Source organism: Comamonas sp. FUJ_7 (assembly GCF_057369555.1).
Map to the genome: position 1 here is coordinate 1 of NZ_JBXXZI010000006.1, position 56,758 is coordinate 56,758.

50 protein-coding genes and 1 tRNA gene (1 of these 51 cut by a window edge) are annotated in these 56,758 nt (G+C 59.3%); 30 read left to right on the top strand and 21 right to left on the bottom strand.

Annotated elements, in window-relative coordinates; all coding sequences use genetic code 11:
* A partial coding sequence (locus AC2I9W_RS10160) for an integrase core domain-containing protein (RefSeq protein WP_486410111.1) occupies nt 1–161 on the top strand: 161 nt, incomplete at its 5' end.
* Between the two features lie 379 nt (nt 162–540).
* Here AC2I9W_RS10160 and AC2I9W_RS10165 read toward each other — a convergent pair.
* The 7 genes from AC2I9W_RS10165 to AC2I9W_RS10195 all read right to left on the bottom strand — a co-directional run bounded on the left by AC2I9W_RS10165 (nt 541) and on the right by AC2I9W_RS10195 (nt 10,199).
* Nucleotides 541–630 (bottom strand) — tRNA-Ser (locus tag AC2I9W_RS10165).
* Nucleotides 631–814: 184 nt separating this feature from the next.
* Entirely contained in the window at nt 815–3,112 is a 2,298-nt protein-coding gene (locus AC2I9W_RS10170; protein ID WP_486409855.1) for an NADP-dependent malic enzyme, read from the bottom strand.
* Between the two features lie 171 nt (nt 3,113–3,283).
* Nucleotides 3,284–4,771 (bottom strand): nucleobase:cation symporter-2 family protein, encoded by a 1,488-nt coding sequence (locus AC2I9W_RS10175; RefSeq protein WP_486409856.1) that lies wholly within the window; start codon nt 4,769–4,771, stop codon nt 3,284–3,286.
* 707 nt (nt 4,772–5,478) lie between these two features.
* Nucleotides 5,479–6,777 (bottom strand): M20 family metallopeptidase, encoded by a 1,299-nt coding sequence (locus tag AC2I9W_RS10180; protein ID WP_486409857.1) that lies wholly within the window; start codon nt 6,775–6,777, stop codon nt 5,479–5,481.
* Nucleotides 6,774–8,561, bottom strand: a complete 1,788-nt coding sequence (uraD, locus tag AC2I9W_RS10185; RefSeq protein ID WP_486409858.1) for a 2-oxo-4-hydroxy-4-carboxy-5-ureidoimidazoline decarboxylase — start codon at nt 8,559–8,561, stop codon at nt 6,774–6,776. Before uraD ends, AC2I9W_RS10180 begins: the two co-directional genes overlap by 4 nt.
* A 7-nt stretch (nt 8,562–8,568) precedes the next feature.
* Nucleotides 8,569–9,525 carry an allantoinase PuuE gene (gene puuE / locus AC2I9W_RS10190; RefSeq protein WP_486409859.1) on the bottom strand — a complete coding sequence of 319 codons (957 nt, stop codon included), beginning with the start codon at nt 9,523–9,525 and terminating at the stop codon, nt 8,569–8,571.
* Nucleotides 9,522–10,199: a GntR family transcriptional regulator gene (locus AC2I9W_RS10195; protein ID WP_486409860.1), complete on the bottom strand. Its 678-nt coding sequence runs from the start codon at nt 10,197–10,199 to the stop codon at nt 9,522–9,524. The genes puuE and AC2I9W_RS10195 overlap by 4 nt, the downstream gene beginning before the upstream one ends.
* 212 nt (nt 10,200–10,411) lie before the next feature.
* Between AC2I9W_RS10195 and AC2I9W_RS10200 the strand changes: the two genes are divergently transcribed.
* Complete coding sequence (locus AC2I9W_RS10200) at nt 10,412–11,764, top strand: glycerate kinase type-2 family protein (protein ID WP_486409861.1); 1,353 nt, start codon at nt 10,412–10,414, stop codon at nt 11,762–11,764.
* 483 nt (nt 11,765–12,247) lie between these two features.
* On the opposite strand, the gene AC2I9W_RS10205 is transcribed toward AC2I9W_RS10200, so the two are convergent.
* On the bottom strand, nt 12,248–13,165 hold the full coding sequence (locus tag AC2I9W_RS10205; RefSeq protein WP_486409862.1) for a LysR family transcriptional regulator: 918 nt from the start codon (nt 13,163–13,165) through the stop codon (nt 12,248–12,250).
* A 108-nt stretch (nt 13,166–13,273) separates the two neighbouring features.
* On the opposite strand from AC2I9W_RS10205, the gene gcl reads away from it, so the two are divergent.
* The 3 genes from gcl (at nt 13,274) to glxR (ending at nt 16,985) form a co-directional block, all read left to right on the top strand.
* A complete protein-coding gene (gene gcl, locus AC2I9W_RS10210; RefSeq protein ID WP_486409863.1) occupies nt 13,274–15,064 on the top strand; it encodes a glyoxylate carboligase in 1,791 nt (596 codons plus the stop codon).
* Nucleotides 15,065–15,189: 125 nt separating this feature from the next.
* Complete coding sequence (gene hyi / locus AC2I9W_RS10215) at nt 15,190–15,993, top strand: hydroxypyruvate isomerase (RefSeq protein ID WP_486409864.1); 804 nt, start codon at nt 15,190–15,192, stop codon at nt 15,991–15,993.
* A gap of 80 nt (nt 15,994–16,073) precedes the next feature.
* The gene (glxR, locus tag AC2I9W_RS10220) at nt 16,074–16,985 is read left to right on the top strand and encodes a 2-hydroxy-3-oxopropionate reductase (protein ID WP_486409865.1); all 912 of its coding nucleotides are present in this window, start codon (nt 16,074–16,076) and stop codon (nt 16,983–16,985) included.
* Between the two features lie 110 nt (nt 16,986–17,095).
* Here glxR and ggt read toward each other — a convergent pair whose 3' ends face one another.
* Nucleotides 17,096–18,889, bottom strand: a complete 1,794-nt coding sequence (ggt, locus tag AC2I9W_RS10225; RefSeq protein WP_486409866.1) for a gamma-glutamyltransferase — start codon at nt 18,887–18,889, stop codon at nt 17,096–17,098.
* A 251-nt stretch (nt 18,890–19,140) separates the two neighbouring features.
* Between ggt and uraH the strand changes: the two genes are divergently transcribed.
* Complete coding sequence (gene uraH, locus AC2I9W_RS10230; RefSeq protein ID WP_158392917.1) at nt 19,141–19,491, top strand: hydroxyisourate hydrolase; 351 nt, start codon at nt 19,141–19,143, stop codon at nt 19,489–19,491.
* A 142-nt stretch (nt 19,492–19,633) separates the two neighbouring features.
* Here uraH and AC2I9W_RS10235 read toward each other — a convergent pair whose 3' ends face one another.
* Nucleotides 19,634–20,023 (bottom strand): DoxX family protein, encoded by a 390-nt coding sequence (locus tag AC2I9W_RS10235; protein ID WP_486409867.1) that lies wholly within the window; start codon nt 20,021–20,023, stop codon nt 19,634–19,636.
* Between the two features lie 325 nt (nt 20,024–20,348).
* Here AC2I9W_RS10235 and AC2I9W_RS10240 point away from each other — a divergent pair, with 325 nt between their 5' ends.
* Nucleotides 20,349–20,933, top strand: coding sequence for a BPSL1445 family SYLF domain-containing lipoprotein (locus AC2I9W_RS10240; RefSeq protein WP_486409868.1), 585 nt, complete (start codon nt 20,349–20,351; stop codon nt 20,931–20,933).
* A gap of 70 nt (nt 20,934–21,003) precedes the next feature.
* Here the strand turns inward: AC2I9W_RS10240 and AC2I9W_RS10245 are convergent, their stop codons facing one another.
* Nucleotides 21,004–21,423: a hypothetical protein gene (locus AC2I9W_RS10245; protein WP_486410112.1), complete on the bottom strand. Its 420-nt coding sequence runs from the start codon at nt 21,421–21,423 to the stop codon at nt 21,004–21,006.
* Nucleotides 21,424–21,676: 253 nt separating this feature from the next.
* On the opposite strand from AC2I9W_RS10245, the gene xdhC reads away from it, so the two are divergent.
* The 12 genes from xdhC to AC2I9W_RS10305 all read left to right on the top strand — a co-directional run bounded on the left by xdhC (nt 21,677) and on the right by AC2I9W_RS10305 (nt 36,701).
* Nucleotides 21,677–22,507, top strand: coding sequence for a xanthine dehydrogenase accessory protein XdhC (gene xdhC, locus AC2I9W_RS10250; RefSeq protein WP_486409869.1), 831 nt, complete (start codon nt 21,677–21,679; stop codon nt 22,505–22,507).
* Nucleotides 22,508–22,806: 299 nt separating this feature from the next.
* Nucleotides 22,807–24,081 (top strand): urate hydroxylase PuuD, encoded by a 1,275-nt coding sequence (locus AC2I9W_RS10255; RefSeq protein ID WP_486409870.1) that lies wholly within the window; start codon nt 22,807–22,809, stop codon nt 24,079–24,081.
* A 129-nt stretch (nt 24,082–24,210) separates the two neighbouring features.
* Nucleotides 24,211–24,849: a Crp/Fnr family transcriptional regulator gene (locus AC2I9W_RS10260; protein ID WP_486409871.1), complete on the top strand. Its 639-nt coding sequence runs from the start codon at nt 24,211–24,213 to the stop codon at nt 24,847–24,849.
* A 131-nt stretch (nt 24,850–24,980) separates the two neighbouring features.
* Complete coding sequence (locus AC2I9W_RS10265) at nt 24,981–27,167, top strand: sensor domain-containing diguanylate cyclase (protein WP_486409872.1); 2,187 nt, start codon at nt 24,981–24,983, stop codon at nt 27,165–27,167.
* Between the two features lie 141 nt (nt 27,168–27,308).
* Nucleotides 27,309–28,241, top strand: coding sequence for a LysR family transcriptional regulator (locus AC2I9W_RS10270; RefSeq protein WP_486409873.1), 933 nt, complete (start codon nt 27,309–27,311; stop codon nt 28,239–28,241).
* Nucleotides 28,242–28,317: 76 nt separating this feature from the next.
* Complete coding sequence (locus AC2I9W_RS10275) at nt 28,318–29,880, top strand: ABC transporter ATP-binding protein (RefSeq protein ID WP_486409874.1); 1,563 nt, start codon at nt 28,318–28,320, stop codon at nt 29,878–29,880.
* Nucleotides 29,873–30,967 carry an ABC transporter permease gene (locus tag AC2I9W_RS10280; protein ID WP_486409875.1) on the top strand — a complete coding sequence of 365 codons (1,095 nt, stop codon included), beginning with the start codon at nt 29,873–29,875 and terminating at the stop codon, nt 30,965–30,967. Before AC2I9W_RS10275 ends, AC2I9W_RS10280 begins: the two co-directional genes overlap by 8 nt.
* A gap of 3 nt (nt 30,968–30,970) precedes the next feature.
* Nucleotides 30,971–31,891, top strand: coding sequence for an ABC transporter permease (locus AC2I9W_RS10285; RefSeq protein WP_486409876.1), 921 nt, complete (start codon nt 30,971–30,973; stop codon nt 31,889–31,891).
* Between the two features lie 51 nt (nt 31,892–31,942).
* The gene (locus AC2I9W_RS10290) at nt 31,943–33,091 is read left to right on the top strand and encodes a BMP family ABC transporter substrate-binding protein (RefSeq protein ID WP_486409877.1); all 1,149 of its coding nucleotides are present in this window, start codon (nt 31,943–31,945) and stop codon (nt 33,089–33,091) included.
* 198 nt (nt 33,092–33,289) lie between these two features.
* Entirely contained in the window at nt 33,290–34,444 is a 1,155-nt protein-coding gene (locus AC2I9W_RS10295; protein WP_486409878.1) for a BMP family ABC transporter substrate-binding protein, read from the top strand.
* Nucleotides 34,445–34,525: 81 nt separating this feature from the next.
* On the top strand, nt 34,526–35,500 hold the full coding sequence (locus AC2I9W_RS10300; protein WP_486409879.1) for an aromatic ring-hydroxylating dioxygenase subunit alpha: 975 nt from the start codon (nt 34,526–34,528) through the stop codon (nt 35,498–35,500).
* A 157-nt stretch (nt 35,501–35,657) separates the two neighbouring features.
* A complete protein-coding gene (locus AC2I9W_RS10305; RefSeq protein ID WP_486409880.1) occupies nt 35,658–36,701 on the top strand; it encodes an adenosine deaminase in 1,044 nt (347 codons plus the stop codon).
* 165 nt (nt 36,702–36,866) lie between these two features.
* On the opposite strand, the gene AC2I9W_RS10310 is transcribed toward AC2I9W_RS10305, so the two are convergent.
* From AC2I9W_RS10310 to glaH, 3 genes are all read right to left on the bottom strand, one after another.
* Nucleotides 36,867–37,310 (bottom strand): HIT family protein, encoded by a 444-nt coding sequence (locus AC2I9W_RS10310; protein WP_486409881.1) that lies wholly within the window; start codon nt 37,308–37,310, stop codon nt 36,867–36,869.
* 51 nt (nt 37,311–37,361) lie between these two features.
* On the bottom strand, nt 37,362–38,603 hold the full coding sequence (locus tag AC2I9W_RS10315; RefSeq protein WP_486409882.1) for an alpha-hydroxy acid oxidase: 1,242 nt from the start codon (nt 38,601–38,603) through the stop codon (nt 37,362–37,364).
* A gap of 99 nt (nt 38,604–38,702) precedes the next feature.
* On the bottom strand, nt 38,703–39,626 hold the full coding sequence (gene glaH, locus AC2I9W_RS10320) for a glutarate dioxygenase GlaH (protein ID WP_486409883.1): 924 nt from the start codon (nt 39,624–39,626) through the stop codon (nt 38,703–38,705).
* A 105-nt stretch (nt 39,627–39,731) separates the two neighbouring features.
* Here glaH and AC2I9W_RS10325 point away from each other — a divergent pair, with 105 nt between their 5' ends.
* Nucleotides 39,732–40,640, top strand: a complete 909-nt coding sequence (locus AC2I9W_RS10325; RefSeq protein ID WP_486409884.1) for a LysR family transcriptional regulator — start codon at nt 39,732–39,734, stop codon at nt 40,638–40,640.
* 74 nt (nt 40,641–40,714) lie between these two features.
* Here AC2I9W_RS10325 and AC2I9W_RS10330 read toward each other — a convergent pair whose 3' ends face one another.
* Nucleotides 40,715–41,086 carry a hypothetical protein gene (locus tag AC2I9W_RS10330; RefSeq protein ID WP_486409885.1) on the bottom strand — a complete coding sequence of 124 codons (372 nt, stop codon included), beginning with the start codon at nt 41,084–41,086 and terminating at the stop codon, nt 40,715–40,717.
* On the opposite strand from AC2I9W_RS10330, the gene AC2I9W_RS10335 reads away from it, so the two are divergent.
* The 3 genes from AC2I9W_RS10335 to dcd all read left to right on the top strand — a co-directional run bounded on the left by AC2I9W_RS10335 (nt 41,073) and on the right by dcd (nt 44,336).
* Entirely contained in the window at nt 41,073–42,200 is a 1,128-nt protein-coding gene (locus AC2I9W_RS10335; RefSeq protein ID WP_486410113.1) for a BMP family ABC transporter substrate-binding protein, read from the top strand. The two genes, AC2I9W_RS10330 and AC2I9W_RS10335, sit on opposite strands and share 14 nt — an antisense overlap.
* A 213-nt stretch (nt 42,201–42,413) precedes the next feature.
* Entirely contained in the window at nt 42,414–43,706 is a 1,293-nt protein-coding gene (gene guaD / locus AC2I9W_RS10340; protein WP_486409886.1) for a guanine deaminase, read from the top strand.
* Nucleotides 43,707–43,769: 63 nt separating this feature from the next.
* On the top strand, nt 43,770–44,336 hold the full coding sequence (dcd, locus tag AC2I9W_RS10345; RefSeq protein ID WP_158392873.1) for a dCTP deaminase: 567 nt from the start codon (nt 43,770–43,772) through the stop codon (nt 44,334–44,336).
* 41 nt (nt 44,337–44,377) lie between these two features.
* Here dcd and AC2I9W_RS10350 read toward each other — a convergent pair whose 3' ends face one another.
* Entirely contained in the window at nt 44,378–45,340 is a 963-nt protein-coding gene (locus AC2I9W_RS10350) for a delta(1)-pyrroline-2-carboxylate reductase family protein (protein WP_486409887.1), read from the bottom strand.
* A 121-nt stretch (nt 45,341–45,461) separates the two neighbouring features.
* Here AC2I9W_RS10350 and AC2I9W_RS10355 point away from each other — a divergent pair, with 121 nt between their 5' ends.
* From AC2I9W_RS10355 to AC2I9W_RS10365, 3 genes are all read left to right on the top strand, one after another.
* Nucleotides 45,462–45,788, top strand: coding sequence for a hypothetical protein (locus tag AC2I9W_RS10355; protein WP_486409888.1), 327 nt, complete (start codon nt 45,462–45,464; stop codon nt 45,786–45,788).
* A gap of 129 nt (nt 45,789–45,917) precedes the next feature.
* Nucleotides 45,918–46,802 carry a KPN_02809 family neutral zinc metallopeptidase gene (gene ypfJ, locus AC2I9W_RS10360; RefSeq protein WP_486409889.1) on the top strand — a complete coding sequence of 295 codons (885 nt, stop codon included), beginning with the start codon at nt 45,918–45,920 and terminating at the stop codon, nt 46,800–46,802.
* Between the two features lie 207 nt (nt 46,803–47,009).
* Nucleotides 47,010–48,416 (top strand): DEAD/DEAH box helicase, encoded by a 1,407-nt coding sequence (locus AC2I9W_RS10365; RefSeq protein ID WP_486409890.1) that lies wholly within the window; start codon nt 47,010–47,012, stop codon nt 48,414–48,416.
* 70 nt (nt 48,417–48,486) lie between these two features.
* Here AC2I9W_RS10365 and AC2I9W_RS10370 read toward each other — a convergent pair whose 3' ends face one another.
* A complete protein-coding gene (locus AC2I9W_RS10370) occupies nt 48,487–49,341 on the bottom strand; it encodes a symmetrical bis(5'-nucleosyl)-tetraphosphatase (protein WP_486409891.1) in 855 nt (284 codons plus the stop codon).
* A gap of 197 nt (nt 49,342–49,538) precedes the next feature.
* Entirely contained in the window at nt 49,539–49,733 is a 195-nt protein-coding gene (locus AC2I9W_RS10375) for a hypothetical protein (protein ID WP_486409892.1), read from the bottom strand.
* 775 nt (nt 49,734–50,508) lie between these two features.
* Here AC2I9W_RS10375 and AC2I9W_RS10380 point away from each other — a divergent pair.
* Nucleotides 50,509–50,799, top strand: a complete 291-nt coding sequence (locus AC2I9W_RS10380) for an H-NS histone family protein (protein ID WP_486409893.1) — start codon at nt 50,509–50,511, stop codon at nt 50,797–50,799.
* Between the two features lie 120 nt (nt 50,800–50,919).
* On the top strand, nt 50,920–52,110 hold the full coding sequence (locus AC2I9W_RS10385; protein WP_486409894.1) for an FAD-dependent monooxygenase: 1,191 nt from the start codon (nt 50,920–50,922) through the stop codon (nt 52,108–52,110).
* Nucleotides 52,111–52,174: 64 nt separating this feature from the next.
* Here AC2I9W_RS10385 and AC2I9W_RS10390 read toward each other — a convergent pair whose 3' ends face one another.
* A complete protein-coding gene (locus tag AC2I9W_RS10390) occupies nt 52,175–53,428 on the bottom strand; it encodes an MFS transporter (RefSeq protein ID WP_486409895.1) in 1,254 nt (417 codons plus the stop codon).
* Nucleotides 53,429–53,546: 118 nt separating this feature from the next.
* On the bottom strand, nt 53,547–54,422 hold the full coding sequence (gene kynA / locus AC2I9W_RS10395; protein WP_486409896.1) for a tryptophan 2,3-dioxygenase: 876 nt from the start codon (nt 54,420–54,422) through the stop codon (nt 53,547–53,549).
* Nucleotides 54,423–54,553: 131 nt separating this feature from the next.
* On the opposite strand from kynA, the gene AC2I9W_RS10400 reads away from it, so the two are divergent.
* Nucleotides 54,554–55,432, top strand: a complete 879-nt coding sequence (locus AC2I9W_RS10400; RefSeq protein ID WP_486409897.1) for a methylated-DNA--[protein]-cysteine S-methyltransferase — start codon at nt 54,554–54,556, stop codon at nt 55,430–55,432.
* A 104-nt stretch (nt 55,433–55,536) separates the two neighbouring features.
* Nucleotides 55,537–56,514, top strand: coding sequence for a DNA-3-methyladenine glycosylase family protein (locus AC2I9W_RS10405; protein WP_486409898.1), 978 nt, complete (start codon nt 55,537–55,539; stop codon nt 56,512–56,514).
* Nucleotides 56,515–56,516: 2 nt separating this feature from the next.
* Here the strand turns inward: AC2I9W_RS10405 and AC2I9W_RS10410 are convergent, their stop codons facing one another.
* On the bottom strand, nt 56,517–56,758 hold the 3' portion of the coding sequence (locus AC2I9W_RS10410) for an OmpA family protein (RefSeq protein WP_486409899.1). The gene runs 364 nt beyond the window's last position; the window shows 242 of its 606 coding nt (coding positions 365–606); its start codon lies off the right edge, out of view; its stop codon occupies nt 56,517–56,519.

The following is a 56,758-nucleotide window of genomic DNA, read 5'->3' on the forward strand; positions in this document are numbered from 1 at the left end:
GAAACCGCTGGGTCAATACATGGCTGTCACAGTATTATTGGAACGACCTCGATGAGGTTCGGGAGTTCGCCACGCAGTGGATGTGGCGCTACAACCATGAACGCCCAAACATGGCATTGGGCGGGATCACCCCTAAACAGCGGCTGGCCATGGCCGCATAGCTCTACTTCTCAGAGCGGTGGTTTATGGGGGGATTACCGTCAAGCACTCAAAAGCAAACTAGTGGCGAAGCTACTGCTGTCATAAAGCACCAGCTTGCAGTAGGCGTGGGTATGAGTCTGCGCTGGGCTGCTGTATTGGCGCAGCTTGTGCGCTTGGGCCGCCCTCGGTTGGTAGTCGTGGTACCGGCGTGTTTTGATGTTGGTAGGCTGGTCTTGACTTCGATTTGTGCAAGAGCACATGGCTTCCTGCTTCGAAGACTTTGAGTACGTTCTAAAGAAAAAAGGCTGCACCTGTGAGGGTGCAGCCTTTGTTTTAAGTGGTACCTTATGTGGTACAGAAATTAAAAACCGTTGTAAGTTGCTGATTTCATTATAGATGTGGCGGAGGCTGTGAGATTCGAACTCACGGAAGGATCACTCCTTCGGCAGTTTTCAAGACTGCTGGTTTAAACCACTCACCCAAACCTCCGGATGGCAGGATTCTACACAAGGATTGCAGAGTGATTTGGCTTTATGCGGTACAAGAAGAATCGATAGCGCTGAAATAAAGTTCAACGACTTTTTGCGATGCATTGGTAAACAAGCCACCCAGAGAATGTCAATGGATGGCTTTTGTGTGGATTTACTCAAGTATCTCTACCTGAGTGCACGTTTTACCCGCGCAGAGCAATCGCCTGAGCTGCAGCCAGCGCCGTCATGTTGACGACGCGGCGCACGGTGGACGATGGGGTCAGCACGTGGGCAGATGCGGCGCAGCCCATCAGGATGGGGCCGATGGTTGTGCCGTGGCCACCGGTGGTCTTTAGCACGTTGAACAGAATGTTCGCTGCGTCCAGGTTGGGGCAGATCAGCACGTTGGCTGCACCGGTCAGGGTGGAGTCCAGCAGGGCATGGTTGCGCACATTGGCGTCCAGCGCGGCGTCGCCGTGCATTTCACCGTCGCATTCGATGCCGGGGTTGGCGGCAGCGAACAGGTCGCGGGCAGCGCGCATCTTGCGGGCGGAGCCGCGTGTGGAGGAGCCGTAGTTGCTGTGCGAGAGGAATGCAACCTTGGGTGGCAGACCAAAGCGGGCCACTTCGTCGGCAGCCATCTTGGCGATCTCGGCCAGCTCTTCGGCGCTGGGGGCGTCGTTGATATAGGTGTCGGCGACGAACAGCGTGCCGGACTCCAGCATGACGGCGTTGACGGTGGCGAACTCGCTGGCACCCTTCTTCAGGCCCAGCACATCTTCCAGGTGCAGCAGGTGGTTGTCGAAACGACCGACCAGACCGCACAGCATGGCATCGGCATCTCCAAGATGCACCATCAGAGCAGCGATTAGGGTATTGGAGCGGCGCACGGCAGCCTTAGCGGCTTCGGGGGTGATGCCATTGCGGCCCATCAGCTTGTGATAGGTCTCCCAGTACTGGCGGAAGCGTGGATCGTCTTCTGGGTTACAGATTTCGACATCCTTGCCCAGCTGCATACGCAGGCCTGCCTTTGCAATACGCGCTTCGATGACGGCGGGACGGCCAATCAGGATGGGCTTGGCCAGACCATCGTCCAGCGCCACTTGCACAGCACGCAGCACGCGCTCGTCTTCACCTTCGGCATAGGCCACGCGTTGCTGGTTGGCCTTGGCGGCGGCAAACACAGGGCGCATGAACATGCTGGTCTGGTAGACGAAGCGGGTCAGGCTTTCGCGATAGGCAGCGATGTCTTCGATGGGGCGGGTGGCCACACCGGATTCGGCAGCGGCCTGAGCCACGGCGGGAGCGATGCGCAGGATCAGGCGCGTATCGAAAGGCGTGGGGATCAGGTAGTCGGGGCCGAAGGTCAGCTCCTTGCCCTGGTAGGCGGCAGCGACTTCATCGCTGACATCCTGCTTGGCCAGAGCCGCGATTTCACGCACGCAGGCCAGCTTCATGGCTTCGGTGATCTTGGTGGCGCCGCAATCGAGCGCGCCACGGAAGATGTAGGGGAAGCACAGGACGTTGTTGACCTGGTTGGGGTAGTCCGAGCGGCCGGTGGCCACGATGCAGTCCGGGCGAATGGCTTTGGCCAGTTCGGGGCGGATTTCCGGCTCGGGGTTGGCCAGGGCCAGGATGACGGGCTTGTCGGCCATGGTCTTGACCATGTCGGCTGTCAGCACGCCGGGAGCGGAGCAGCCCAGGAAGACGTCAGCGCCGTTGACCACGTCGGCCAGGGTGCGGGCTTCGGTGTTCTGTGCGTAGCGAGCCTTGGATGCGTCCAGACCGCCGGGGCGACCTTCATAGATCACGCCCTTGGAGTCAACCATGTAGACGTTGGAGCGCTTGACACCCAGGCCCACCATCACGTCCACGCAGGCAATGGCTGCAGCGCCGGCGCCTGAGACGGCTACCTTGACGTTGGCGATGTCCTTGCCCACCAGCTCCAGACCGTTGAGCAAAGCGGCGCTGGAGATGATGGCCGTGCCGTGCTGGTCGTCATGGAACACGGGAATGTTCATGCGCTTGGAGAGTTCTTGCTCGATGTAGAAGCACTCTGGCGCCTTGATGTCTTCCAGGTTGATGCCGCCCAGGGTGGGCTCCATGGCAGCAATGATTTCGATGAGCTTGTCTGGATCGCGCTCGGCCAGTTCGATGTCGAACACGTCCACACCGGCAAACTTCTTGAACAGGCAACCCTTGCCTTCCATCACGGGCTTGGAGGCCAGAGGGCCGATATCGCCCAGACCCAGCACGGCAGTGCCGTTGGTGATCACGCCAACCAGGTTGCCACGCGAGGTGTACTCGGCTGCGGTGGCGGGATCCGCCTCGATGTCCAGGCAGGGGTAGGCCACGCCTGGCGAGTAGGCCAGAGACAGGTCACGCTGGTTGGACAGGGGCTTGGTGGGGGTGACGGAGATCTTGCCTTTGACGGGGCTGCGGTGGTATTCGCGGGCCGCATCGCGCAAGGCTTGTTCGGCGGTGGACAGGTTTTGTGTCATACGAAATTTTTATCAGCAAGTTGCTCTCGAAGCTTACCGGATGGTGAGAGGCTTTTGAGGTCAGGTCTGTTTTGCTTCAACTACATCGACAACAAACCCCCTGACACTCTGAAAGGCGGCAGGGGGCTTGGGCTGGCGGGTAGGCCAGCAGTCGCTGAAAAGGCAGAACGATTAGTGGGCGTCTGCCTCACGTGCTGCATGGATGGCAGCACTGTTGTCTTTGGCGGCTCCGTTAAAGAAAAGATTCAGTACCACGGCGGTAATCGAGGACAGCAGGATACCGGATTCAATCAGTGGATGGATGGAATGGGGCATCCACTGGCGGAAATTAGGTGCAACCAAAGGAATCATTCCTACGCCAATAGACACTGCCACGATCATGGCGTTGTGCTTGTTGTTGCGGAAATCCACGTTGGCCAGAATGCGAATGCCGGTCGAGGCCACCATGCCGAACATGACCAAGCCTGCGCCACCCAGCACCACGGTGGGCAGGGATTCGATCAGAGCGCCCATCTTGGGCAGCACGCCCAGGATGATGAGGATGGCGCCACCGGCCACGCAAACCCAGCGGCTCATGACGCCGGTGACGGCGACCAAGCCCACGTTCTGCGAGAAGCTGGTGTAGGGGAAGGTGTTGAAGATGCCGCCGATCAGCGTGCCCAGGCCATCGGTGCGCAGACCGCGTGTCAGCTCGTCCTGGGAGATCTCGCGTTTGGTCATGTCACCCAGGGCCAGAAACATGCCGGTCGATTCGATCATCACCACGACCATCACCAGACTCATGGTCAGAATCAGAATCGGATCGAATACGGGGTAGGCAATGTCAAAGGGCAGCACCAGGGTGAACCACTCGGCCTCGCTTACTTTGTCGAAGTTCATCAAACCCAGGGCGACGGAGATGACGCCGCCGATCAAGATGCCCATCAGCACCGAGATATTGGCCAGGAAGCCCTTGGCAAAGCGTGCGATCAGCAAGATGGACAGCAGCACGACACCCGAGACGGCGGCGCCTTGCAGGTCTGCGTATTTGGGGTTGGGCATGGTGGGCAGCACCGAGAAGCCTTTGGGAATGGCTGGCAGCGCGGAGCCAGGGGCACCGGCCATGGCCTGTGCTTGTGCCAGCCATTTCAGGTGCTCGGGGTTGGGTACGGAAGGCGCAGTCGGGCCTACGGGGTTGCCAAAGATCCAATTGATGCCCACGCGCATCAGGCTGATGCCGATGACGGCAATGATGGTACCGGTCACCACTGGCGGGAAAAAGCGCAGCATGCGGCTGACCAGCGGAGCAATGAGGATGGAGATCACCCCCGCGCCGATCACCGCTCCAAAGATCAGGCCCGCGCCTGCATGACCGCCGGTGGACTGGGCAATGGCCACCATGGGCGCCACGCTGGCAAAGGTCACGCCCATCATCACGGGCAGCTTGATGCCGAACCACTGGGTGGCACCCAGGGCCTGAATCAGGGTGACCAGACCGCAGACGAACAGGTCAGCGGAGATCAGGTGAGCTACTTGCTCTGGGGGAAGGTTCAGGGCACGGCCCACGATCAGGGGAACGGCCACGGCGCCTGCGTACATGACAAGCACGTGCTGCAGGCCCAATGCGGTCAGCTTGCCAAACGGCAAGACTTCATCCACTGGATGCACTTGGGTAGTCATAGAAATCAGTCTCCTCACTTCATATTTGGTCTCGGCTTGCCGAGCAGCAACATCTGCTTATGCAATCCATACAAAAAGTGTATACAGCTCAAAATGCGCCATATCTCCCGGTAAACCCTGTTTAAAAGGCATCAAGTCGCTTCAGATTTTGAGGTTATGCGTTTTTCGCATGACTACGCTATCGATAGCCTTGATTGCTTCAAAAAAGATAGCTATAACCGCTTGTAAATAAATATATTTAAAGCGTTTTAATATTTAAATACATTGCTCATAAGCGGAATAAGCTATTAAAAAAGAAGCATTAATGCTTGATCTAGCTGATTCGCTGTCGGTTGCTTCAAGTTATGTTCATGCGAGTCATGGCTGTTCACACTTTTCCAGGGTTAAAGTTGCAGCGCTCTTGATAGCGTCGGTGCTGGATTGCTGATGGCTGCTCCTATAAAAAATGCGAAAAGCTCTTTATTGGTGCACGAATGTGCAAAAGCGTGCATTGGAGTCTCTGGGCCTGCCTTGCAGGGGCTGATGCATGACTGCAATGCAAAAGGCGTGCCTGAACTGATTTGGCGCTGGAATGTCGGTGCTTGGCCGGGCCTTGCTCTGCACTGTCTGGAATACGGCAAGGCATAAAAAAAGAGCCAGGATTGCTCCTGGCTCTTGGGGCCTGATCAGTCAGGGACTTGATCGGGCAGCATGAGTCTATGCAGGCTTTAGGCGGTCAGGTCCACCAGCGAGCGGGCCACCACCTTGGTTGCGCGGCGCAGGTCTTCCAGCACCAGACGCTCGTCGGAGCGCTTGGCGTGCGATTCCAGCACGGTGCGGGGGCCGGCGCCGTAGATCACGCCGGGGATGCCGCGCTCGACGTACAGGCGTACGTCGGTGTACAGGGGCGTGCCCACGGCAGGAGGCACTTCACCGAAGACGGCTTCACCATGCTTCTGGATGGCGTCGACCAGGGGCTTGTTGCCGTCCAGGGGCGTCATGGCATTGGCCAGCAGCAGGCGCTTAATCTGAACGCGCACGGCGTCTTCGCCGGTAAAGCCGCCTTGGGTGTTGAAGTCTTCAATGGCCTTGGCGATCACGGCGCGGATGCTGGCTTCCACTTCCACGGGATTCTCTTCAGGAATCATGCGGCGGTCGATCTTGAGCATGACCTTGCCAGGCACCACGTTGGTGTTGGTGCCGCCGTCGATGCGGCCGATGTTCAGGTACGGGTGCTTGATGCCGGGCACCTTGGACGTGACTTGCTTGTACTTCACGTTCTCGGCGTACAGAGCCGTGAGCAGCACAGCGGTGGCTTGCAGCGCGTCCACACCGGTGTGGGGCACGGCGGCGTGAGCCATCTTGCCCTGCACGGTGATTTCCATCTGCAGGCAGCCGTTGTGAGCGGTCACGACTTCGTAGCTGAAGCCCGCTGCAATCATCAGGTCGGGCTTGGTCAGGCCCTTTTCCAGCAGCCAGCCGGGGCCCATGATGCCGCCGAACTCTTCGTCGTAGGTGTAGTGCAGCTCCACCGCGCCTTTGGTTGGCTTGGCCACGGCTTCCAGAGCACGCACGGCAAAGGTGAAGGAGGCGAAATCGCTCTTGCTCACAGCTGCAGCGCGGCCATACAGCTTGCCGTCTTCGATCTCGGCGCCGTAGGGGTCCTTGGTCCAGCCTTCGCCTGGGGGCACCACGTCGCCGTGGGCGTTCAGGGCGATAGTCTTGCCACCGTCACCTTGAGTGCCGTACTCGCGGCGCACGATCAGGTTGGTGATCGACTCCATGCCGTAGGCCTTCACATCGGCTTCGGGCACGACGTGTTTTTCGGCGTCAAAGCCAAAACCCTTGATCAGCTCGGCCGTGCGCTCTGCGTGGGGCGCATTGTTGCCAGGAGGTGTGTCCGTGGGCACTTGCACCATGGCTTGCAAAAACTTCACTTCTTCGTCGAAGTGCTCGTCAATCCATGCGTCGATGGCTGCATAAGTGGCGGCGTAAGTGGCTTGCTTGTCTTGGTTCATATCAGTCATTGCTTTTCTTGAGCCAGTTGTTGGAGGAGGTGAGCGAAGGCGTCCACCGACAGCTGCATGTCGTCAGCGGTGGTGGCTTCCAGCGGGTTGTGGCTGATGCCAGCGTTCATGCCGCGCACGAACAACATGGCCTGGGGCATGATTTCGTGCAGCTTCATGGCGTCGTGGCCGGCGCCGCTGGGCATGCGCAACAGCGGCACGCCCAGTGCGTCCACAGCGTTTTCCCAGCGCTTTTGCCACTCGGGGGCGCTAGGCGCGGCCGATGCTTTCATGGTCAGCTCGGTCGTGTAGCGCAAGCCGCGGCGCTCGGCGATCGCGGCCATCTCGGCCATGATGTCGTTGATCATGGCGTCGCGCTGCTCATTGGTAGGGGCGCGCAGATCCAGCGAGAACTGGCAGCGGCCGGGCACCACGTTGACCGAGCCTGAAGGCACATTCAGCTGGCCGATAGTGGCCACGCTGTCGCCATCCTGGCCGGCGCGCTTTTCGATGTACAGCGACAGCTCGGCCACGCCAGCGGCGGCGTCACGGCGGCGGTTCATGGGGGTGGTGCCTGCGTGGCTGGCCATGCCGATGAATTCGCACACATAACGGGCGCTGCCGTTGATGGAGGTGACGATGCCCAGGGGGATGTCCAGCTCGTTGAGCACCGGACCTTGCTCGATGTGCACTTCGACAAAGCCCAGGTACTTGGCGGGATCGCGCTTCAGCTTGGGGATGTCGTCGATGCACAGACCGGCGTGCAGCATGGCTTCGCGCAAGGTGATGCCATCGGCGTCCTTCTGATCCAGCCATTCACTCTTGAAGTCGCCCACCAGGGCGCCAGAGCCCAGGAAGGTGGCCTTGTAACGCTGGCCTTCCTCTTCCGAGAAGCCCACGACTTCAATGTTGAAGGGCAGGCGCTTGCCTTGCTGGGCCAGTTGCTTGACGCAGGCCATGGGCACGAAGATGCCCAGACGGCCGTCGTACTTGCCGCCGTTGCGCACGGTGTCGTAGTGGCTGCCGGTCAGCAGAGTCTTGGCGCCCTTGGCTTCGTATTCAGAGGCAGCCTTATAGCGGCCGACCACGTTGCCGACGGCGTCGATCTCGACTTCGTCGAAGCCGATTTCACGCATCCAGTGGCTGATGCGCTGAGCGCAGGCGCGGTGAGCGTCGGTCAGATAAGTCACCGTCAGCTGGCCCTTTTCGGCGTAGCCGGGGTCGCTGTTGGTGGACAGGCGCTCTTGCCAGTCCCAGACTTCGTTGCCTTCTACGGGCTCATAGCCGAACTTGTCGTTCAGACGGATTTCGGCAATGCGGTGAATATTGCGCAGAGCCTCAGCCTGCTCGTAAGCAGGGTGGTTGAACATGCGGCGCTCGAACGTGGCAATGATCTCGGCCTTGGACAGGCCGAGGCCTCGCGCGCCGCGCACAGCCAGGATGAACGGGAAGCCGAATCGCTTGCCGTACTCGGCGTTGAGCTTGCGGATGTGCTCCAGCTCTTCGGGCGTGCAGTTGGTGAGGCCCGCCTTCTTCTGCTCGTTCGTCGATTCGGCCGTGAGCGTGTTGGTCTCCATCTGCTTGCCGGCCAGCTCCGGGTGAGCGCGAATCAGGTCTAGCTTGGACTGCTCGCTGGACTCGGCCAGCACCTGGGCCATGGCGTGTTTGATGTGGGCCATGGACTTGAAGGGGCGCTGCTCCAGCGCCTTGGCGGCAATCCAGGGCGAGTGCTCGTACAGGCCATCGAGCAGGTCGGTGGCGGTGGCCGCATCGGCGGCATTCAGTTGTTCCAGGGTCAAAGCCATGACGCAATCAATCCTTGCAGGGGAAACGCTCGGCCCAGTGGCGAGCCAAATCGATACGGCGGCACACCCACACCTTGTCGTGCTTCTGGATGTGGTCGAGGAAGCGCTGCAGCGCTGTAATTCGGCCGGGGCGGCCCAGCAGTCGGCAGTGCATGCCGATGCTCATCATCTTGGGGGCGTTGTCGCCGCTGGCATTGCCCTCGGCGTACAAGACATCGAATGTGTCCTTCATGTACTGGAAGAACGGATCGGCATGCGAGTAACCCTGGGGCAGGGCAAAGCGCATGTCGTTGACGTCGAGCGTGTAGGGAACGATGAGCTGGTTGCGCGTTGTGCCGTCGCTCTTGGCAACTTTCATCCAGAAGGGCAGGTCGTCGCCGTAGTAGTCGCTGTCATAGGTAAAGCGGCCGGTGTCGGCCACCAGGCGGTGGCTGTTGGGGCTGTCGCGGCCGGTGTACCAGCCCAGACCGTGGTCGCCATGGTGGCCGTACAGCTCTTCAAAGATGTCCACGCATTGCTGCATGTGGGCGCGCTCGATCTCTTCGGGCACGTTCTGGTAGTGGATCCACTTCAGGCCGTGGCAGGCCACTTCGTGGCCCAGCTCGTCAAAGGCCTGGGCTAGCTCGCGGTGTTTTTGCAGAGCCGTGGCCACGCCGAACACGGTCAGCGGCAGGCCGCGCTTTTCAAACTCTTTGAGAATGCGCCAAACGCCCACGCGCGAGCCGTATTCATAGATGCCATCCATGCTCATGTGGCGGGCAGGGTAGCTGGCAGGATTGAACATCTCCGACAGAAACTGCTCGCTGCCGGGGTCGCCGTGCAGGATGTGGTTCTCACCGCCTTCTTCGTAGTTCAGCACGAACTGCACCGCCACGCGGGCTTGGCCGGGCCATTGCGGATGGGGTGTGCTGCGACCGTAGCCAATCAGGTCGCGCGGGTAGGGGGCGGTGGAATCGTAAGTCATAGAGGAACGGAAGAAAGTGCCATCGACAAATCGTTCGTTGGCAGGTCGCGGTCAAAGGTCAGGCCTGCTTCCACGTGGTCCAGGTGTTGCTGCATCAGCAGTACCGCATGTTCTGCATCGCCTGCTGCCAGTGCAGCGACGATGTCGGCATGCTCTTCGTGTGAATGCTCGGCCGCCGATGCAGACTGGTACATCAGGGTGATTAATGCGCAGCGGGAAATCAGCTCGCCCAGCAGCTGTGCCAACACCTCGTTGCCCATCAGCTCTGCCATGCGCACGTGGAAGTCGCCCAGCAGCTCGGTGCGCTGGCCGACGTCGTTGGTTTCCATGGCCTTTTTCTCGGCAGCTACATGGGCTTTCAGCGCACGGATCTTGGCGCTGGTGCTTTGCGTCATGAAGCTGCGCACCATCTCGGCTTCGAGCATGCGGCGCACGGCAAACACCTGGCGGGCTTCATCCACGGAAGGCGTTGCCACAAAAGCGCCGCGTGCAGGCTCCAGCTTGATGAGCTTGTTTTGTGAGAGCTGAAACAGGGCTTGCCGAACCAGCGTGCGGGAGACGCCAAAGTGGTCGGCAAGCTTTTGCTCTGCCAGCTTGGTGCCGGGCATCAGGCGATGCTCGACGATGGCCTTGGTCAGGCTTTCGACAATGAAGCTGGTGGTGGAAGTTTCCATAAATTGATCATAGCGGTTGAAGACAAGTTTTGTATACAGTTTTTGTTCACCAAACCTAGTGTTTGTCTCGATGGTGAGTAGCAGAAAGCTGTGTGCAAGCGCACAAAACCAATGAATACAAGGGGTTGTGATATTGGTGCTGCAAAGATCAGCAGTGTTGTGACATGGGATGCTCTGTAAGGCAAAAAAGCCCGAATGCACAATGCGCAGCTATGCAAGCACCGAATATATCCTCGCGTGCGCAGAACGCTTCTGCGCCTTCGCCACAGCAAGATCCGCAAGGCTTTTTGCGTCACCTTTATGAGGTAGCTGTGCGCAATGCCTTGCCTATTGAAGGTCTGGCGCGCAGCCTGCCCAAGCCCCCCAAGGGACGTACCGTGGTGCTGGGTGCAGGCAAGGCGGGCGGCTCCATGGCGCAGGCGCTGGAGGCGCTGTGGCCTGCCGATGCGCCACTGTCCGGTCTGGTGGTGACCCGTTACGGGCATATTCCGCCGCGCCCCGAAGGGCTGCCGGAGCGGCTGGAGGTGGTCGAAGCAGCGCATCCTGTGCCAGACGCGGCAGGTCTGGCCGCTGCCGAGCGCATTCTGGCGCTGACGCGGGGGCTGACGGCAGACGATCTGGTGATCTGCCTGGTTTCGGGGGGTGGCTCTGCGCTGCTGACCCTGCCAGCCGAGGGTATTGATCTGGCAGAGAAGCAGCGCATCAACAAGGCCCTGCTGGAAAGCGGCGCCGCCATTGGCGAGATGAACTGCGTGCGCAAGCACCTCTCGCGCATCAAGGGTGGACGACTGGCTGCGGCCTGCCACCCCGCCAAGGTGGTGACCTTGACCATCAGCGATGTGCCTGGTGACGATCCATCGGTCATCGCCAGCGGCCCGACGGTGCCGGATGCCACGACCTGCGCCGATGCGCTGGCGATTCTGGATCGCTACCAGATCAGCATTCCGGGCAATGTGCGTTCCGCGCTGCAGGACGGCTTGTTTGAAACGCCCAAGCTGAATGACCCGCGTTTTGAAGGTCATGAGGTGCACTTGATTGCCACGCCTCAGCAATCGCTGGAAGCGGCTGCAGCCGCTGCGCGCGAAGCCGGTATGGCTGTACATGTGCTGTCCGACGAGATGGAAGGTGAATCGCGCGAAGTGGGCAAGGTCCATGCGGCACTGGCCCGCGCCGTGGCCAAGCGTGGCGAGCCCTTTGCCAAGCCCAGCGTGATTCTGTCCGGCGGTGAAACCACCGTCACGATTCGTCCCCGTCAGCCCGGCGCAGCCAAGGGTCGCGGCGGCCGTGCGGGAGAGTTCTGCCTGGGTCTGGCGCAGGCGCTGCAAGGCCAGGAAAAAGTCTGGGCGCTGGCTGCAGACACCGACGGCATTGATGGCATCGAAGACAACGCTGGCGCGCGTGTTTCGCCTTGCACGCTCAAGCGCGCAGCGGAAAAGAATATGCGCATCAGCGACTATCTGGATCGCAACGATGCCTATGGCTACTTTGAAGCGCTGGGCGACCTGGTCATCACCGGCCCGACGCACACCAATGTGAACGACTTCCGCGCGATTCTGGTGCTGTGAACCTGCTGATTTGATAGCTGCTTGCGCTGGCTATTAAACGGTTTCAGCATCAAAACAATTTGCAGCCACCGTTAAACAAGCGGTAGCTGCTTTGTTTTTGAGAGCGATAAGGATTTCAGATTCAAGCAGGGCCAGCGCTCTCGCTCGTCTGGCAGCGCCTGAGCAGTTTTGACTGCATGCCTTTTTTGCCGGCAGAGGCCGGGGTTTCGCCCCGGCGGACGACCTACTTTCTGGCGTGCCAGAAAGTAGGCAAAGAGCACTGCCCCTACTGCCCACGTCCCTTTGCTTCGCTGCGGGCAACCTGCGCCGTCAACCTCTTGTGGCGATGCGGCAAAACTTACTGCGCGTCTTCGACGCTCCGTTCAAACACGTTGCCGTAAATTTGATGACGATGCAGTTGCACTCTTCGGTGCAACTGCGCGCCGCAAGAGGCCGCCGTCGCAGGCGTGATCACAAGGGGCGATACCGGCATAGCGGGCCAAGTCAGCCGCCGCGCGGCAAATCCTCCCACCAGGCATCATCAAACTTGCCTTGCAGGAATGCGATAAACGACTGCACCTTTTGCGGCACCAAGCGCGGCGATGGGTAGACGGCGTGAATTTCCTGCTCGGGCAAGCGGCAGGTCTTGAGCACCTCCACCACGCGACCATCCTTGAGCGAGTCCTGAGCCACATATCGGGGCAGTGCGGCGATGCCCATGTGCGAGCGGGCAGCGGCCAGCAGGGCCGAGAGGTTGTTGGAACGCAACCTCCCCGTTATGGGGACGGAGACCGGCTCCCCGCTGGCGTTGCGCAGCCGCCAGATGTCGTTGCCCTGCACGCTGCTGTAGATCAGCGTGGAGTGTTCCTTGAGGTCGCTGGGGCGGCGCGGCGTGCCGTGTTTGCGCAGATAGGTGTTGGACGCAACCAGCGCCCAGGGGTTGACGCCCAGCATGCGCGCCCCCAGTGAAGAGTCGGCCAGCTTGCCCATGCGCAGCGCCACGTCGATGCCATTGGCCACTAGGTCGGTGTAGCGGTCCTCAAAGCTCAGATCGACTTGCACCTGCGGGTTGTGCTTCATGAATTCCATGGCCAGCGGAATCAGCACGCGGCGGCCAAATGCGACGGAGCTGCCGATGCGCAACTGGCCCTGCACCTGCGTCTGGCGCACCTTGACGACGTTTTCCGCCTCGGCCACATCGTTGACGATGATCTTGCATTTTTCGTAATACAACGCGCCCGCTTCGGTCAGGCTCACGCCGCGTGTATTGCGGTTGAGTAGCCGCACTTTCAAGCGCGCTTCCATGGCCGCGACCTGCTTGGTCACGGTGGGCTGCGTGGTGGCAAATTCCTGTGCGACCTTGGTGAAACTGCCGGTCTCCACCACGCGCACAAACATGTGCATGGCATCGAGTCTGTCCATGGTTTTGTCTCCTATTTATTCTTGGGTGGAATAAATTTTATGGTCTGAGATTGGCTTCCAGCAAGCAAAGGTCTTGACTAAAGTCCAACCAAGTTTTTAGGAGACCCCATGGCCAAAATGAAAGCAATCGACGCCGCAGTCCTGGTGCTCGAAAAAGAAGGTGTAAGCGTGACGTTTGGTGTGCCCGGCGCAGCCATCAACCCGCTGTACGCGGCGATGAAGAACCACGGCGGCATCGGTCACATTCTGGCCCGTCACGTGGAAGGCGCTAGCCATATGGCCGAAGGCTACACACGTGCCATTGCCGGCAACATCGGCGTGTGCATCGGCACCAGCGGCCCTGCTGGCACCGACATGATCACCGGTCTGTACTCGGCCAGTGCGGACTCCATCCCAGTCCTGTGCATTACCGGCCAGGCACCTCGCTCGCGTCTGCACAAGGAAGACTTCCAGGCGGTGGACATCGCATCGATTGCCAAGCCTGTGACCAAGTGGGCCACCACGGTGCTGGAGCCTGCTCAAGTGCCCCGCGCATTCCAGCAAGCCTTCCACCTGATGCGCTCCGGCCGTCCCGGCCCTGTGCTGATCGATCTGCCTATCGACGTTCAGCTGGCCGAGATCGAATTCGATATCGACACCTACGAGCCCCTGCCCGCCTACAAGCCAGCGGCTTCGCGCAAGCAAGCCGAGAAGGCCATCGCGATGCTCAACGAATCCGAGCGCCCTCTGCTGGTCTCCGGTGGCGGTGTGATCAACGCCGACGCCTCCGACCTGATGGTCGAGCTGGCCGAAATCCTGAACGTGCCCGTGATCCCCACACTGATGGGCTGGGGCACCATTCCTGACGACCACCCTCTGATGGTCGGTATGTGCGGTCTGCAGACCAGCCACCGTTATGGCAACGCCAACATGCTGGCTTCGGACTTCGTGTTCGGTATCGGCAACCGCTGGGCCAACCGCCACACCGGTTCGGTCGAGGTCTACACCAAGGGTCGCAAGTTTGTGCACGTGGATATCGAGCCCACCCAGATCGGCCGCGTGTTCGCCCCTGACTACGGCATCGTCTCCGACGCCAAGGCGGCTCTGGAGCAATTCGTTGCCGTGGCCAAGGAGTGGAAGGCAGCAGGCAAGCTCAAGTGCCGCAAGGCATGGGTGGCTGAATGCCAGGGCCGCAAGAACAGCGTCGAGTTCCTGCGCAAGACGAACTTCGACAACGTGCCGATGAAGCCCCAGCGCGTGTACCAGTGCATGAACAACACGCTGGACCGCGACACAACGTACGTGTCCACCATCGGTCTGTCGCAGATCGCCGGTGCCCAGTTCCTGCACGTGTACAAGCCACGCAACTGGATCAACTGCGGCCAGGCCGGCCCTCTGGGCTGGACGACCCCCGCCGCCCTGGGCGTGCGCGTGGCTGACCCCACTCGCAAGATCGTGGCCTTGTCTGGCGACTACGACTTCCAGTTCATGATCGAAGAGCTGGCCGTGGGCGCGCAGTTCAAGCTGCCCTATGTTCACGTGCTGGTCAACAACAGCTACCTGGGTCTGATCCGCCAGGCGCAGCGCGCTTTCTCCATCGACTATTGCGTGCAATTGGCGTTCGACAATATCAACATGGATGAGGGTGATGCGACCCGTGGCTACGGTGTTGACCATGTTAAGGTCGTTGAAGGTCTGGGCTGCAAGGCCATTCGCGTTCACCGCGCCGAAGACTTTGCCCCTGCCATGCAGCAGGCTCAAGCCTGGATGGCCGAGCACAAGACACCTGTGGTGATCGAGTGCATCTTGGAGCGTGTGACCAACATCTCCATGGGCGCCGAAATCGACAACGTGGTCGAGTTCGAAGACCTGGCCACCGAAAAGGCCGACGCGCCCAGCGCACTGGCCCTGCTGGATTGATAAGAAAAATCCCCCTGAGCGGCTTTGCCGCTTCCCCCTCTCTTTGCGGGAGGGGGATGACGCCTTCGCTGCGGGGTGGCCCTTGCTGGGCGTCCAACAATTAACGATTACCGGAGACTTTTACCATGCCCCGTTTTGCAGCCAACCTGAGCATGTTGTTCACCGAGGTGCCTTTCCTCGAGCGTTTTGAGCGTGCCGCCAACGCTGGCTTTGAAGCCGTGGAATTCCTCTTTCCCTATGCACACACCGTGGACGAGATCAAGGAACGTCTGGACGCGACGGGCCTGAAGATTGTTCTGCACAACCTGCCCGCTGGTGACTGGGATGCCGGTGAGCGCGGCATTGCCTGCGACCCCAACCGCGTGGACGAATTCCGCGCTGGCGTGGCCAAGGCCGTGACCTATGCCCATGCCCTGGGTGTGCCTCAGCTTAACTGCCTGGCTGGCAAGGTTCCAGCCGGTGTTGACGCTGCCGTGGTGCGCCGCACTTTCGTGGAAAACCTGCGCTTTGCCGCAGCCGCGCTGAGCGCCGCCAACATCCGTCTGCTGATCGAGCCGATCAACCCCTTCGATATCCCCGGCTTCTACCTGAACCGCACGGATGAAGCGCTGTCGATTCTGGACGACGTGGGTGCGCCCAATGCCTTCGTGCAGTACGACATCTACCACGCACAGCGCGTGGAAGGCGAGCTGGCTGCCACCCTGCAAAAGCAGCTGGGCCGCATTGCTCACATCCAGCTGGCAGACAACCCCGGTCGTCACGAACCCGGTACCGGCGAGATCAACTATCCCTTCCTGTTCGCACATCTGGACCGTATCGGCTACGACGGCTGGATCGGCTGCGAATACAAGCCCGCTAACGGCACCGAGTCGGGTCTGGGCTGGCTGGAGAAGATCGGCGGCTGGAAGAAGGTGGCAGTCGCTGCATAAATATAAAAAAGGCTGATAGTGATTGCTGAGTAAGTGCTGTCAGCTATCAAATTTGAATATTAAAAAGTTAGGAGAACACCATGAACGCATCTTCCCTCAAGCTGGGTTTTATCGGTCTGGGTATCATGGGCGCGCCCATGTGCGGTCATTTGATCAGCGCTGGCCATCAGCTGTTTGTGAACACACGTGGCAAAGCGCCTGCCACGATTGCTGAGACCAGCGCCACGCAGTGCACTACCGCCAAGGGCGTGGCCGAGCGTGCCGACATCATCTTCATCATGGTTCCTGATACGCCTGATGTAGAAGGTGTGCTGTTCGGTACGGATGGTGTGGCAGCAGGCCTGAAGGGCAGCAGCGGCAAGATCGTGGTGGACATGTCCTCCATCTCGCCCGTGGAAACCAAGGCGTTTGCCAAGCGTATCGAAGCGCTGGGTGCCCAGTATCTGGACGCACCGGTTTCCGGCGGCGAAGTGGGGGCCAAGAACGGCACCCTGTCCATCATGGTGGGCGGCCCTGACGAAGCCTTTGCACGCGTCAAACCTCTGTTCGAAAAGATGGGCAAGAACATCACTCTGGTCGGCGGCAACGGCGACGGCCAGACTGCCAAGGTGGCCAATCAGATCATCGTGGCGCTGAACATCGAAGCCGTGGGTGAAGCCTTGTTGTTCGCATCGCGCGCCGGTGCCGATCCCGCTCGTGTGCGTGAAGCACTGCTGGGCGGTTTTGCTTCTTCCAAGATTCTGGAAGTGCACGCCGAGCGCATGATCAAGCGCACTTTCGATCCCGGCTTCCGCATTGCTCTGCACCAAAAGGATTTGAACTTGGCGCTGTCCAGCGCTCGTCAGCTGGGCGTGTCGCTGCCCAACACGGCTCAGGCTCAAGAGCTGTTCAACAGCTGCGTGGCCCACGGCGGCGCTGCATGGGATCACTCCGGCATGGTGCGTGCTCTGGAAATCCAGGCGAACTTTGAAATCGGTCAGAAGGCCGAGTAAGCAAGTCTTAGGTGGGGAGGGTGACGCGCCGGGCGTACGGCGCTGTTATCCCAAAGAAAAAGCTGCGCTCGGGGGAGCGCGGCTTTTTGCTTTTTGATATTGAACGTGGCTTAGAAACCCATGGTTCTGCCATCCGGATTGCGCGGATCGGATGCGCCCAGCAGCAGGCCGTTGCGAATCTCAATGGTCTGGGTGCGGCCCATGGCGGGCTTGAGGGCGACTTTGTGGCCCCATTGCTGCAGCAGGTTCAGCGTATCGACGCTGAAGCCTTTCTCAATGCGCAGCTCGTCCGGTGTCCACTGATGGTGAAAGCGTGGTGTGGCCGCAGCCTCCAGCGGGTTCATGCCGTAGTCGATGTAGTTGACAATCTGCTGCAGCACCGTGGTGATGATGCGCGCCCCGCCTGGACTGCCGGTGACCAGAGCGGGCTTGCCATCCTTGAGCACCAGCGTGGGTGTCATGGATGACAGCGGCCGCTTGCCAGCCTGCACGGCGTTGGCATCGCCGCCGACCAGTCCGTAGGCATTGGCCACTCCGGGCTTGGCGGCGAAATCATCCATCTCGTTGTTGAGCAGGATGCCGGTGCCTTTGGCCACAATGCCGCTGCCGAAGTTGGTGTTCAGCGTGTAGGTCACGGCTACGGCATTGCCGGCTTTATCGACCACGGAGTAGTGCGTGGTCTGGTCGCTTTCATAAGGCTGAGGCTTGCCGGGCTTGATGTCCTGGCTGGGCTTTGCCTGCTGAGGCTTGATGCCTGTCGCCAGCGCATCGGCGTAGCGCTTGGAGATCAGGCCTTGCAGTGGGATCTTCACAAAATCCGGGTCGCCCAGGTATTCGGCGCGGTCGGCATAGGCCAGCTTCATGGCCTCGGTCATGTAGTGCACGCTTTGCGCGCTGTCCGCACCCCATTGCTTCATGGGCCAGCGTTCCATCATGTTCAGAATCTGCAGCAGGTGCGCCCCGCCGGAGGAGGGGGGAGGCATGGTTACGATCTGATAGCCGCGATAAGTGCCGCGCACTGGCTCACGTTCCACCACCTTGTAGTCGCGCAGATCCTCCAGCGTGATGGCGTTGGTGTGAGGGGCCATTTCTGCCGCAATCTTCTGTGCGATTTCGCCCTGGTAGAAGGCCTTGGCGCCTTGCTGGCTGATCAGGCGCAGCGACTGTGCCAGGTCTTTTTGCACCAGAGGCTCGCCGGCCTGCAATGGTGCACCGTTCTTCCAGAAAATGGCTTGCGTGGCAGGCCATTTGCCCATGTTCTTCTTTTCCTGGTCCAAGGTCTTGGCCAGCGTGATGCTGACGGGGTAGCCCTTGTCGGCCAGGGCAATCGCCGGTGCCATCACTGTGGACAAGGGCATGCTTCCCCAGCGTGACAGCGCATGTGTCATGCCGGCCACGGTGCCAGGAACGCCCACGGCATAGTGGGTGAACAGCGACTTGCCATCCACCACATTGCCCTTGTCGTCCAGATACATATTGCGCGATGCCCCTTTGGGCGCCACTTCACGAAAGTCCAGTGCAATGTCTTTGCCGCTCTTGGCGTCATGCACCATCATGAAGCCGCCGCCTCCGATGTTGCCCGCGTTTGGCAGCGCCACGGCCAGCGCAAAGCCCACGGCCACGGCGGCATCCACGGCATTGCCCCCGGCCTTGAGAATGTCCACGCCTATCTGTGTGGCCAGTTCCTGCTCGGTCGCCACCATGCCGTTTTTGGCCTCGACGGGGTGAAAGACATCCATGTCGAAGTCATAGGCCGCTGCTGCCGCTTGTGCACTGGCGTTCTGGGTGACGACTGCAGGTGCTGCCGTGGTCGATCCGGGGTTGGAAGCGGTGGTGCTGCACGCGGCCAGACTGACGACGGCGATGAGCAGACTGCTCGCTAAAGCGGTGGCGCGTAATTGCATGAGAGTCTCCTTGGCTGGTGTGGTGATGCATGAAAGCCATGCGGTGCAGACAGTTTAGAAGCGCTGACTTGTGCCAAAGCCCCACGGGCAGTGCCTTTTCGGGTATGTGCCTAGAAGTCAAGTCTGTACAGCCTTTGATGGAGTACAGAAACTGTATACACTTTGGTGCTCTAAGCCGAGGACGAATTCGTTCACGAGCTAGGGGATTGCAACAACCAGGGCAGGTCTGAACTGTCCATGAGGAGATTTCCATGGGACTGAGCACCCACGTTCTCGACACCATGAACGGCTGCCCCGCAGCTGGCATGGCCGTTGAACTGTTTTCCACCGAAGGCGAAAAAGCCACGCTGATCAAGAGCCTGGTGCTCAATCACGACGGTCGTACCGATGCGCCTTTGTTCGACAACAACACGCTCAAGGTCGGCACCTATCGCCTGACTTTCGATGTGGCTGCTTATTTCAAGGCCCGTGGTGTTGAACTGCCAGAGCCAAGTTTCCTGAACAAGGTGAGCCTGGACTTCGGCGTGGCCAATGTCGAGCAGCACTACCACGTGCCTTTGTTGGTCAGCCCTTGGAGCTACTCCACCTATCGCGGCTCCTGATAACTGATACGACTGCATGCCTCTTGGTGCGAGAGGCATGATTAATACCATAGCGGCTTGCGCTTATTAATCTTTGGTTTCAGTATGAAAGTTTATTGAAATCAAAGCATGACAAGCGCAGGCTGCTATTATTTTTGCGAAGTTATTTGCCTTTGGAATAAGCCATGGCAATCACCAAAGCGCTCACAAAATAAAAAGTCTGCAGCTCCAGCGCCCAGCCACCGGTGTTGTTGAGCATCAGAATCTGCCGCGTGTGCATGAGCGCAAATGCCACCAGCATGTTGACTGCAATCACCAGCGCGGCGGGAACGACCCACAGGCCCACCAGCAGCAGCAAGGGAGCAACCACTTCTCCCAGATAGACCGCATAGGCCAGAAAACCCGGGCCGCCCAAGCTTTCGATCTTGGCTTCTATGCTGCCGATTCCGTAACGAATCTTGGCCCAGCCGTGCAGCAGCATGAGCAAGGCCAGTGTCACGCGCAGCAGTACCAAGGCTGCCTTTGGGTGGTGAAAGTAACTCCAGAACTTCATGAACTTCCTGTCATCAGCGCTGTTTGCGTATCAATAATGCTAGCGCCTATTTCGCGCTGTTCCTTTCACGCAGCCGACATATTGAGAGCGTGAGCAGAGGGTGCTCTTGTGTCAGTATTTTTTGACAACTGGACTTGCCTTCTGTAGGCCGAAGGCGCAAGCTGTCGTTACAGGGTTGGCGGGACAACGTCGCGCACTAGCATCGTGTCAACCCTGCTTCCGGCTGCTTGAGCATCAGGGGATATGCAAGAGCTATGGATGCCGGAACTCAGGATCTTCAGACTTGGAATGTGTTTTCACATTCATCCCGTGAAAGGATTGAGGTATGCGTCAATTGACTTTGCGTTCTGTGGTGATGGCTGCTGCAGTGGCCGCTGGTGCCATGGCCATGACAGCCTGCACGACGACCAAGCCCGAGACTTCTTCTGCGCCTCGTGCCGATGCGACGACGGTGGATACTAGGGCCAATGCAGCTTTGGAGCGCCTGTATCAGACCGCTCCCGGCTCCAAGCAGATGGTGCAAAACGCCAAGGGCGTGCTGATCTTCCCCTCGGTCATCGGCGGCAGCTTTGTCGTGGGTGTGGAGCATGGCCGTGGCGTGCTGCGTGTGGGCGGGCATAACCGTGGTCACTACAGCACCACAGGCGCCTCTATTGGCTGGCAGGCTGGTGGTCAGTCCAAGGCTGTGATCTATGTCTTCAACACCCAAGAAGCGCTGGACAAGTTCCTCAACAGCAATGGCTGGTCCGTGGGGGCTGATGCGACGGTGGCTGCCGGCAAGATTGGTGCAAATGGCAGCATTGATACCACCACTGCTCAAGCTCCGGTCACCAGCTATGTATTGACCAATGCGGGTCTGGAAGCGGGCGTCTCGCTGCAAGGCTCCAAGATCACCAAGGTCGTGGAATAACCCAATAAATCGGCTCTGGCCTGAACGCAAAAACACCGGCCTTGGCCGGTGTTTTTCATGAATTTGTTTTTTATTGGCCTAGCTGACCTTCGGTCAGAGTGTCGAGCTGGAAGCGGCCTGACTTATCCCAGAGCCAGGTGTCGGTATAGGTCACGCTGCGCCCCGGTGCCGGAAACGGCGCAGCCGCACGTATGGAGCGCTCGATTTCTTGAGTGACTTCGGGTGCATGAGAGGGCTTGCGCAACCAGTTCAGCCTGCGAACGCGGCCCTGACCATCGAGCTGCACCTGCACTACCCCAATGGCATACAGCATGGGGGGGAGCATTCCACGATAAATGTGCTCGGGGTAGCGCTGGTACAGGTGCTGAGCAGCCTGCTTGCGATAGGCGGGGCTGGCCTTGTCGGCAGGTGTGGTACCTACACCTGGGCCTGAAGGTGCTGTCTGGCAGGCCGTCAGTACCGCAGTGACGGCGGTGATCAGGCCTGCCATCAGCCAGCCCAGAGGGCGGTTTTTTGGGCTATGGGGTGAATTGTGAAGATCGCGCATGCTTGCAAGCGTAGCGGCAAATTACGTAGCCCGAACGTAGGATGGGAGATAGGAGCCCATGTGGAAGGAAAAAACTGCAACCACTCGTCAGGCGGGGGCAGATAAGCATCTTGTTAAGGTGTTCATAAGCCTATCGCTCTGGAGCGCTCGGGAAAATGACTGAATATGGGCAATCAGTCATTAATAACATGCCGATATGTGGAGTGAGACACAGCAAGCCGTTCTGAGCCGTTTGACGCAGCAGCCCCTTTGCTGGGTCAAAGTGCAGGCTGCGCAAGGATCGGTGCCCCGGGAGGTGGGCGCCTGGATGGCGGTTTTCGCCGATGAGGTCATGGGCACGATTGGCGGTGGACATCTGGAGTGGCAGGCCATTGCGCAGGCTAGAAAGCTGCTGCAGCAGTGGAGGGAGTCGGCGGTGATGCCGCGAGAGCAGGTGCAAAGGTATGCCTTGGGTCCTAGCCTGGGGCAGTGCTGTGGCGGGGCGCTGGAGCTGCACTATGAGCGGTTTGAGTCGGGTGATGAAAAACGCTTGAAAGCCTTGATGCCTGAGCCCTCGCAATGTGTGGCTTTGTTTGGGGCGGGGCATGTTGGTCATGCGCTGGTGCGCATTTTGCGCAGCTTGCCGTACCGTGTGATCTGGGTCGATAGCCGTGATGCAGTCTTTCCTGAGCAGGAGCAGATAGGCGTGCATTGCGAACACTCCGACCCGGTGCAGGCTGCGGTGGCACAACTTCCATCGCAGAGTTCGGTCTTGATCATGAGCTTTAGCCACGCCGAAGACTTGGAGGTGGTAGCGCAATGTTTGCTGCGTCAGCGTGAAAAGGCGGACTTGCCCTTTGTGGGGCTGATTGGTAGCAAGACCAAGTGGGCCAGCTTCAGCAGTCGCTTGCGCAGGCGAGGTTTCTCGGAGCAAGAGCTGGCGCATATCACCTGTCCGATTGGCGTGTCAGGCATAGAGGGCAAGGAGCCAGAAGTCATAGCCGTCGCCGTGGCGGCTCAGCTGTTGCAGCAGCGGCGCATAGCCTGACGTATTCATGCCTGCCTTGAAGTGAGGCAGGCAGAGTGCTGTAGTTTCCAGGCTGCGGGTGCTGAATGTGGGAGCGATATTTACTTGACTGGCAGATGAGGTGTTCGGGAAATTACTGAGACTGTTTTTTTCTGAATCTATCGGTTTTCTTGCAGAAACTGCATACACTTTCAGTCGACAGAATGGTCGCAGCGGTGCCTCGCGCGTAGAGCTCGGGAGCGCGGCCTTTTCTTCTGCTCAGAGCGCCCGCAGTGGTGAGCAGGTTGTTCGGCAGCCCCACGCTGCCAAGGTTGAGAGCTATGGAAAGCTACATTCTCGACTGGGCCAACCTGCTGTTGCGGTGGCTCCACGTCATTACCGCCATCGCCTGGGTTGGCTCTTCCTTCTACTTCGTGTTTCTGGACAGCAGCCTGACGCCGCCTGTCGATGAGGACCTCAAGAAACAGGGCGTCAATGGTGAGCTTTGGGCCGTGCACGGAGGTGGCTTCTATCACCCCGTCAAGTTCAACGTCTCCCCTCCCAAGATGCCGGACCATCTGCACTGGTTCTACTGGGAAAGCTATACGACCTGGCTGTCCGGCTTTGCGCTGCTGACGGTCTCCTATCTCTGGAATGCCAACATCTATCTGGTCAATCCGGGTGACCCGAATGCCATGAGCGCTCCTGCAGCCATTGCGGCTGCTCTGGCTTTCCTGGTGGTGTTCTGGCTGCTGTACGACTTCATCTGCCGCACTTTTGGTCAAAAGAAAAATGGTGATGGCGTGGTTGGCGGCATGGTGTTGGTGCTGGTGTGTATTGCGGCCTATCTGGCTTGCCACATCTTCCCCGGTCAGGCAGCCTTCTTGCTGATGGGGGCGATGATTGCTACCTCCATGAGCGCCAACGTGTTCTTCTGGATCATTCCTGGCCAGCGTAAGGTGGTTGCAGCCCTGAAGGCTGGTCAGCCTGTCGATCCTTTGCATGGACAACGAGCCAAGCAGCGCAGTGTGCACAACACCTACTTCACGCTGCCTGTGCTGTTTGCCATGTTGTCCAACCACTATGGCTGGCTCTATAGCCACAAGTTGAACTGGCTGGTTCTGATCGGCATGATGTTTGCCGGCGCTGCCATCCGTCAGTTCTTTGTGATGCGTCACGGCTACAAGCTGGGTCGTAACAGCCACCCTTGGCCTTATGCCGCAGTGGGTGTGGTCGCTTTGATCGCTGTGTTTGCCTGGCTCAAGCCGGCCCCTTCGGCTGTTGCTGCTCCTGTGGCTAGCTCTTCTGCGGCGGTTGCAGCACCTGAGGCTCCTGTTGCTGCAACGCCTGAAGCAGCTGCACCTGCTGCAGATGGGGGAGGCTTTGCGAAGGTGAATGCTGTACTCCAGCAGCACTGTGTACTGTGCCATGGGGCAGCCATTCAGCAAAAGTCGGTACGCCTGGATTCGCCTGAGGCTGTGAAGTCTCATGCTCAGCAGATCTACCAGCAGGTGGTCCAGCTGCGCAAAATGCCTTTTGGTAATCCGGCAGCTTTGTCGGACGACGAGCGAAACTTGATCAAGATTTGGTATGAGTCTGGTGCTGCAGTGAATTGATACGCAGCTTGAAAAAGCGCTAAAGCAAAAAAGGCCGCAGCTTTGACTGCGGCCTTTTTGTTCAGTAGCCATGGCTTGTTGACTTGGCTCAATATGGACCTCTGCAAACCAAGGCACATTGCACGGCATATGTTCACTATGCCCTCCATGTCGAAAGTCGCTTCCACGTTTGGGCAGCCCGAGAGCTTTGCTCCTGGCTCGTGGCTCAGACAGCGTCGTCAACCTCTTGATTCGGTCTTGTACCTTGAAAGTGGCAGCGTGATGCTGGGCGTCGCGCAGGATTCGTCCATGCGCCATCAGTTGGGGCAGGTGGATGGGCCGACTTGGCTGGATGCGGCCTTTGCGCTGCAAGAGCGCTCGTCCTGCCTTGATATGCAGGCGCAGACGGCGGGCCGCATATATACCATTCCTCTGGCGCGCTTTCGTAGCTCGGTGGCGGAGTTGCCTCCTGCAGTGCAGCTCCTGCTCAAGGATTTGGCGCAGGCTTACTGCGCGCAGACTGAGCTGTCTGTCAGCCGCTTGGCTCAGGATGCAGAAGCCCGTTGTGCGCAATGGCTGCTGAATCATGCCAGCCCTGGTGCAACGGGAGAGGGACTGCATGTCACGCTCAAGGCGCGCAAGCGCCTGATTGCGGCACAGCTGGGCATTGCACCTGAAACCTTCTCACGTGTGCTCAGGCAACTCCGTGAGCATGGGCTGATTGCAGGGCGCGGCAATGTCATTGAACTGCCCAAGCCTGGCGCTTTGGAAGTGCTAGCACTGGGGTAAATGCCAGGAGTCTGTCAGCGAAGACGCGCTTGATCTTGCGCTGAATATGATCGGCAGGCGCTGTGTTTGCCGACAACTTCCGGGGTTTACTCTTGTTGGGTTGTTGGTGTGGGCTCTCTATATTGAAGTCCATGTCAGACGCGACTTCATCCTTGCAGGCAGAGCCACCTTGGGCTGCTCCGGCGCAGCCTGTGGATGTGTTTGTTGCGCCTGCTTCAGGCCAACTTCTCCGTGGCCCCGGCCCGATGTTGCTCAGCATGCTGCTCTTGGCTGCGGTGGCCGTTTTGCTGGCTGGCATAGGCTCGGCTGCCTGGGTGGCCTATTCCCAGCACAGGGCAGCCATGGAGGGTGTACTACCTGCACATACTAGGGCACTTGAATACGCAGGACGCTCTCTGGTCTTCAGGGTGGAGCAGCAGCAAAAGACGTTGAACAGTCTGGCGCAGGTGCTGGCTGATCGGATGCATGAATCCACAGAGTTCCAGGAAGCGCTGCTTAGCCCATCCTCCATCGCGCAGCAATATGACCAGGTTCAGCTGGCCAATGCTGAAGGGCGGCTCTTGATCAACCAGCATAAAAACTGGCTTGAACCTGTGGAGCAGTTGCAGGAGCCGCTGCGCGATGCTCTCAAGCGTTCTTTGGCCGAGGGGAAACCCATCACGCATGCCTGGGTGCGCTCCAGTGATGCTGGCTTGCAGCTGGAGTTTCAGAGCGTGGCCCCGGTGCGAGATGTGCAAGGACAGCTGCAGGGAGTTCTGGGGGGAAGCTACAGAACACCTTTATCCGTGCTTTTTAATCTCGAGGGTGCTTCCGCACAGGCCGACAGTCAGCTTTGGCTGCTGGATGGGGACTTCAAGCCTTTGGCTTTAAGTAGCAAAGGACAGTGGCAATTGCCTGGTGCCGCGCCGGAAGCGGCCTTGCCGGTGGAGATCGATCACGCCTGGCTCAGGGCCGCCCAGCAAGGTGCCGTCAGCGAGCTGGCGCATCACAAAGTCTGGAGTGCAATGCCCTTGCCATGGGCGCAATGGACTTTGCTCAAAGTAAGTGATGTCAAGACATGGTCTCCAGGTGTAACGAGCAAAACCGTGGGGCTGCTGAGTGCAGCTCTGCTGGTGTTGGTTTTGTTGCTGGTAGCTGGACTGAATCTGATTGCACATCCTCTGACGGCACTGTTCCGGTCTGCAGAGTGGGCATTGCGAAGAGGATTGATGCTGGAGGTGGACTCTTCGATTCGAGGCGCGCATTGGTGGCATGAACTGCCGGATCAGGACTGGGGAGAGGCACATGCGCTGCGTACTGCCTTGCAGGCGCTTGGCGGCGGATACGAAGCCCATGGCGAGCTGGAGCGTGAATTGCAGCTGCAACTGCAAACCTTGATGGATTACGCGCCAGTGGGGTTGGTGGTGACTTATGGGGTCAAGGTGCAGCGTGCAGGTATGCCTGCGGCACGAGTGCTGGGCTATCAGCCCAAGGAGATGCAAGGTTTGGCTGTGCGAGACATCTGTAGCTCGGATGCAGACTATGCGCAACTGATGGAGCGTGTACGCAGGTCTTTGGATACCTATGGCCAATTTGATAGCGAGGTCTGCTTTCTACGTAAGGATGGAAGGCCGATTTGGGTAAGAATTCACGGCCAGAGCATGCAGCGCATGCGTCGGTCGTGGGATCAACCGGGCAAGGTGCTGGATGAGCAGTATCTAGTCTGGGAGCTGGAAGATGTGACCACACAAAGGCAGGTGCGCGAGCAGTCGAGCTGGAAAGCCATGCATGACCCTTTGACACGCTTGCCCAATCGCACGGCTTTTGCATTGCGCCTGCAGGAGTGGCTCAGAGGCTATGCATCACCGGACTATCTGGAGAGCTTGGCAGTGGAGGGGGCGGTGATGCGATCGACTGCGGTGCCCAAGGTACACGGCATCGTCCTCTATCTGGATCTTGATCACTTCTCCCAGGTCAACCGTCTGGGCGGGCGTGAAGTGGGTGATGAAGTTCTTTGCCATATTGCACGTCTGATCGATACTGCAGTGCGCCCGCACGGCTGGGTGGCGCGGGTAGGTGGCGATGAATTTGCCATTCTCATGGCCGGTGTCAGCCGCGAAGAAGGGATGCGCCACGCTCAGCTGTTGTGCATGGCCATTCAGGACTGGGATGGCTCTTACCAGGGGCAGCGTTATATGTTGAGTGCCAGCATTGGCATGTTGCTACTGGATGCCCGCTACCACACTGCTGCCAGCGCTTTCAAAGGGGCGGACATGGCCTGCTACGCCGCCAAACGCAAAGGGCGCAATCGTGTGGAGGTCATGACTGCTGCTGCCTGATTGGGGCTTTGTTGTTGCAGTCGCAGCAAAGGGCAATCCCTTGGCTGTCGAAACGGGCCGACTGGGTTACGCTCTGAGACTGCTTTTGTATACAAAATGGATGCGGTCAACCAAGCTAACGATTCTGGCTGACCATGAGCTATGCGTGACCAAACCCTGTTTGAAAAGATAGATTTGCACCTGATAAGGGTATTGCACACGGTGCTCACAGAGCGAAGTGTGTCTCGTGCTGCATTGCGTCTGGGCATGCACCAGCCTGCAGTTTCGGCTGCTTTGCGACGTTTGAGAGAGTTGTCGGGCGACCCTTTGCTTGTTCGCTCGGGTGCACAGATGCAGCCAACGGATGTAGGCCTACGAATGGTTCAGCCTTCGGCAGATATTCTGCGTGCGGCAGAAGGGCTATTCAGTGATGCCCGGCAGTTTGATCCACGAACTTCCACGCGCACCTTTCGTATTGCCGCCAGCGATTATCTGGATCCGCAGTTTTTACCCAGACTGATGGCGGCGCTCAAAATGCAGGCCCCCCATTGCCCCGTGGAATTTCTGCCGTTGAGTGCAGAGGCTCATTACGAAGGGCAACTGGCTGAAGGTGAAGTGGATGTGGTCATTGGCAACTGGCCGAGTCCGCCTGAGGGCTTGCATATGGCCAAGCTGTTTGAGGACGAGGTCGTCTGCCTGGTCAGCCCCAAGCATCCTGCAGTGCGCCGCGGCTGGGATTTGCAGCAGTGGCTGCAGGCCGAGCACATTGCTCCGACCCCCGCCTATCCGGGCGCACAGGGAGTCATCGATGAGCAACTTGCGGGCATGGGACTGAGCCGGCAAGTGGTGGCGCGTTGCGCTCATTTCAGTCTGATCCCCGACATGGTGGCATCAAGCTTGCTTGTGCTGACCTCGGGTCGATTGTTCTGTGAACGCTTCAGTCAACGCCTGTCGCTGGCGATATTGCCTTGTCCTGTTCCGCTTCCTGTGCTGGTCTATTACCAGCTCTGGCATGCCCGTTCTCACCAGGGAGAAGCCACGCGCTGGCTCAGGGAGGTAGTGCGCAGCGTGGCACTAACGCTGCGAAATCAATAGCTTGTACTGTATTCCTGTTCAGCGCAGAGAGCCTGTTTGAGTCAATTTGTTATTGGAATTGAGAGACAATCCAGCGATGAATCCCCCCCCAACACATTCCCCAGTTGCGAGTGCGCCTGCACGCCTACAACTGGAGGGTATTAGCAAGCGGTACCCAGCTGTTGTTGCCAACAATAAGGTATCGCTGAAAGTTAGTCCTGGCGAGATACACGCCATTCTGGGCGAGAACGGCGCTGGCAAGTCCACGCTCATGAAGATCATCTACGGCGCGGTCAAGCCCGATGAGGGCACTATCGTGGTCGATGGCAAGCCCGTACAGATTCGCAACCCGCAGGAAGCGCGCTTGCTGGGCATCGCCATGGTGTTCCAGCATTTCAGCCTGTTTGACACGCTGACAGTGGCGGAGAACGTCTGGCTCGGTCTGGACAAAAGCATTCCTCTGCCCAAGGTCATCGACAGTATTCAGGCGACAGCCCGTGATTACGGACTGGAGGTGGACCCTCACCGACCCGTGCACACTCTTTCGGTGGGAGAGATGCAGCGGGTGGAAATCATCCGTGCGCTGCTGACCAACCCGCGTGTGCTGATTTTGGATGAACCAACCTCGGTGCTCACCCCGCAGGCTGTGGAGATGCTGTTTGTCGTGCTGCGTCGTCTGGCAGCAGAGGGCTGCTCCATACTCTATATCAGCCACAAGCTCCATGAGATTCGCTCCCTGTGCACGGCTTGCACCGTGCTGCGAGGCGGCGTGGTGACGGGCGAATGCAATCCTGCCAATGAGACCAATGCGTCTCTGTCACGCATGATGATTGGCTCTGAGCCCCCGGAGCTGAAAAGGCAAGCCGCTCATACGGGGGAGACCGTGCTGCGTGTACAGGAGCTGTCGCTCAAAAGTCAGGACCCTTTTGGCGTTGACCTGCAAAACATCGCGCTACAGGTGCGCGCTGGTGAGGTGGTGGGAATTGCAGGAGTCTCCGGCAATGGCCAGAAAGAGTTGATGTATGCGCTGTCTGGAGAAGACACGCGTGCAGAAGTGGAAGCCGTACAAATGCTGGGTAAAGGCATGGGGCGCATGGGGCCGGGGCGTCGCCGCGAGATGGGACTGCACTTCGTGCCGGAAGAGCGATTGGGTCGTGGAGCAGTGCCCAGCATGGGGCTGGCCCATAACCTGTTGCTGACGCGCAAGACGGCTGTGGGCAAAGGCGGCTGGATTCGCATGGGGGCGCTGCAGTCCCAAGCGCGAGACATCATTCGTCGCTTCAATGTCAAGGCGGGCGGCCCGAACTCGGCGGCTCAGTCGCTCTCAGGTGGCAACCTGCAGAAGTTCATCGTCGGCCGTGAAATTGATGCCAGGCCGCGTTTGCTCATCATCTCTCAGCCCACCTGGGGGGTGGACGTGGGAGCGGCTGCGCAGATTCGAGGCGAGATTTTGCAACTGCGCGACCAAGGCTGTGCCGTGCTGGTAGTCAGTGAGGAGTTGGACGAGTTGTTCGAAATTTGTGATCGACTGCATGTGGTGGCCAAGGGCCGCCTGAGCCCTTCAGTGGAAAGAGCTGATGCCACGGTACAGCAGATCGGAGAATGGATGAGCGGACTGTGGGAGAGCGCGGGTGAAGCGCAGGGAGCCGCTCATGTTTAAACTTGAACAACGACCTCAGGCTTCCAAGCTCTGGACTTATGCCTCGCCCGTTTTGGCGTTGCTGATCACGGTGCTGGTGGGGGTGTGCCTGTTCGCCCTGCTCGGCAAAGATCCTGTCAAGGGCCTGCAGGCCTTTTTCTGGGAACCCATCAAGTCCGGCTATGCGCTGGGCGAACTGGCCATGAAGGCCACGCCATTGCTGCTGATTGCGCTGGGGCTGGCTGTGTGCTTTCGCTCCAATATCTGGAATATCGGTGCCGAAGGCCAGTTTGTGATGGGGGCCGTGGCGGCTGGCGGCATGGCACTGCTTGCCGACAAGACCACCGGGCCGTGGATCGTTCCGGCCATTTTGATTGCCGGTGTGCTGGGAGGCATGGTTTGGGCGGGGATTGTGGCGCTGCTGCGCGATCGCTTCAATGCCAACGAAATTCTGGTCAGCCTGATGCTGGTTTATGTCGCCATCCTGGTGCTGGGCTATCTGGTCTATGGACCTTGGAAGGACCCCATGGGCTACAACTTCCCGCAGACCAAGAGCTTTGAGCGCGTCACCCAGATTCCACGTCTGGTGCAAGGCATGCGCATGAACATAGGCGTCATCATTTCGCTGGTCGGTGCTGGCCTGCTTTGGGTCTTTCTGTTCCGCACCAAGGCTGGTCTTGCGCTGCAAGTCGGCGGTCTTGCTCCTGCAGCTGCACGCTATGCAGGCTTTTCATCGCGCAAGGCGCTGTGGACTGCTTTGCTGATCTCTGGTGCGACTGCGGGTCTGGCAGGTGCCCTTGAGGTTGCAGGACCTCTGGGTCAGCTGACTCCCTATGTGCCGGCAGGCTACGGCTTTGCCGCCATCATCGTGGCTTTTGTGGGCCGCCTGCATCCTGTGGGCATGATTTTCTCGGCCATTCTCATGAGTATGTTTTATATCGGCGGTGAGCTGGCGCAATCGCGTCTGGGTCTGCCCAAGGCGCTGACGGGCGTATTCCAAGGGCTGCTGCTGTTTGCGCTGCTGGCCTGTGACACGCTGGTGGCCTATCGCGTTCGCTGGGTGGCACAAAAAGCCGCCTCTGCCACTTCTGCAGTCAAGGGAGCCTGATCCATGGAATCCTATGCACTGCTTCTGGGCTCTACGCTGAGCGCTGGCACCGTTCTGGCGCTGGCGGCTCTGGGTCTGCTCATTAATGAAAAGTCCGGCATCGTCAACTTGGGTGCCGAGGGAATGATGCTCTGCGCAGCCATCGCCGGCTTTGCTGCTACGGTTCACACCGGCAGCACCTGGGTGGGCTTTGGCGCCGGCATGCTGGCAGGGGGGCTGCTGGCAGCCATCTTTGGCGTCTTGGTCATCTGGCTCAACACCAACCAGTACGCAACCGGTTTGGCACTGTCGCTGTTTGGTGCAGGCTTTTCGGCGTTTGTCGGCCTGGGTTATGTACAGGCAAAGCTGCCCGAGCTGCCCAAGTTCGCCATTCCCGGGCTTGCCGACCTGCCTGTGGTGGGGCAAGCCTTGTTCACGCTGCACCCCTTGGTCTATGGCGCGATCGTGCTGGCTGTCGTCATGGTCTGGTTTCTCTACCGTACGCGCGCTGGTCTGGTGCTGCGCGCGGTGGGTGAGTCGCCGTCTTCGGCCCATGCCCTGGGCTACCCGGTGCGTCGCATCCGCTTGATGGCGGTGATCTTCGGCGGCGCCATGTGCGGGCTGGCAGGGGCTTTCATCTCCGTGGTCTATACCCCTTTGTGGGTGGAAAACATGGTGTCCGGCCGTGGCTGGATTGCGCTGGCACTGACCACCTTTGCGACCTGGCGTCCGGCCCGAGTGCTGCTGGGGGCTTACCTGTTTGGTGGCGTGACCATGCTGCAGTTCCACCTGCAGGCTACCGGCGTGCAGGTGCCCAGCCAGATTCTGTCGATGCTGCCGTATCTGGCCACCATCGTGGTGCTGGTGCTGATCTCGCGCAACCCGACCTGGATTCGAGCCAACATGCCCGCGTCTTTGGGCAAACCTTTTTATCCTGGAGCTTGACGCTCGAATGTGGTGCAATCCGCTTTTCAAAAATACGAGAGGACAAATCCGATGACAACTTTGGGCAAGCGCACTCTGATCAAGATGATCGGCCTGTCAGCTGTTTCCATGGCCGTTCTGACCGCCTGCGGCAAGAAAGAAGAGACTCCTGCCGCTCCCGCCGCAGCTCCTGAAGCTGCAGCACCTGCAGCCGACAAGCTGAAGATTGGCTTCATGTATGTGAGCCCCGTGGGCGATGGTGGCTGGACGTTCCAGCACGAGCTGGGTCGCAAGGCCATCCAGGAAAAGTTCGGCGACAAGATCGAGACCTCCATGGTCGAGAGCGTGCCCGAGTCTGCTGACTCTGAGCGCGTAATGCGCGACATGATCGGTCAGGGCAACAAGCTGGTCTTCGCCACCAGCTTCGGTTATCAGGACTTTGTGCAACGCGTGGCAGCAGACTCGCCAGACGTGAAGTTCGAGCACGCTACCGGTTACAAGACTGCTGACAATGCCGCCGTTTACGACACCAAGACCTTCGAAGGTGCTTACCTGGCCGGTATCGTGGCAGGTGCCATGACCAAGACCAAGACCGTGGGCGTGGTGGCATCAGTCCCAATCCCCGAGGTGGTGCGCAATATCAACAGCTTCGTGCTGGGCGCGCAGAGCATTGACCCCTCCATCAAGGCCAAGGTGGTCTGGGTCAACGAGTGGTTTGCGCCTCCCAAGGAGTCCGAAGCTGCTAACAGCCTGATCAACGGTGGTGTCGACGTGATGTACCAGAACACCAACTCTCCCGCCGTGCTGAAGACGGCTGAGGAGCGCGGTGCCCGTGCCTTTGGCAAGGACGGCGACATGAGCGGCTTTGCGCCCAAGGCCCACCTGGGTTCGGCGGTGATCGACTGGGCTCCTTACTACACCAAGGTGGTGCAGGACACTCTGGACGGCAAGTGGCAGACTGGCAACTACTGGTGGGGTGTGAAGGAAGGTGCGATTGACCTCAAGAAGATCGCCGACGACGTGCCCCAGGACATCAAGGACAAGGTTGAAAAAGCGCGTGCTGGCCTGAAGGATGGCAGCTTTGCGGTCTGGACAGGTCCCATCAAGGACAACACCGGCAAGGAAGTGCTGGAAGCTGGCAAGGTGGCTGACGAGGCCTGGCTGCGCGGCATCAACTTCTATGTCGATGGCATTGACGGCAACGTGCCGGGCGCAAAGTAAGCGCTATCTGCAGGATGCATGCGTTGTGTCCATGAAAGGCCCTTGGGGCCTTTCTTTTTTGGACTGTCGTTTTCTCGATAACCATCTGTAAGCTGGCGCGGTTTCTGCATATATTGCGCCAGGACGCGATGCTCCTCGATGACGGCATGGCGTTTGCATTGAATTCTCACATTCACATTTTTGATCCAAGGAAAACCAATGACTGATCTGCACAAGCGCTCGTTGATCAAGGTCGCGGCACTGACGGCCGTGGCCTCCGCTGCTCTCGTAGGCTGTGGCAAGAAGGACGAGGCGGCAGCGCCTACCCCCGCTCCTGCAGCAGAGGCACCAGCCGCCGCCGAGCCCCTGAAGATTGCCTTTGCATACGTGGGCCCTGTTGGTGACGGTGGCTACACCTTTGCGCACGATCAGGCTCGCAAGGCGCTGGAAGCCGCATTGGGTGACAAGATCCAGACCTCCTTTGTGGAGAGCGTGCCTGTGGGCGCAGACGCAGAGCGCGTGCTGCGCGACATGGCGACGCAAGGCAACAAGCTGATCTTCGGCACCACTTTTGGCTACATGGACACCATCCAGAAGCTGGCTCCCGAGTTTGCGGATGTGAAGTGGGAGCATGCCACCGGCTACAAGACGGCCGCCAACGCCAGCACTTACGACTTCCGCACCTATGAAGGTGCATATCTGGCCGGTGTTCTGGCGGGTGCGGTGACCAAGTCCAACACGCTGGGCGTGGTGGGCTCGGTGCCCATTCCTGAGGTGCTGCGCAACATCAACAGCTTCACGCTGGGCGCGCAGTCGGTGAATCCCAAGATCACCACCAAGGTCGTCTGGATCAATGACTGGTTTGCTCCGCCCAAGGAAACCGAGGCTGCGGCCAGCCTGATCAACAGCGGCGCTGACGTGCTTTTCCAGAACACGGACTCCGCTGCGGTGCTGAAAACAGCGGAAGAAAAAGGCATTCGTGCCTTTGGCTGGAATTCGGACATGAAGGCCTTTGGCCCCAAGGCGCACCTGGCCTCGTCCATCATCAACCCGACCAGCTACTACATCGAGACCGCCAAGTCCGTGCTGGAAGGCAACTGGAAGAGTCAGCAGTCCTGGTGGGGTGTCAAGGAAGAGGGGATTGATCTGGTCTCCATCGCCGATGACGTCCCTGCAGAAGCCAAGGCAAAAGTTGAGGAAGTGAAAAAGGGACTCAAGGACGGTACATTCCATATCTGGAAGGGACCCATCACTTCTCAGGATGGTAAGGAGCTGGTGGCTGCCGATGCAGTGGCCGATGATGCCTTCCTCAAGGGAGTGAACTTCTACGTCAAGGGCGTTGAAGGCAAAGTTCCCGGCGGTGACGCCAAGTAAGCGCCAGTTGCGCAAGCCGATTGAGCTGTGACAGGGCCGCCGCAGAGCGGCCCTTTGTTTTGATAAATGATGAGTAACCCCATGACTGAACGTACCCTCTGGCATCCTGTTGCCCAATCTAGCGACGTGGTGGATGCACCGCTTTCCGTGCAACTGCTGGAGCAGCCCCTTGTGTTGTGGCGCAATACCGACGGGCAGGTTCAGTCCTTTGTTGACCGCTGCCCCCACCGCGGTGCTCGCCTGTCCATGGGCCGTGTCGAAAACGGCAACCTGGAGTGCCCCTATCACGGCTGGCAGTTCTCTACGGGCGGGCAGTGTGTGAAGGTGCCTGCCGTGCCTGACTTCACACCTCCCGCGTCGCAGCGCGTCAAGGCCTTTGAGGTGCAGGAAGCCTATGGTCTGGTCTGGGTACGCCTGGAGCCTTCCGAGAGCCAGTTGCCCGTGTTTGCCGCCGAGTCCGATACGCATCTGCGCAAGGTCAATTGCGGCCCCTACGATGTGGCAGCCAGTGCGCCGCGCATCATCGAGAATTTTCTGGACATGTCCCACTTCGGCTTTGTGCACGAAGGCTGGCTGGGTAGCCGCGATGCCACGGCCATTGCCGCCTACAAGGTCGAGGTCACTCCCACGGGCGTGCTGGCCACGGGCTGCAAGGCCGTGCAGCCCCAGTCCAACCTGCACTCCACACAGGCCGCTGAGGTGGAGTACACCTATGAGGTGACCGCTCCGTACACCGCCGTGCTGACCAAGATTCCCGAAGAGGGCACTTCCAAGCAAGGCTGGCGCGAGCAGATTGGCCTGTTCATCTGCCCCATCACGCCGGATACCAGCCGTGTCTGGTTCCGTCTGGCCGTGGCGGACTTCGAATCGACCGACGAGCAACTGCAGACCTTCCAGCACACCATTTTTGTGCAGGATCAGCCCGTTCTGGAATCGCAGCTGCCCAAGGCTCTGCCTCTGGACCCCCGTGCAGAAATGCACTCGGCTGCTGACCGCATGTCTTCGGCTTACCGTCGCTTCCTCAAGGGGCAGGCCATCGGCTTCGGCGTGTGCTAATCGTCTCCCCCTGAACGGCTTTGCAGCTTCCCTCAGTGGGGGCAACGGCCTTCGCTGCGGGGGGCTCTTGCAGGCCGCCTCTCGCGTGGAGTTGCTGTGGTTTGAGGGAGGCTATTTTGATAGGCTACAAGCGTGTACCGCGCCATGGAGAACTGAGATGAATACCGTGCCATCCGTAGAAGTTTCTCGCCTGCCTGATTTGCTGCGGGCCATGCCCAAGGCCGAGCTGCATATGCACATCGAGGGCTCGCTGGAGCCCGAGCTGATCTTTGCGCTGGCCCAGCGCAACAATGTGCCGCTGGCTTATGACAGTGTCGAGGCGCTGCGTGCAGCCTATGCCTTCACGGATCTGCAGAGCTTTCTGGACATCTACTACGCCGGTGCCAGTGTGCTGCTGCACGAGCAGGATTTCTATGACATGGCGCGTGCCTACCTGAACCGCGCCGTGGCCGACAACGTGGTGCACACGGAAATCTTCTTTGACCCGCAAACGCACACCGAGCGCGGCGTGGCCATGGAGACCGTGATCAACGGTCTGTACCGCGCCTGCCGCGATGCGCAGATCGAGCAAGGCATCTCGGCCACGCTGATTCTGAGCTTTTTGCGCCACCTCAGCGAAGAAAGCGCCATGCAGACGCTGGAAGCCGCGCTGCCGCTGCGTGACCGCTTTGTCGGCGTGGGGCTGGACAGCAGCGAACTGGGCAACCCACCTGAAAAGTTCGCCCGTGTCTTTGCGCGCTGCAAGGAACTGGGCCTGCATCTGGTGGCCCATGCGGGTGAGGAAGGCCCGCCCGCTTATATCTGGGGTGCGCTCGATACGCTGAAAGTAGAGCGCATCGACCACGGAGTGCAGTCTGAAAAAGATGCGCAGCTGATGGAGCGGCTGGCCAAGGAGCAAATTCCGCTCACCGTCTGCCCGCTGTCCAATCTCAAGCTCTGCGTGGTCAAAGACCTGGCAGACCACAACCTGCCGCGCCTGCTCAAGGCTGGGCTCAAGGTCATGATCAACTCGGACGACCCGGCCTACTTTGGCGGCTATGTGAACGAGAACTACACCCAGCTGTTTGTCGCCACCGGCATGGGCGTGCCAGAGGCCTACCAGCTGGCACGCAACAGTCTGGAAGCCAGCTTCGCCAGCGATGCGCAAAAAGTGCAGTGGATTGCCAAGCTGGATCAGACGTTCAGGGACTTTGCTGCTTGAATATTGATAGCTGGTTGCGCTTGGTATTCATAGGTTTCAGGTTGAATAGCATCTGAAACTCAATGAATGAAAGCGCAAGCAGCTATTAAATTTAATGAATAACGGCGTCCCAGGACGCCGTTTTCGTTGGTGCTTTCATGGCTGCTTTTGCAGCACTGAATCAGATTAGTTCGCCAGTTGCGCGCGAATTTTCTCGGCCAGCTCACCCAGCACGGCAAAGCCCGGTTCCTCGCGCTGCCAGACCACCGACAGGCCATCGCCCTCAAAGCGCGGCAGCACATGCAGGTGGAAGTGAAACACCGTCTGCCCCGCAGGCGCGCCATTGGCCTGGAAGATGTTGATGCCATCGGGGTCGAAGGCCTTGTTCACAGCCTCCGCCACGCGCTGGGCGGTTTGCATCACGGCACCGGCTTCTTCGGGCGTCAGCTCCAGCAGATTGACCGCATGGCGCTTGCTGGCTACCAGCACATGGCCGCGCGTGGCCTGGCCGATGTCCATAAAGGCGATGCTCAGTTCGTCCTCATAGACCTTGGCCGATGGAATCTCCCCTTTGACGAGCTTGCAGAAAATGCACTCGCCCGCGGGCGAGTGGTCTACAAACATGGGCATGACGCTCTCCTTTTTGATGGTTCAAGCGTCGTATCTTAGGCCAGCACAGATTCAGCGCAGCGAGGGGCGCAGGCAGTCCTTGGTGATCTCGGCCATGGAGGTTGCACCCAGCATGGCCATATTGCGGTCCACCTCGTCGCGCAGCAGCGTGATGGCGTGATCCACGCCTTGTGCACCACCTACGGCGGCGGCGTACATGAAAGGGCGGCCCAGAAACACCATGCGCGCGCCCAGGGCCACGGCCTTGAGCACATCGCTGCCGCGGCGGATGCCGCTGTCCATCATTACGGCGGTGCGGTGGCCCACGCGGTCCACCACATAGGGCAGCATTTGCAGCGGCGCGACCACGCCGTCGAGCTGGCGTCCGCCGTGGTTGCTGACCACAATGCCCTGCGCGCCGATGTCGGTGGCCATCACGGCATCGTCTTCGTTGAGGATGCCCTTGATGATGAGATTGCCACTCCAGCGCTGGCGAATGCGCTCGATATGCTTCCAGTTCAGGTGGTCACGGCCCGAGGTGTCGCGGATGGCGGTGTTGGACAGCAGGGGCGCACCGCGTGTGGCAAACGAGTTCTCGAAGTGCGGCATGCCGTGGTTGATCAGCGTGCGCAGCATGGTGCCCACCATCCAGCGTGGACGGGTGATGCCGTCGTAAGCCAGACGCAGCGAGGGGCGCAGCGGCATGGAGAAACCGGTGCGCACATTGTTTTCGCGGTTGGCCCAGACGGGAATGTCCACGGTAATGACCAGCGTGCCAAAGCCAGCGGCTGCGATGCGGTCGATCAGTCCGTCGATGCGCGTGGTGTCGCCGGGCAGATAGGCCTGGAACCAGGTGGAAGGCGCGGCCTTGGCCACGTCTTCCATGGGAATCAGCGAGGTGCCGCTCATGATGGCGGGAATGCGGTTGGCGGCAGCGGTTTGCGCCAGCACCAGATCGCCTCGGTAGGCGTTGATGGCGCTGATGCCCACGGGGGCCACGCCAAACGGCGAGTCCCAGGTCTGGCCGAACAGCTCAACCTTCTGGTTGCGCTGGGACACGTCCACCATGACCTTGGAGCTGAAGCCGTATTGCTGAAAGCTGTCACGGTTGGCCTGCAAGGACACACAATCTTCGGCGGCGCCAGAGACATAGCCAAACAGGGGGCGGGGCAGATGTTTGCGCGCTGCATCCTCGAAGTCATGCAGCGACAGAATGCTTTGCAGATGACGAGGAAGCCCGGCGCGTTGGCCGTAGGCGGCTTGCGCTTTGGGGGCGGGGGCTGCGTTGGCAGCAGGGGCTTGTGACGATGCCATGGGGGGCGCCTCGGTAGCGAAATTCAGGGGTTTAACTGGCTACGCCCCCGCACACTTGCGGTGTACGGGGGCGTGACAGAAACATCAGGTGTTCAAGGTTTACTGTGCGAATGTACCGCGCTGGCGCATCAGTTCGCGGTGCAGTTGCTCGTTACGCTCAAATGGTGCGCGGCCGTGCACGTAGAAGTAGTTGTTGAGCACCACCAGATCTCCGGCGGGCAGGCTCACGGTGCGGGTGCCGGACGAGTTTTCCATGGATTCCGACAGGTTCTGCAGATACTCGGCTTCTGTATCGTTGGCGGGCTGCACGAACTGATCAATGAAGGACATGGACAGGCCGAACTCGCCGTGGAAGAACACAGGGCGCTCCACGCGCTCGTTGACGTTCTTGGAGCCGGGGGCCTTGTACAGCAGGGGCTTGGCACCCAGAGGGTCGTTGGCAAAGCGGTCCAGCTCGCTCCAGTCGTCCAGGTGCAGAAAGCGCGACTCGCCGCCCACGGCGTTTTGCTCGTCGAACTTCATCATCAGCAACCAGTCAGTGGCTTCGGTCACGAAGGTGCCGTCGGTGTGCATGGTGAACAGACGGTAAGCCTGACGCAGGTAGGAGTCGCTGGCGTCGGTGTGCTTGACCAGGAAACGTGCGTAGTACTTGTTCGACATGGAGTCGTGGTTGGCCGGGCCAAGGATGTGGCCAATGGCGGTGCCGAACTTCACGTATTCGTCGCTGTCCTGAGTCAGACCTTCCAGACCCAGCACAAAGCCGCCGTGCTTGCGGTCCTTGACGGTGCGCACCAGAGTGTCCGCGAAGTCCTGACCCATATGGGCAATCAGGCGGCGGGCCATGTGAAAGCGCATGAAAGGAACGTACTCCAGGTTCTGCACGTCGATGTTCTTCACATCGGCCAGGTAGGCAGACAGAGCTTCAGCGTTCAGAGTCAGCTTCAGCAGGCGAGGGTGCTCGGGGTGGGCAGCGATCTCGAAGTTGGCTTGCTGGGCGAGGTGCGCGGGTGTGGTTGCGTTCATGGTGGGTGGCTACTTCAATCAGGAATAGCGTGATTGGACACCTCTTGTTTGATACGATCTATGAGTTTAAATGCATTCTTTAATATCTGATTCAGATTAAAAAATATGCTCAGCTATCGCCAACTAGAGCACTTTGTCGCTGTGGCCCAGGAGCTGCATTTCTCCCGCGCTGCCGACAAGCTGGGTGTGGCCCAGTCGGCCGTCAGCGTGCAGGTGCAACAGCTGGAGCAGCAGCTCGGCGTGCGCCTGCTGCAGCGCAACAAACGCAAGCCCATCACGCTGACCGATGCGGGAGAGCTGCTCTACGACGAGGCCGTCATCGTGCTGCGCCACATGGAGCGTGCCCAGCAGATCGGACAGCTGGCGGCGCAGGGCATGAGCGGCCATGTCAAGCTGGGCTATATCTCCTCGGCAGTGACCTCGGGCGTGCTGACCCGGGCGCTGACGCAGTTTCGCCCCGGCCATGAGAAGGTGCATATGCAGTTGCTGGCCATGGAGACGCCGCGACAGTTGCAGGCGCTGCAGCAGGGCGAGATTGATGTGGGCCTGCTGCGCCCGCGCAGGCGCTATCCCGAAGGGGTCAAGGCTGTCATCGTGCACAGCGAGCCCTTCATGGTGGCACTGGCCGAGGCCCATCCGCTGGCGCGCAAGGATGCCATCAGCGTGGCGGACTTGCGGGGGCAAATCTTTATTGCGCCGCAGTTCATCAACGAGAGCGAAGGCTTTGCCGAGGTGCTGGCGCGGCTGGCCGATGCGGCGGGCTTTTCCGCGCGCGAGGCTTACCGCGTCAATGACTTCGTGACCGCCACCAGTCTGGCGGCGGCAGGCTACGGCATTGTGGTGCTGCCCGAATCCAATCGCCTGATCAAGCAGCCGGGCGTGGTGTTCCGGGCGCTGCGTGATTTCAAGGAAAACGTGCATATGGCACTGGCCTACCGAGAGCGCGAAAACTCGCCGGCGGTGCGGGCGTTTCTGGCCGTCGCCAAAAGCGGGGTGGAGCAGGGGCGGACATAAACCACAGCCCGGACTCCAGAAATGCATGCCCAGCGCCTGCCGGGCGTGCATTGGCAGGACAATGGCGGCCCGTGTCAGCGTTTTGCAATATTGCGCTGACTGTCCCATTCGCTATCCCATCGAGGTAGTCCATGAAGAGCGTCACTTCTAAAATACGCAGACAAATCAATCACCTGTGCGCTGGTGATGATCTCTGCACCCGATTTGTCTTTCAACCTGCTACGCCACGCTTGGCTGGCCGCTGCGCATAACCACTTCTGAGCTGAATCTCGACTTCCGTTGCTGAGGTGGCGCCAGCCTGCGCGGCTTGGGTGCAACTGCTTTTGCTGTTCATGCGGCACACCTGACGGTGTGCGCTGTGCTGCGGCATGAGGCAATGCCTTGCGAACGGAATGTCTTGCTCTTTGAATCCTTTTTTCGAGCAACATCATGATGTTCAAAACCATGGAATGCCTGCAGCGTGCGGGCTCCTTGCTTCTTCCTTTGGCACTGCTGACCGGCGCTTTGACGGCACCAGCAGCCTCTGCAGCCCCGACTTCACCGGGGACGACGCCGCTCAAGGCCGCCTTTGTCTATGTCACGCCTGTGCTGGATGCGGGCTGGACGCGCCAGCACGAAGATGGCCGCATGGCCATGCAGGCAGCGCTGGGCGCCAAGGTCAAAACCATTGCCGTGGACAACGTGGCCGAGGGGGCCGATGCCGAGCGCGTGCTGCGCGATCTGGCCGCCAGCGGCAACCAGTTGATCTTCACCACCAGCTTTGGCTATATGGAGCCCACGCTCAAGGTGGCGCGTGACTTCCCGAACGTGAAGTTCGAAAACCTCACGGGCTACAAGCGCACGGATAACGTGGCCACGGCCAATGCCCGCCATTACGAGGGGCGCTATCTCTCGGGCATTGCCGCAGCACGCGCCAGCAAGACGGGCGTGGCGGGCTTTGTGGCGGGCTTTCCAATCCCCGAGGTGCTGCAAGGCATCAATGCTTTTGCTCTGGGTATGCGCAGCGTCAACCCCAAGGCCCAGGTGCGCGTGATCTGGCTCAACAACTGGTTTGACCCGCCGCGTGAGCGCGAGGCAGCCATGACGCTGTTCAACCAGGATGTGGATGTGGTGGCCTTCCAGGTCGCATCGACGGCCGTGATGCAGGCCGCGCAGGAGCGGGGCAAGATGGCGATTGCCTTTCACTCCGATATGCGCAAGGTTGCGCCCGATGCGCAGTTGCTGGCGGTGACGCACCACTGGGGCAAGTATTACGAGCAGCGCGCCAAGGCCGTGATGGATGGCAGCTGGAAGAGCCAGGATTTCTGGGGCGGAGTGAAAGACGGCATGGTGACCGTGGAAGGTTTTGGCCTCCAGCTCAGCAAGGCTGCACGTGATGAGGTGCAGCTGCGTGAGCGGCAAATGGCCAAGGGCCAGCTGGCGCCTTTTGCTGCGGGCAAGCAGCCTGTGCGTGACAATCAGGGCCAGGTGCGCATTCCCGCAGGCAAGGCGCTGAGCGATGCCCAGATTTTGGAGATGAACTGGCTGGCCGAAGGCGTGATCGGCGCATTGCCGCGCTGAGTGCAAGCCTTGCACTTCTGAAATCGTAGCTGCATGCGCTTGTATTCAATTGATTTGATGATCAAAGGCTATTCAAATCATTGAATTCCAAGCGCAAGCAGCTATCTTTTTTGATATCGAGTATGGCAGCGCGTATAGCTTTGCACAGCCGTATAGGCTCTATAAGCCTTGCCGTGTTCTGCTGGGCCCCAGAGGCGCGTAAGCTTGCTGACTATGAAGATCTACCGTAGTGCTCTGCTGCGCTTTGCCGATAGTGGCGAAGCTGTTTATGACTCCGATGCCTTGCTGGCCATTGCGCCAGATGCGCAGGGCGTGCAGCGCGTGGTCGCTGCAGGCAACTGGCAGGCGCTGGCCGATCAGTACCTTCATCGCGAAGGCGCGGAACTGATTCATCTGCCCGGCAAGCTGCTGGCGCCGGGCTTTGTGGATCTGCACATCCACTACCCGCAGACCGATGTGATCGGTGCGCCGGCATCGGGCCTGCTGCCCTGGCTGGAGAACTACACCTTCCCGCACGAGTCGCGTTTTCACGATCGTGAATATGCCGATAGCGTGGCTGATTTCTTCATGGACGAGCTGCAGCGCAATGGCGTGACCACGGCGCTGGCTTTTGCCACATCGCACCCGGCATCGGTGGACGCCATCATGACGGCAGCCCAAAAGCGCCACATGCGCATGATTGCCGGCAAGGTCATGCAGGACCGCAACAGCCCTGACGGCGTGCGCGACGAGACCGAGCAAAGCCTGATCGACACCGAAACCCTGATCCAGCGCTGGCATGGCGTGGACCGCCTGGGTTACGCCATCACACCGCGCTTTGCACCCACCAGCACGCCCGAGCAACTGCGCGGCGCGGGAGAGCTGGCGGCGAAGTACAGCGACGTGTGGATTCAGTCTCACGTCGCAGAAAATCTGGACGAAATCGCCTGGGTCAAGGAGCTGTTCCCCGCAGCGCGCAGCTATTTGTCCGTCTATGACGACTTTGGCCTGATGCGCGAGCGCGCCGTCTATGCGCACAGCATCTGGCTCGACGAAACCGACCGCAAGCTCATGCACGACACAAAATCGGCTGCTGCGGTGAGCCCGACCAGCAATCTGTTTTTGTCCAGCGGCTACTTTGACTATCTCAAGGCCGATGAAGCCCACATGCTCTACGGCCTGGCCAGCGATGTGGGCGGCGGCATGAGCTTTTCGCCGTTTCGCACCATGCAGGCCGCTTACGTGGTGGGTCGTGAAGGCCATGCCAAGCAAGGCCAGAGCCTGTCGCCGCAGCACCTCTGGTGGCAGCACACGGCAGGCGCGGCAAGGGCGCTGGGCCTGCAGGGCGTGATCGGCAATCTGCAGCCGGGCTGCGAGGCTGACCTGGTCGTCATCAACCCGTCTTGCACGCCGCTGCTGGCGCGCAAGACGGCCCAGGCGAACAACCTGGATGAGTTGCTGTTTGCCATGATCGTTCTGGGCGATGACCGCCTGATTGAGCAAACCATTGTTTCTCAAGCAAAATAGCACTCTTGCGCTGGTTGAATAGCCGCATGGCGCTATCAAAAATCAAGCGATACAGGATTAGCAATGAGCATCAAGAGCGACAAATGGATCCGTCAGATGGCGGAGCAGCACGGCATGATCGAGCCCTTCGAGCCCGGCCAGGTGCGCCAGGTCGACGGCAAGAAGGTCATCAGCTACGGCACCTCCAGCTATGGCTACGACATCCGCTGCGCGCGTGAATTCAAGGTCTTCACCAACATCCACAGCACGGTGGTTGACCCCAAGAACTTCGACGAAAAAAGCTTTGTCGACATGGAAGGCGACTACTGCATCATCCCGCCCAACAGCTTCGCGCTGGCCCGCACGGTGGAGTACTTCCGCATTCCCCGCGATGTGCTGACCGTCTGTCTGGGCAAGAGCACTTATGCGCGCTGCGGCATCATCGTCAATGTGACGCCCTTCGAGCCTGAGTGGGAAGGCTACGTGACGCTGGAGTTCTCCAACACCACGCCGCTGCCCGCCAAGATCTATGCCGGTGAAGGCTGCGCCCAGGTGCTGTTCTTCCAGGGCGACGAGCAGTGCGAGATGAGCTACAAGGACCGCAACGGCAAGTACCAGGGCCAGCACGGCGTGACGCTGCCCAAGGCTTGATCGGTAAGCCATGCCCCTGAAGAAGGAGCATGGCCACCGGCTTACTTTTGCTGATGCTGGCGCAAGGCCAGCCGGGTGGCCGCCAGATCCCAGCCGCCCCAGCCACAGGATTTAAAGAGTACCGGCCCCGTGGAGCGTGGCCAGCCTTGCTGCACCACACTGGCCAGCGTGGGCAGGGATGCGACATCCATGCCTGCTTGCAGCAAGTCGCCGGCTTCATGCACGGCGTCTTCGGTGTCCACAACGACTTTCCCTTTTTCCAGAAAGTGCTGGCACAGCGCCGGGGCCAGCTCCACCATCTGCGGGGTAAAGGCGCCTACAGCGCAGACAAAGGCATCGGGGCGCGGCGCTTCATTCAGAACGACGGCCTGTGCTGGCGTACAGGTCACGATCAGCGGGCAGTGCTGCGCGGCCTCTTGCAAGTCGTTGGCGATGCGGGCATTCAGCCCCAGAGCCTGGGCTTGCTCCAGCAGAGTTTGGGCGCTGGCTGCGCTGCGCGAGTGAATCCAAACCTCCCTGGTCCCCAAACCTTCGGCGAATGCATGCAGATGGGCCTTGCCTTGCACGCCCGCGCCAATGATGAGTAACGGCCCTTGGGGTGAGGCCGCCAGGCGGCGAGCGGCGACCAAAGAGACGGCTGCGGTGCGCCGGGCTGTGATGGTGGGGCCATCGAGCATCAGCTGGCGCTGGCCGGTGAGAGCATCAAACACCACGATATCGCCCTGGATGGTGGGGCGGCCCGCTGCGGCGTTGCCGGGGGTGAAGCTGATGAGCTTGGTCATGGCGACCTTGCCATCTGTCGCAGGCATGCAGAAAAGGCAGTTGCCCGCAGCAGTTGGCATGACGATGCGTGGTGGAACCGAGACACTTTGGCTGTTTTGCGCTTGCTGCAAAAGTGTCTCGATTTCGTCTGCGAGTGCTGACCAGGGCAGCAGTGCGGCGGTGGCGTCGGCATCCAGACTGACGGATGGGGTATGGCTTGTGGGCGAAGTCAGTGCATTCATGGCGGGCTTTTGGGCGTGCGTATGAGGGGGTAGGGGCTGACAGAAGGTGACGGCATTGAAGCAGAAAGTAGGCATGGCCTGCGAGCACAATAACGCTTGTCTTATCGATTCTTTGACATACATGTTTGGCTTATCTTCCCGCTCAGGACAACGCAAGGAACCCACTTGGACGCAGGCGCCCTCCAGTAGGGCCCAGGCCGAGCCTGTCTGGCGGGAACACAATGCGACGGCCTATGAGCCCACGCAGCAGCAGACGACAGCACCGCACAAGCGTTCTGCCCGCCGGACTTGGGTGTCAGTGATATTGGCGGTAGTGGGCTTGCTGGTGGTGGCTTATCTGCTGCTGAACATGGTCAGCGTTGTGCAGGAGCAGGTGGCCCGTAATCAACCGCAGACCTCTACGGGAGTGCATGGAATGACCCTGATCTCGACGCCCGTTGGACGCTAAACGTCAACAATGCTGCTTTACCCCGTGCTTGCGCAGAAAAATCACAGCCTGATACGTTTAATCGGATTCACAGCCTTTAACATCGCCACCCGGCGAAGGCCGTGAGCAAGATCAGCAAGGAGAAGTGCCATGAGATGGGAAGGTAACCGCGAATCAGAGAACGTCGAAGACCGCCGCGGCGATGGTGGTGGCGGTGGTGGCGGTGGAGGCGGCTTTCCTATTGGAGGCCGTAGCATTGGCATTGGCACGGTGGTGCTGGCGCTGATTGGCTGGGGCGTTTTTGGCATCAATCCGCTGACCACCATTGGCGTGCTTTCTGGTGGAGGTTCGCCCCAGGTGCAGCAGGCACCTGCACAACGTCCGGCCGGTGATGACAAAGGCGCAAAATTTGTCTCTACGGTTCTGGCCTCTACCGAGGATGTCTGGGCCCAGATTTTCAGAGAAGGCGGGGCTCAGTATCAACCGCCCAGACTGGTGCTGTTCACAGGCGTGACTCGTACGGCTTGCGGCACCGGGCAGTCGGCCATGGGGCCGTTTTACTGCCCCGGTGACTACAAGGTCTATCTGGACATGGACTTCTTCAACACCATGAGTCGTCAGCTGGGGGCGCCCGGGGAGTTTGCGCGTGCCTATGTGATTGCCCACGAGGTGGGACACCATGTGCAGAATCTGCTGGGTATCTCTGGCAAGGTGGATGCCATGCGTGGCCGGGTCAGCGAGCGAGAGCAAAACGCTCAGTCTGTGCGTCTCGAGCTGCAGGCGGACTGCCTGGCTGGTATCTGGGCCAACAAGTCTCAGCAGGCCAAAGGCTGGATGGAGCAAGGGGACATAGAGTCCGCTATCAATGCCGCCCAGCAAATTGGCGATGACAAGCTGCAGCGAGAAGCGACCGGCACCGTGCGTCCCGACAGCTTCACGCACGGCTCCAGTGCCCAGCGAGTGCGCTGGTTCACGCAAGGCTATAAGACCGGTAGTGTCAAAGCTTGCGATACTTTTGCTGCACAGGCTCTTTGAGTTTTAGTGCTTGAAGCAAGGCATGTGCTGTGTCACATGCCTTTTTTTATGTGCAACAAAGGTGAAAGATGGGGTTATCCCGATAGATTGCACGGGATATTGCAATAGCCCTATCCGCTGGAGAACAGAGGGAAAGAGGGCTTTAGGCCAACAGAAAACGTTAAAGCCAGCGCGAAAAACCCACTCGGTGCGACAATAACGCCCTCAATGACAAGCTCTTTCTCCAATCTTCACTTGGCCGAGCCCCTGGCGCGTGCTGTGGCCGACATGGGCTACGAGTCCATGACTCCGATTCAGGCACAGGCTATTCCGGTGGTGCTTACCGGCAAGGACGTCATGGGCGCAGCCCAGACAGGCACTGGCAAGACTGCGGCTTTCTCGCTGCCTTTGCTGCAGCGGCTGATGCGCCATGAAAACGCTTCGGCTTCGCCGGCCCGCCACCCTGTGCGTGCACTGGTGTTGTTGCCTACACGTGAGCTGGCAGACCAGGTGGCTCAGCAAATTGCCATGTATGCCAAGTACACCAAGCTGCGCAGCACTGTGGTGTTTGGTGGCATGGATATGAAGCCCCAGACCATCGAGCTGAAAAAGGGCGTGGAAGTGTTGGTGGCTACGCCGGGACGCTTGCTGGATCACATCGAAGCCAAGAATGTGGTGCTCAACCAGGTTGAATATGTGGTGCTGGATGAGGCAGACCGCATGCTGGATATCGGCTTTCTACCAGATCTTCAGCGCATCCTCTCCTATCTGCCCAAGACGCGTACTACGTTGCTGTTCTCGGCGACTTTCTCGCCTGAGATCAAGCGCCTGGCCGGCAGCTATCTGCAAGACCCCATCACCATTGAGGTGGCGCGTCCCAACGAGACGGCCTCCACGGTGGAGCAGCGCTTCTACAAGGTCACAGACGACGACAAGCGCTATGCGATTCGCTCCGTGCTCAAGGAGCGCGATATTCGTCAGGCCTTTATCTTTTCCAACAGCAAGCTCGGCTGCTCACGTCTGACGCGGGCTCTGGAGCGTGATGGTCTGCGAGCTGCCGCGCTGCATGGCGACAAGAGCCAGGACGAGCGACTGAAGGCACTAGAAGCCTTCAAGGCCGGCGAAGTGGACTTGCTGGTTTGCACCGACGTGGCTGCGCGTGGTCTGGATATCAAGGACGTTCCCGCAGTCTTCAACTACGACGTGCCTTTCAATGCAGAAGACTATGTGCACCGTATTGGCCGTACCGGCCGCGCGGGTGCATCCGGTCTGGCCGTGACCTTGGTGACGGATCATGACAGCCGCCATGTGGCGGATATCGAAAAGCTCACGAAGAAGAAGATTGATGTAGAGCCTGCACCGATGCTGGACTTCCGTGCCCCACGTCGTAGCCGTGATGAGGAATACCGTCCTCGCCGTGAACGAGAGAGTGAGAGCAGCAGCCATGCTCGTCGGCCTTCGCGTATGGCTCCTCGCTCTGCCAATGTGGACCCGTTTTTTGACAAGCCGTATGAAGCAAATGTGGTGACCGAGCCCGCAGCCTGGGATCATCGCTCTGCTCCGATCAAGAGTACGAACGTCAAGCCCAAGCGCAAGATTGCCGCTTTGTTCAAGGCTCCTGTCATTGCCTCTTGAATCGGTTGGCTGAACGTACGCTCGATTAAAAAATGCCTGCATCAAGCAGGCATTTTTGTTGAAGGTGACCTCAAGCCTTGTTGCCAGGCACCTGTGCCTGCGGACACTGTATTTGGATGAGCTCTCGCTCATTCATATGCTCCCCGATACGCATCATGCTGAGGCAGCCACCCCAGACGCAGCCGGTATCCATGGCGATCAAGTGTGGGCGGTTGATGTGACCCAGTGTGGACCAATGCCCAAAAGCAATGGGAGTGTCTTTGGTCAAGCGGCCAGGGACGTCGAACCACGGCATGAGTCCTATTGGAGCCTGATCGGCCGACTCTGAACTTTCAAAGTCCATGACGCCTGCATCACTGCAAAAGCGCAGCCGGGTAAAAGCATTGACGATGCAGCGCAAGCGCTCATCGCCTTGTAGATCAGAAGACCAGTGACTGGGCTGGTTTCCATACATGTTCTGTAGAAAGCGCGCGTAGTCAGCACCCTGAAGCACAGCCTGAACTTCAGCGCTCAAGGCCATGGCATCTTCAAGACTCCACTGCGGCAGCACGCCTGCGTGAACCATGAGAAGCTGCTCACCGCTGGCATGAGTGTGAAGCCGTGCCAGAGGCTGCTGGCGCAGCCAGTGCAGCAGGGCGGCGCAGTCCGGTGCCTGCAGTACTTGGTCAAGGGTATCGCGCTTGCTCTGGCGACGTAGTCCTTGCGCAGCGGCGAGCAGGTGAAGATCGTGATTGCCAAGCAATGGGCGCATGGCATCGCCAGCTCGCATGCAGCGGCGTAACACTTCCGCGGACTTGGGGCCTCGATTGACGAGATCACCGAGTACATACAGCGTATCCCGGCTGGCAGAGAAATCCACGATCTGCAAGATCTGAGCGAAGGCGTCGTCGCAGCCTTGGATATCCCCGATGCAGTAAATTGCCATGGTCTTCTTTCTTATAGACAAGCATGGATTTTCTGCCTTTTGGATTGCTGGTATTACACAAAAGGGTGTTTGCAATGTCGCAGTTGGCACAAGCATCCAGTCGAAAGGTAATCCTGTTGGTCAGTCCTGAAGCAGAAGATCAAGGGGCAGGCGACTCTGGGTCTGCTAGAAAATTCCAGGCAATTTCTATCGTCCTACTAGGTGGAAATTGCCACCATCGGCTTACTGGAAAGTATTTCTGAGGGGGCGGCTTTATCTAGTGAAGTCTTGGCAGACAGGGTGATCTTGATAGAAATACTTGGGAAGTCTTCATCCATTTTTGCGATCACTATTGCCATAACTGTCATTGCATTTATAACAATAATCCTAGTGGAGTTGGTTTCCCAACGCATTGGATAGCTTTATCTGCAACGAGAATATGCCTTGATGACCCGTCTATGACATGGATTGTCCGCATGAAAAACCTTTTTGTGCGTCTCTTGGTGCTTTCTCCCCATGTCATATGGACACTGCCTGGTATTAATGAACCTGCGGGCATAGGCATGATGGAAGAGGAAATTTTTGCAATTCTGGACACGTAGCCTTAGGTTGATGAAGCCGCTGAGCGTCATAGGGCAAAAATCTTCCTTTTTTCCTGATGACAGACCTTAACCATTATTGATAGGGTGACGTTCTGATGTGAATTGCTGCAAACATGCTGACGATTGTGCAGGCCTTGGAACCCTGGGTAGATGACTCTGCTTCGAACGCCTTGGTCGGTTCAGAGGTTAAACCGTACGCATGGTGTGTTCAGTAGATGAATATGGCTTTTGCTTGCTGGAAGCACTGATAGTTGCGCCAGAGTTGAAGGCAGTCTGGCTCTTTGGACTTCCCGGTGGAGGCAAAGCAAGCTATAGCATCTTGGCAGACTTGATTCTTTGAAGTTTTGACGTTTTCCGCGCTTTGAGAAAGAGTGGTATCTGTTCGCTTGATATTCGAAGTCATCGATTTGGATGGAAGAAAAGAAGATCAGGTATTGGCGATTCTGTAAACAGTATTCCTAAAATAAGAACATAATGTTACATTTTATAAATAATTGAGTTGTGGTTATTGCTTACCTTAAAATCTGATATTTCTAAATGACACATTTATAATGAATGTACTTTAATCAACCATGAAGCGCATATCATGAGCACTTACAAGGAACTCCTGAAGCAGCGAGAGGAGCTAGAGCAGCAAATCAACGAAGCCCGTTCGCGTGAACTCGCAGACGCTGTGGGAAAAGTTCGCAGCCTGATTGCTGAATACGGCTTGACTGCGGAAGATGTTTTCCCTCCTGCTCGTGCGCGTTCTTCCGCTAATGCGGGTACCAAGGTAGCACCCAAGTATCGTGACCCTGCAACGGGCGCGACTTGGACGGGCCGTGGTAAGCCGCCAAAGTGGATTGCCGATCAGGACCGCGAAAAGTTCGCAATCTGATTTGCTGCTTGCGCACGCAAAAAAGCCCGCCTTGGCGGGCTTTTTTTATGGCGATTGATTTGCTTTGACTTCTGTTACAAGGCTCAGCATGCGAGAAAGTAAGCGGCACAATAAGCGACCATGAATAAGCAGGTGTTGATCGCTGGGGGCGGTATCGGAGGGCTGGCTGCTGCTATGGCCGCGGCGCGGGCGGACTGGGATGTGCGTCTATATGAGCGTGCAGCACAGTTTTCCGAGGTTGGGGCTGGAATTCAGCTAGGCCCCAATGTGGTGCGCTGCCTACAGGCCTGGGGGCTGCAGCGGCCTCTGCAGCAAGTTGTCGCTGTGCCTACAGGCCTGCGAGCCTGCAATGCCGTGACGGGGCAGGAATTGGGGCGCCTGCCTTTGGGGGCGGAGATGGTGCAGCGCTATGGTGCCAGTTACGTCACGATTCACCGGGCAGACCTGCATCAGATCTTGCTGGAGGCCCTGCAGGGCTTGCCCGAGGTTCATTTGAACCTGAATCAGACGGTCAGCAGCTACAGCTCACAGGACGATGTCGTCACCATTCGCACCAGTGCAGGGAAGTTGATTGAGGGCGACGCCCTGATCGGCGCCGATGGTGTGAGGAGCTCTATTCGTGCTCAGTTGCTGGACGATGGTTTGCCACGTGTGACAGGTCATCTGGCCTACAGAGCCATGGTTCACCAGGCCAATTTGCCCAAGCGCCTGCGCACTCATGAAGTGACGGCTTGGCTGGGGCCGCATCTGCATGCCATTCAATACCCTGTGCGCAGAGGCGAACTGCAAAACCTGGTGGTGATTGTGCAGGGGGCACCGCCCGAAGATCTTGACCATTGGGATCATTCAGCCAATCTCCCGGACCTGCTGAAGCACCTCCATGGCACCTGCACCTACTTGCAGGATCTGGTGCAGCATGTGCCGGACGTAGGAGGGGAGTGGCGTCTTTGGCCTGTGGCTGATCGGGTGCCTGTGTCGTCAGAAACCCAGATGGCGCAGGGCTTGGTGGCTTTGCTGGGCGATGCGGCCCATCCCATGCGGCCTTATCTGGCGCAGGGGGCGGGTATGGCCATAGAGGATGCGGCCGAGCTGCAAAGCGCGCTGTCCATGCATGACCTGGATGTGAGTTTGCGCTTACGCCGCTATGCTCTCAATCGCTGGCAGCGCAATGCCCGGGTGCAGGAGCGCTCCTTGCGCAACGGAAAGATCTTTCACGCCACGGGACTGGTGCGCTGGGGGCGCGATCTGTCATTGCGGGCTCTGGGCGGGCGCATCATGGATGTGCCCTGGCTTTATGACGGAGCCTTGTAGCTCTTCAAAAAAAGATAGCTGCAAGCGCTTTTGTACAAAGCGCTTGCGCCATTTTTCAATCAAATCAGTGACTTGCATTGAGTAGCAGTGGTGAGGGCTTGATAAGGCGGTAAGCCAGCACCCCGAAGCCCAGCATGGCAGCAATCATCAGCATGACGGCCTGGTAGATATCGGCCTGCTGGCGCTCTGCCATGCCTGCCACCACGCCGGAAAGCCATTGCATGAGCGCAGCTCCCAGGAACATGGCCATAGTGAAGATGGACAGCGCGCGCCCCGTGGTGGCGGGTGGGTAGGAAGATCGCACATCGGCATAAATCAAGGTGCCATAGCCCGACAGCACACTCATGGCCAGCAGCAGTAGCACGCTGCCTATGGGGTGGTGCACCAGTGCCAGTGCCACAAAAATACTGGCCATCAACACCGCAAAGCGGGCAATGCGCTGGCGGCGTCTGGCGGGGCCGGGGTCCAGGCGGCCGAACATGGACGGGACAAACAGAGAAATGAGAGAGCTGGCCAGCGCCACATTACCCGTGGTGACCAGGGGGAACTGATAGCGGTCCATCAGCATGGGACTGAGCCAGAGGCCGCGCACCGTCAGAAACGATGCATAGCTGACCATGCCCAGCAGCACAATGCCCCAGGTGTGTGGCAGCAGCAGCAGGCTGCCAAAACCTCGCAGCGCTTCCATAAAGCCGGGTTTGGGCTGAGAGTCGCTGGGCAACTGGGGCTCATGCACCTTGAAGAAAATCAGCAACCAGGACAGCGCACTCAACAACGCCAGCAGCACAAAGCCTGCGCGCCAGCCCAGGTGCTGCACCAGCCAGGCCATGGGCGTGCCGGTAAACAGCAGGCCCAGGCCACCAATGCCCAGGCCTATGCCCGAGATGTAGGCAAACTTGTCGGCCGGAAAGTGGCGGGCGATGAACATGGTGCTGGCCAGGAAAGCAGGGGAGCAGCCCACGCCAATCATGAGCTGGCCCAGCATCAGGCCGGAGTAGCTCGGAGCCAGGGCCGACAGTGCAGCACCGGCAATCGACAGCGGAAAGGCGAGCAGCACGGTGCGGCGCAGGCCGTAGATATCCATGCCGATGCCCATGAGTAGCTGGGCCACCCCGAAGGACAGAGCGAACAGCCCGGCAAACGAGCCCAGAGACTGGGCGGAGAGGCCAAAGTCGGTACGTAGCCCATCGGCCATGATGGAGGTGACGGTGCGAAAGGCCTGACTGAGGGCAAAGCCCGTGAGCAGGCAGACCAGCATGGCCCACAGGGAAGAGGACGCAGAAGAGGTCTGCGAGGCAGGGCGCGGAGCGGAAGACATGGCGAATAGTTCAGGAGGTTGCTGCCCGGAGCCTAAAGAGTTCAGGCTGCCCGTGCTGTCACTAAAGAGCAGCAGGGGCAGCCTGAAAGGCGATGGCATGAAGAATCGGTTGGCAGCTTTACAGCTCGGTGCGCAGGCTCCAGATCTCGGGGAACAGCACCACGTCCAGCATCTTCTTCAGATAGCTCACGCCGCCCGTGCCGCCGGTACCGCGCTTGAAGCCAATCACGCGCTCCACCGTGGTCAGGTGGCGGAAGCGCCACAGGCGGAAAGCGTCCTCAATATCGGCCAGCTTCTCGCCCAGCTGGTACAGATCCCAGTATTTGTGCGGGTCGCGGTACACGGTAATCCAGGCCTGCTTCACGCCCTCGCTGGCCTCATAAGGCTGGGTCCAGTCACGTTGCAGGCGGTCAGCTGGGACGGTGATGCCTTCGCGCGCCAGCAGTTGCAACGCCACGTCGTAGAGCGACGGCGATTCATAAGCCTCTTGCACCTGGGCCAGGAGATCGCTGCGGTGCTCATGGGGCTTGAGCATGGCCGCATTCTTGTTGCCCAGCGCGAACTCGATGCAGCGGTACTGATAGCTCTGAAACCCGCTGGACTGTGCCAGATAGGGACGCATGGCCGTGTATTCGGGCGGCGTCATGGTCGACAGCACCGTCCAGGCGTTGACCAGTTGCTCCATGATGCGGCTCACGCGCGCCAGCATCTTGAAGGCATCGGGCCGGGTCTCGCCCGAGGCATTGGCAATCGCTGCGGTGGCCGCGCGCACCTCGTGCAGCATCAGCTTCATCCACAGCTCGCTGGTCTGGTGCTGAACAATGAACAGCATCTCGTCATGTGCGGGCGACAGCGGATGCTGCGCCGTCAGAATCTGGTCTAGATGCAGATAGTCGCCATAGCTCATGTCCTGGCTGAAGTCGAGCTGGGCTTTTTCGTCGCGGACGATGGCTGCGCCGCCATGCATGGGGCAGCCGGAGGATTCAGTGGTCATGGTCAATCGATGGGAGTCTGATGCAATGCGCGCAGCGTAACCGAAAGTTGTCATGTTCAGGGTGCAAGAACGTGGATGCGGCGCATCCCGGCATTGCGTAAAGTCCAGTCTTCATTGAAGAGGTTTCTGCCATGACCCGACCCGCATACACTGCTGCACCAGACTCCGAAATGCTCTCAATCGATGAGCGCATAGTGCAATGCTGTCGCTGGCTGGAGACCGAAGAGACCACGCCTTCTCTGGACGAACTGGCCCAGCGCCTGCAGATCAGTCCCTGGCAGTTGCACCGCAGCTTCAAACGCGCCACGGGCTTGACGCCCAAGGCCTATGCCAAGGCCCATCGTGGCCAGAATGTGCGCGCGGCTCTGCAGCTGCAGCAAAGCAGCTCCGTCACCGATGCCGCTTATCTGAGCGGTTACGAGGCCAGCAGCAGCTTCTACAAAGACGCATCCTCCATGCTGGGCATGGCACCGCAAACCTATCGCCAGCGCGGGCGGCACCAAACGATTCGCTTTGCGCTGGCCGAATGCTCGCTGGGCAGCCTGCTGGTGGCCAGTACGGAGCAAGGCGTGTGCTGCGTGCTGCTGGGCGACGACCCGCAAATGCTGATCGAAGATTTGCAGCAGCGCTTTGCCGCAGCGAAATTGATTGGAGCGGACGGCTTGTACGAGCAAACCGTGGCCCAGGTCGTTGCGTTGATTGAGCAACCCAAGCTGGGTCTGGCCCTGCCGCTGGATATTCAGGGCACAGCGTTTCAGCAGCGGGTGTGGCATGCCTTGCAAAAGATCCCGGCAGGCCAGACGCTCAGCTACTCGGAGCTGGCCCGGCAACTGGGACAGCCCACGGCAACCCGGGCGGTGGCCAGTGCCGTGGCGGCCAACCCGATTGCCGTGGCCGTGCCCTGCCACCGTGTGCTGCGCAATGACGGCAGCATCTCTGGTTACCGCTGGGGCGTGGAGCGCAAGCGGGCGCTGTTGTTGCGCGAGGCTCAGCAGCAAGAGATGTATTGAAACGATAGCTGCTAGCGCTTGTTAATCAATGATTTCAGCCATAAATAGTTCTGATATCTATGAATATAGGGCGGCTAAAGCTATTAAAAAGATAGAGAGCACCCATGCAGATTGAGTGCACACAAAAGCTACCTCAGCCTTACCGCTGGGCTGAATTTTTGGCTTTCCATGGCCGAGATACTCGGCAGCGCTCTGAGTTGCTGCAGCCAGAGCAGAGTCGCTTGCTCAAGGCTTTGATGTGGCAGGGCCAGCCTGTATTACTGGAGCTGAGGTGGGTAAAAAACACAGCGCTGGCGCAGCTGCAAGGCCCTAGCATTGCCAAGGCAGACACACCCGCGCTGCAAGCCATGCTGCAGCGGATGCTGGGGCTGACCTACCCGCCTGGCGATTTGCGAGCCGCCCATGGCAAACATCCTGAACTGGGCCCGCTGCTGCGCCAGCAGGCGGGTCTGCATGTATCGGCAGCGCCCACACCCTTCGAGGCGCTGAGCTGGGCCATCATGGGGCAGCAGATTTCAGTGGCCGTGGCCGTCAGTCTGCGGCGCAAGCTGATTGAAGCGGCAGGCCTGCCGCTGCCTGAGCAGGTGCAGGAACGAGTGCAAAAGCGAGCCCCAGAGGCTGCCCAGCTGCTGGCCTATCCTGATGCCGCGCAAGTCCTTCAATTGAACGTGGAGCAACTGCGGACGCTGAGCTTTTCGCAGGCCAAGGCACAGACCTTGCTGAGCGTGGCGCGAGCCGTGCATGACGGTGACTTGCCGCTTGATGACTGGGCTGCACAAAGTGCTGCAGGGTTGTGGAGTGTGGAATCGGTAGATGAGCTTTCGCAGCAACTGCAGAGCATCAAAGGCATCGGTCCGTGGACCGTGAACTACTGCCTGCTGCGCGGCTATGGCTGGCCCGACGGCAGCCTGCACGGCGATGTAGCCGTGCGCCGCGCCATTGGACGGCTGCAAGGCAAAGAAAAGCCAGATGGCGCCCAGGCCGATATGGCACAGGCACGCATCTGGCTCGATCAGTTCAGGCCCTGGCGTGCGCTGGTGGCGGCGCACCTGTGGGCGTCACTAAACAGCAAGGCTTACTGAGGCTAAGACTGGGGCTGCGTGGCAGCAGGCTTCTTTTTCAAGCCGGTGATATCAACCTCCACGCGCCGGTCAGGCTGCAGACACTGAACCAAGGCTGGAGTGGCCTTGCTGCCCACGCAGTCCGTGGTGACGGGTTCGGTCTTGCCCATACCGCGCGCTGCAATAGGAGTGCTGACCCCCTTGCTTTGCAGATATTGCTTGACGGTCTGTGCGCGGCGCTCCGACAGGCCTTGGTTATAGGCCT

Coding starts and splice junctions, on each gene's coding strand:
- AC2I9W_RS10255 (WP_486409870.1), top strand. CDS start 22,807: ATGGAAAGCTACATTCTCGACTGGGCCAACCTGCTGTTGCGGTGGCTC.
- glaH (WP_486409883.1), bottom strand. CDS start 39,626: ATGAACGCAACCACACCCGCGCACCTCGCCCAGCAAGCCAACTTCGAG.
- glxR (WP_486409865.1), top strand. CDS start 16,074: ATGAACGCATCTTCCCTCAAGCTGGGTTTTATCGGTCTGGGTATCATG.
- AC2I9W_RS10335 (WP_486410113.1), top strand. CDS start 41,073: ATGTTCAAAACCATGGAATGCCTGCAGCGTGCGGGCTCCTTGCTTCTT.
- AC2I9W_RS10305 (WP_486409880.1), top strand. CDS start 35,658: ATGAATACCGTGCCATCCGTAGAAGTTTCTCGCCTGCCTGATTTGCTG.
- AC2I9W_RS10205 (WP_486409862.1), bottom strand. CDS start 13,165: ATGGACAGACTCGATGCCATGCACATGTTTGTGCGCGTGGTGGAGACC.
- AC2I9W_RS10315 (WP_486409882.1), bottom strand. CDS start 38,603: ATGGCATCGTCACAAGCCCCTGCTGCCAACGCAGCCCCCGCCCCCAAA.
- guaD (WP_486409886.1), top strand. CDS start 42,414: ATGAAGATCTACCGTAGTGCTCTGCTGCGCTTTGCCGATAGTGGCGAA.
- AC2I9W_RS10330 (WP_486409885.1), bottom strand. CDS start 41,086: ATGGTTTTGAACATCATGATGTTGCTCGAAAAAAGGATTCAAAGAGCA.
- uraH (WP_158392917.1), top strand. CDS start 19,141: ATGGGACTGAGCACCCACGTTCTCGACACCATGAACGGCTGCCCCGCA.
- AC2I9W_RS10370 (WP_486409891.1), bottom strand. CDS start 49,341: ATGGCAATTTACTGCATCGGGGATATCCAAGGCTGCGACGACGCCTTC.
- AC2I9W_RS10195 (WP_486409860.1), bottom strand. CDS start 10,199: ATGGAAACTTCCACCACCAGCTTCATTGTCGAAAGCCTGACCAAGGCC.
- AC2I9W_RS10260 (WP_486409871.1), top strand. CDS start 24,211: ATGTTCACTATGCCCTCCATGTCGAAAGTCGCTTCCACGTTTGGGCAG.
- AC2I9W_RS10265 (WP_486409872.1), top strand. CDS start 24,981: ATGTCAGACGCGACTTCATCCTTGCAGGCAGAGCCACCTTGGGCTGCT.
- xdhC (WP_486409869.1), top strand. CDS start 21,677: ATGTGGAGTGAGACACAGCAAGCCGTTCTGAGCCGTTTGACGCAGCAG.
- AC2I9W_RS10245 (WP_486410112.1), bottom strand. CDS start 21,423: ATGGCAGGCCTGATCACCGCCGTCACTGCGGTACTGACGGCCTGCCAG.
- AC2I9W_RS10270 (WP_486409873.1), top strand. CDS start 27,309: ATGCGTGACCAAACCCTGTTTGAAAAGATAGATTTGCACCTGATAAGG.
- AC2I9W_RS10380 (WP_486409893.1), top strand. CDS start 50,509: ATGAGCACTTACAAGGAACTCCTGAAGCAGCGAGAGGAGCTAGAGCAG.
- AC2I9W_RS10200 (WP_486409861.1), top strand. CDS start 10,412: ATGCAAGCACCGAATATATCCTCGCGTGCGCAGAACGCTTCTGCGCCT.
- AC2I9W_RS10240 (WP_486409868.1), top strand. CDS start 20,349: ATGCGTCAATTGACTTTGCGTTCTGTGGTGATGGCTGCTGCAGTGGCC.
- ypfJ (WP_486409889.1), top strand. CDS start 45,918: ATGAGATGGGAAGGTAACCGCGAATCAGAGAACGTCGAAGACCGCCGC.
- AC2I9W_RS10405 (WP_486409898.1), top strand. CDS start 55,537: ATGCAGATTGAGTGCACACAAAAGCTACCTCAGCCTTACCGCTGGGCT.
- AC2I9W_RS10275 (WP_486409874.1), top strand. CDS start 28,318: ATGAATCCCCCCCCAACACATTCCCCAGTTGCGAGTGCGCCTGCACGC.
- kynA (WP_486409896.1), bottom strand. CDS start 54,422: ATGACCACTGAATCCTCCGGCTGCCCCATGCATGGCGGCGCAGCCATC.
- AC2I9W_RS10355 (WP_486409888.1), top strand. CDS start 45,462: ATGTTTGGCTTATCTTCCCGCTCAGGACAACGCAAGGAACCCACTTGG.
- AC2I9W_RS10400 (WP_486409897.1), top strand. CDS start 54,554: ATGACCCGACCCGCATACACTGCTGCACCAGACTCCGAAATGCTCTCA.
- AC2I9W_RS10170 (WP_486409855.1), bottom strand. CDS start 3,112: ATGACACAAAACCTGTCCACCGCCGAACAAGCCTTGCGCGATGCGGCC.
- gcl (WP_486409863.1), top strand. CDS start 13,274: ATGGCCAAAATGAAAGCAATCGACGCCGCAGTCCTGGTGCTCGAAAAA.
- AC2I9W_RS10295 (WP_486409878.1), top strand. CDS start 33,290: ATGACTGATCTGCACAAGCGCTCGTTGATCAAGGTCGCGGCACTGACG.
- dcd (WP_158392873.1), top strand. CDS start 43,770: ATGAGCATCAAGAGCGACAAATGGATCCGTCAGATGGCGGAGCAGCAC.
- puuE (WP_486409859.1), bottom strand. CDS start 9,525: ATGACTTACGATTCCACCGCCCCCTACCCGCGCGACCTGATTGGCTAC.
- uraD (WP_486409858.1), bottom strand. CDS start 8,561: ATGGCTTTGACCCTGGAACAACTGAATGCCGCCGATGCGGCCACCGCC.
- AC2I9W_RS10300 (WP_486409879.1), top strand. CDS start 34,526: ATGACTGAACGTACCCTCTGGCATCCTGTTGCCCAATCTAGCGACGTG.
- AC2I9W_RS10385 (WP_486409894.1), top strand. CDS start 50,920: ATGAATAAGCAGGTGTTGATCGCTGGGGGCGGTATCGGAGGGCTGGCT.
- AC2I9W_RS10290 (WP_486409877.1), top strand. CDS start 31,943: ATGACAACTTTGGGCAAGCGCACTCTGATCAAGATGATCGGCCTGTCA.
- AC2I9W_RS10365 (WP_486409890.1), top strand. CDS start 47,010: ATGACAAGCTCTTTCTCCAATCTTCACTTGGCCGAGCCCCTGGCGCGT.
- AC2I9W_RS10375 (WP_486409892.1), bottom strand. CDS start 49,733: ATGCGTTGGGAAACCAACTCCACTAGGATTATTGTTATAAATGCAATG.
- AC2I9W_RS10325 (WP_486409884.1), top strand. CDS start 39,732: ATGCTCAGCTATCGCCAACTAGAGCACTTTGTCGCTGTGGCCCAGGAG.
- hyi (WP_486409864.1), top strand. CDS start 15,190: ATGCCCCGTTTTGCAGCCAACCTGAGCATGTTGTTCACCGAGGTGCCT.
- AC2I9W_RS10350 (WP_486409887.1), bottom strand. CDS start 45,340: ATGAATGCACTGACTTCGCCCACAAGCCATACCCCATCCGTCAGTCTG.
- AC2I9W_RS10175 (WP_486409856.1), bottom strand. CDS start 4,771: ATGACTACCCAAGTGCATCCAGTGGATGAAGTCTTGCCGTTTGGCAAG.
- AC2I9W_RS10235 (WP_486409867.1), bottom strand. CDS start 20,023: ATGAAGTTCTGGAGTTACTTTCACCACCCAAAGGCAGCCTTGGTACTG.
- AC2I9W_RS10390 (WP_486409895.1), bottom strand. CDS start 53,428: ATGTCTTCCGCTCCGCGCCCTGCCTCGCAGACCTCTTCTGCGTCCTCT.
- AC2I9W_RS10180 (WP_486409857.1), bottom strand. CDS start 6,777: ATGACTGATATGAACCAAGACAAGCAAGCCACTTACGCCGCCACTTAT.
- AC2I9W_RS10285 (WP_486409876.1), top strand. CDS start 30,971: ATGGAATCCTATGCACTGCTTCTGGGCTCTACGCTGAGCGCTGGCACC.
- ggt (WP_486409866.1), bottom strand. CDS start 18,889: ATGCAATTACGCGCCACCGCTTTAGCGAGCAGTCTGCTCATCGCCGTC.
- AC2I9W_RS10280 (WP_486409875.1), top strand. CDS start 29,873: ATGTTTAAACTTGAACAACGACCTCAGGCTTCCAAGCTCTGGACTTAT.
- AC2I9W_RS10310 (WP_486409881.1), bottom strand. CDS start 37,310: ATGCCCATGTTTGTAGACCACTCGCCCGCGGGCGAGTGCATTTTCTGC.